Source organism: Kaistella antarctica, assembly GCF_900109615.1.
GTDB lineage: Bacteria > Bacteroidota > Bacteroidia > Flavobacteriales > Weeksellaceae > Kaistella > Kaistella antarctica.
Map to the genome: position 1 here is coordinate 57,672 of NZ_FOIX01000001.1, position 57,671 is coordinate 115,342.

56 protein-coding genes (2 of these 56 cut by a window edge) are annotated in these 57,671 nt (G+C 35.7%); 38 read left to right on the plus strand and 18 right to left on the minus strand.

The window, feature by feature from the left end; all coding sequences use genetic code 11:
• The 4 genes from BMX49_RS00235 to rimP all read right to left on the minus strand — a co-directional run.
• Positions 1-302, minus strand: partial view of a SusC/RagA family TonB-linked outer membrane protein gene (locus BMX49_RS00235; protein WP_034717601.1) — the 5' end (the start) only. 2,638 nt of this gene lie to the left of the window's left edge; the window shows 302 of its 2,940 coding nt (coding positions 1-302); the start codon lies at positions 300-302; its stop codon lies off the left edge, out of view.
• Between the two features lie 290 nt (positions 303-592).
• The gene (infB, locus tag BMX49_RS00240) at positions 593-3,454 is read right to left on the minus strand and encodes a translation initiation factor IF-2 (protein WP_034717604.1); all 2,862 of its coding nucleotides are present in this window, start codon (positions 3,452-3,454) and stop codon (positions 593-595) included.
• Between the two features lie 74 nt (positions 3,455-3,528).
• Complete coding sequence (nusA, locus tag BMX49_RS00245) at positions 3,529-4,776, minus strand: transcription termination factor NusA (RefSeq protein WP_034717606.1); 1,248 nt, start codon at positions 4,774-4,776, stop codon at positions 3,529-3,531.
• Positions 4,777-4,881: 105 nt separating this feature from the next.
• Positions 4,882-5,349 (minus strand): ribosome assembly cofactor RimP, encoded by a 468-nt coding sequence (gene rimP / locus BMX49_RS00250; RefSeq protein WP_034717607.1) that lies wholly within the window; start codon positions 5,347-5,349, stop codon positions 4,882-4,884.
• 189 nt (positions 5,350-5,538) lie between these two features.
• Between rimP and BMX49_RS00255 the strand changes: the two genes are divergently transcribed.
• The 13 genes from BMX49_RS00255 (at position 5,539) to BMX49_RS00315 (ending at position 19,456) form a co-directional block, all read left to right on the plus strand.
• Positions 5,539-6,849 carry a UDP-glucose dehydrogenase family protein gene (locus BMX49_RS00255; protein WP_034720980.1) on the plus strand — a complete coding sequence of 437 codons (1,311 nt, stop codon included), beginning with the start codon at positions 5,539-5,541 and terminating at the stop codon, positions 6,847-6,849.
• A 31-nt stretch (positions 6,850-6,880) separates the two neighbouring features.
• Positions 6,881-7,858 carry a hypothetical protein gene (locus BMX49_RS00260; RefSeq protein ID WP_034717609.1) on the plus strand — a complete coding sequence of 326 codons (978 nt, stop codon included), beginning with the start codon at positions 6,881-6,883 and terminating at the stop codon, positions 7,856-7,858.
• A gap of 35 nt (positions 7,859-7,893) precedes the next feature.
• Positions 7,894-8,742, plus strand: coding sequence for an ABC transporter permease (locus tag BMX49_RS00265; RefSeq protein ID WP_034717611.1), 849 nt, complete (start codon positions 7,894-7,896; stop codon positions 8,740-8,742).
• Between the two features lie 105 nt (positions 8,743-8,847).
• Positions 8,848-10,101 (plus strand): ABC transporter ATP-binding protein, encoded by a 1,254-nt coding sequence (locus BMX49_RS00270; RefSeq protein WP_034717612.1) that lies wholly within the window; start codon positions 8,848-8,850, stop codon positions 10,099-10,101.
• A gap of 229 nt (positions 10,102-10,330) precedes the next feature.
• Entirely contained in the window at positions 10,331-11,227 is an 897-nt protein-coding gene (locus BMX49_RS00275) for a glycosyltransferase family 2 protein (protein WP_034717613.1), read from the plus strand.
• 17 nt (positions 11,228-11,244) lie between these two features.
• Positions 11,245-12,099 (plus strand): glycosyltransferase family 2 protein, encoded by an 855-nt coding sequence (locus BMX49_RS00280; protein WP_074726695.1) that lies wholly within the window; start codon positions 11,245-11,247, stop codon positions 12,097-12,099.
• A complete protein-coding gene (locus tag BMX49_RS00285; RefSeq protein ID WP_051803615.1) occupies positions 12,099-13,004 on the plus strand; it encodes a glycosyltransferase in 906 nt (301 codons plus the stop codon). Before BMX49_RS00280 ends, BMX49_RS00285 begins: the two co-directional genes overlap by 1 nt.
• Before the next feature lie 22 nt (positions 13,005-13,026).
• A complete protein-coding gene (locus BMX49_RS00290) occupies positions 13,027-13,842 on the plus strand; it encodes a glycosyltransferase (protein ID WP_034717614.1) in 816 nt (271 codons plus the stop codon).
• Positions 13,843-14,763, plus strand: coding sequence for a glycosyltransferase family 2 protein (locus tag BMX49_RS00295; RefSeq protein ID WP_034717616.1), 921 nt, complete (start codon positions 13,843-13,845; stop codon positions 14,761-14,763).
• 3 nt (positions 14,764-14,766) lie between these two features.
• Positions 14,767-16,563 carry an asparagine synthase (glutamine-hydrolyzing) gene (gene asnB, locus BMX49_RS00300; RefSeq protein WP_034717618.1) on the plus strand — a complete coding sequence of 599 codons (1,797 nt, stop codon included), beginning with the start codon at positions 14,767-14,769 and terminating at the stop codon, positions 16,561-16,563.
• A 9-nt stretch (positions 16,564-16,572) separates the two neighbouring features.
• The gene (locus BMX49_RS00305) at positions 16,573-17,505 is read left to right on the plus strand and encodes a glycosyltransferase family 2 protein (protein ID WP_246005094.1); all 933 of its coding nucleotides are present in this window, start codon (positions 16,573-16,575) and stop codon (positions 17,503-17,505) included.
• 4 nt (positions 17,506-17,509) lie between these two features.
• Positions 17,510-18,514: an acyltransferase family protein gene (locus BMX49_RS00310; protein WP_034717621.1), complete on the plus strand. Its 1,005-nt coding sequence runs from the start codon at positions 17,510-17,512 to the stop codon at positions 18,512-18,514.
• The gene (locus tag BMX49_RS00315; RefSeq protein WP_034717622.1) at positions 18,515-19,456 is read left to right on the plus strand and encodes a glycosyltransferase family 2 protein; all 942 of its coding nucleotides are present in this window, start codon (positions 18,515-18,517) and stop codon (positions 19,454-19,456) included.
• Here BMX49_RS00315 and BMX49_RS00320 read toward each other — a convergent pair.
• The 8 genes from BMX49_RS00320 to BMX49_RS00355 all read right to left on the minus strand — a co-directional run bounded on the left by BMX49_RS00320 (position 19,448) and on the right by BMX49_RS00355 (position 26,555).
• Positions 19,448-20,395, minus strand: coding sequence for a hypothetical protein (locus BMX49_RS00320; protein WP_034717624.1), 948 nt, complete (start codon positions 20,393-20,395; stop codon positions 19,448-19,450). The genes BMX49_RS00315 and BMX49_RS00320 overlap by 9 nt on opposite strands.
• Positions 20,382-21,722: an MBOAT family O-acyltransferase gene (locus BMX49_RS00325; RefSeq protein ID WP_170166241.1), complete on the minus strand. Its 1,341-nt coding sequence runs from the start codon at positions 21,720-21,722 to the stop codon at positions 20,382-20,384. Before BMX49_RS00325 ends, BMX49_RS00320 begins: the two co-directional genes overlap by 14 nt.
• A gap of 106 nt (positions 21,723-21,828) precedes the next feature.
• Complete coding sequence (locus tag BMX49_RS00330) at positions 21,829-22,542, minus strand: SDR family NAD(P)-dependent oxidoreductase (protein ID WP_034717627.1); 714 nt, start codon at positions 22,540-22,542, stop codon at positions 21,829-21,831.
• Positions 22,539-22,937, minus strand: a complete 399-nt coding sequence (locus BMX49_RS00335; protein WP_051803616.1) for a MaoC/PaaZ C-terminal domain-containing protein — start codon at positions 22,935-22,937, stop codon at positions 22,539-22,541. Before BMX49_RS00335 ends, BMX49_RS00330 begins: the two co-directional genes overlap by 4 nt.
• Positions 22,937-23,173 carry an acyl carrier protein gene (locus tag BMX49_RS00340; protein ID WP_034717629.1) on the minus strand — a complete coding sequence of 79 codons (237 nt, stop codon included), beginning with the start codon at positions 23,171-23,173 and terminating at the stop codon, positions 22,937-22,939. The genes BMX49_RS00335 and BMX49_RS00340 overlap by 1 nt, the downstream gene beginning before the upstream one ends.
• Position 23,174: 1 nt before the next feature.
• Positions 23,175-24,902 carry an HAD-IIIC family phosphatase gene (locus tag BMX49_RS00345; RefSeq protein WP_034717631.1) on the minus strand — a complete coding sequence of 576 codons (1,728 nt, stop codon included), beginning with the start codon at positions 24,900-24,902 and terminating at the stop codon, positions 23,175-23,177.
• 23 nt (positions 24,903-24,925) lie between these two features.
• Positions 24,926-25,750, minus strand: a complete 825-nt coding sequence (locus tag BMX49_RS00350) for a carbohydrate deacetylase (RefSeq protein WP_034717633.1) — start codon at positions 25,748-25,750, stop codon at positions 24,926-24,928.
• 34 nt (positions 25,751-25,784) lie between these two features.
• On the minus strand, positions 25,785-26,555 hold the full coding sequence (locus BMX49_RS00355; RefSeq protein ID WP_034717635.1) for a class I SAM-dependent methyltransferase: 771 nt from the start codon (positions 26,553-26,555) through the stop codon (positions 25,785-25,787).
• Positions 26,556-26,640: 85 nt separating this feature from the next.
• Here BMX49_RS00355 and BMX49_RS00360 point away from each other — a divergent pair, with 85 nt between their 5' ends.
• From BMX49_RS00360 to BMX49_RS00385, 6 genes are all read left to right on the plus strand, one after another.
• Entirely contained in the window at positions 26,641-27,477 is an 837-nt protein-coding gene (locus BMX49_RS00360) for a glycosyltransferase family 2 protein (protein WP_034717638.1), read from the plus strand.
• A gap of 2 nt (positions 27,478-27,479) precedes the next feature.
• Positions 27,480-28,646, plus strand: a complete 1,167-nt coding sequence (locus tag BMX49_RS00365; protein WP_034717640.1) for a glycosyltransferase — start codon at positions 27,480-27,482, stop codon at positions 28,644-28,646.
• Entirely contained in the window at positions 28,643-29,203 is a 561-nt protein-coding gene (locus tag BMX49_RS00370) for an acyltransferase (RefSeq protein WP_034717642.1), read from the plus strand. Before BMX49_RS00365 ends, BMX49_RS00370 begins: the two co-directional genes overlap by 4 nt.
• 5 nt (positions 29,204-29,208) lie before the next feature.
• A complete protein-coding gene (locus tag BMX49_RS00375; RefSeq protein WP_126337161.1) occupies positions 29,209-30,420 on the plus strand; it encodes a glycosyltransferase in 1,212 nt (403 codons plus the stop codon).
• Positions 30,421-30,446: 26 nt separating this feature from the next.
• Positions 30,447-31,004, plus strand: a complete 558-nt coding sequence (locus tag BMX49_RS00380) for a serine acetyltransferase (RefSeq protein ID WP_034717643.1) — start codon at positions 30,447-30,449, stop codon at positions 31,002-31,004.
• Between the two features lie 109 nt (positions 31,005-31,113).
• Positions 31,114-31,782, plus strand: a complete 669-nt coding sequence (locus tag BMX49_RS00385; RefSeq protein ID WP_034717646.1) for a carbonic anhydrase — start codon at positions 31,114-31,116, stop codon at positions 31,780-31,782.
• 22 nt (positions 31,783-31,804) lie between these two features.
• Here the strand turns inward: BMX49_RS00385 and pth are convergent, their stop codons facing one another.
• From pth to mfd, 3 genes are read right to left on the minus strand one after another with little or no spacing between them, the layout of a single operon-like run.
• A complete protein-coding gene (gene pth / locus BMX49_RS00390; RefSeq protein WP_034717648.1) occupies positions 31,805-32,368 on the minus strand; it encodes an aminoacyl-tRNA hydrolase in 564 nt (187 codons plus the stop codon).
• Between the two features lie 8 nt (positions 32,369-32,376).
• Positions 32,377-33,183, minus strand: coding sequence for a hypothetical protein (locus BMX49_RS00395; protein ID WP_034717649.1), 807 nt, complete (start codon positions 33,181-33,183; stop codon positions 32,377-32,379).
• Between the two features lie 45 nt (positions 33,184-33,228).
• Entirely contained in the window at positions 33,229-36,645 is a 3,417-nt protein-coding gene (gene mfd / locus BMX49_RS00400) for a transcription-repair coupling factor (protein ID WP_034717650.1), read from the minus strand.
• 271 nt (positions 36,646-36,916) lie between these two features.
• Between mfd and BMX49_RS00405 the strand changes: the two genes are divergently transcribed.
• From BMX49_RS00405 to BMX49_RS00430, 6 genes are all read left to right on the plus strand, one after another.
• Positions 36,917-37,345, plus strand: a complete 429-nt coding sequence (locus tag BMX49_RS00405) for a hypothetical protein (RefSeq protein ID WP_246005095.1) — start codon at positions 36,917-36,919, stop codon at positions 37,343-37,345.
• Between the two features lie 272 nt (positions 37,346-37,617).
• Positions 37,618-38,199, plus strand: coding sequence for a C39 family peptidase (locus tag BMX49_RS00410; RefSeq protein WP_034717652.1), 582 nt, complete (start codon positions 37,618-37,620; stop codon positions 38,197-38,199).
• An 18-nt stretch (positions 38,200-38,217) separates the two neighbouring features.
• Positions 38,218-38,895, plus strand: a complete 678-nt coding sequence (locus BMX49_RS00415; RefSeq protein ID WP_126337162.1) for a hypothetical protein — start codon at positions 38,218-38,220, stop codon at positions 38,893-38,895.
• Positions 38,896-39,022: 127 nt separating this feature from the next.
• Positions 39,023-39,394 (plus strand): hypothetical protein, encoded by a 372-nt coding sequence (locus BMX49_RS00420; RefSeq protein ID WP_034717657.1) that lies wholly within the window; start codon positions 39,023-39,025, stop codon positions 39,392-39,394.
• On the plus strand, positions 39,394-40,005 hold the full coding sequence (locus BMX49_RS00425) for a hypothetical protein (RefSeq protein ID WP_034717659.1): 612 nt from the start codon (positions 39,394-39,396) through the stop codon (positions 40,003-40,005). Before BMX49_RS00420 ends, BMX49_RS00425 begins: the two co-directional genes overlap by 1 nt.
• 61 nt (positions 40,006-40,066) lie before the next feature.
• Positions 40,067-41,566 carry a GH3 auxin-responsive promoter family protein gene (locus BMX49_RS00430; RefSeq protein WP_034717661.1) on the plus strand — a complete coding sequence of 500 codons (1,500 nt, stop codon included), beginning with the start codon at positions 40,067-40,069 and terminating at the stop codon, positions 41,564-41,566.
• Positions 41,567-41,644: 78 nt separating this feature from the next.
• Here BMX49_RS00430 and BMX49_RS00435 read toward each other — a convergent pair whose 3' ends face one another.
• From BMX49_RS00435 to BMX49_RS00445, 3 genes are all read right to left on the minus strand, one after another.
• Positions 41,645-42,163, minus strand: coding sequence for a T9SS type A sorting domain-containing protein (locus tag BMX49_RS00435; protein ID WP_126337163.1), 519 nt, complete (start codon positions 42,161-42,163; stop codon positions 41,645-41,647).
• Between the two features lie 31 nt (positions 42,164-42,194).
• Positions 42,195-42,509, minus strand: coding sequence for a choice-of-anchor J domain-containing protein (locus tag BMX49_RS00440; protein ID WP_051803618.1), 315 nt, complete (start codon positions 42,507-42,509; stop codon positions 42,195-42,197).
• Between the two features lie 112 nt (positions 42,510-42,621).
• On the minus strand, positions 42,622-42,960 hold the full coding sequence (locus BMX49_RS00445) for a DMT family transporter (RefSeq protein ID WP_034717664.1): 339 nt from the start codon (positions 42,958-42,960) through the stop codon (positions 42,622-42,624).
• 205 nt (positions 42,961-43,165) lie between these two features.
• Between BMX49_RS00445 and BMX49_RS00450 the strand changes: the two genes are divergently transcribed.
• The 13 genes from BMX49_RS00450 to BMX49_RS00510 all read left to right on the plus strand — a co-directional run.
• Positions 43,166-44,404 (plus strand): MFS transporter, encoded by a 1,239-nt coding sequence (locus BMX49_RS00450; protein ID WP_034717666.1) that lies wholly within the window; start codon positions 43,166-43,168, stop codon positions 44,402-44,404.
• A 228-nt stretch (positions 44,405-44,632) separates the two neighbouring features.
• Complete coding sequence (dnaB, locus tag BMX49_RS00455; RefSeq protein WP_034717667.1) at positions 44,633-46,228, plus strand: replicative DNA helicase; 1,596 nt, start codon at positions 44,633-44,635, stop codon at positions 46,226-46,228.
• 2 nt (positions 46,229-46,230) lie between these two features.
• Positions 46,231-46,713 carry a ribonuclease HI gene (rnhA, locus tag BMX49_RS00460; RefSeq protein WP_034717669.1) on the plus strand — a complete coding sequence of 161 codons (483 nt, stop codon included), beginning with the start codon at positions 46,231-46,233 and terminating at the stop codon, positions 46,711-46,713.
• A gap of 238 nt (positions 46,714-46,951) precedes the next feature.
• Complete coding sequence (locus tag BMX49_RS00465; protein ID WP_034717670.1) at positions 46,952-47,581, plus strand: NAD(P)H-dependent oxidoreductase; 630 nt, start codon at positions 46,952-46,954, stop codon at positions 47,579-47,581.
• Positions 47,582-47,609: 28 nt separating this feature from the next.
• Positions 47,610-47,834, plus strand: a complete 225-nt coding sequence (locus BMX49_RS00470; protein ID WP_034717672.1) for a hypothetical protein — start codon at positions 47,610-47,612, stop codon at positions 47,832-47,834.
• Positions 47,835-48,125, plus strand: a complete 291-nt coding sequence (locus BMX49_RS00475) for a type II toxin-antitoxin system RelE/ParE family toxin (protein ID WP_034717673.1) — start codon at positions 47,835-47,837, stop codon at positions 48,123-48,125.
• Between the two features lie 15 nt (positions 48,126-48,140).
• Positions 48,141-49,715: an L-aspartate oxidase gene (gene nadB / locus BMX49_RS00480; protein WP_034717675.1), complete on the plus strand. Its 1,575-nt coding sequence runs from the start codon at positions 48,141-48,143 to the stop codon at positions 49,713-49,715.
• Positions 49,712-50,554: a sulfurtransferase gene (locus BMX49_RS00485; RefSeq protein WP_034717676.1), complete on the plus strand. Its 843-nt coding sequence runs from the start codon at positions 49,712-49,714 to the stop codon at positions 50,552-50,554. Before nadB ends, BMX49_RS00485 begins: the two co-directional genes overlap by 4 nt.
• A gap of 46 nt (positions 50,555-50,600) precedes the next feature.
• Positions 50,601-51,710: a PDDEXK nuclease domain-containing protein gene (locus BMX49_RS00490; protein WP_034717679.1), complete on the plus strand. Its 1,110-nt coding sequence runs from the start codon at positions 50,601-50,603 to the stop codon at positions 51,708-51,710.
• Positions 51,707-52,564, plus strand: a complete 858-nt coding sequence (gene nadC / locus BMX49_RS00495; RefSeq protein WP_034717681.1) for a carboxylating nicotinate-nucleotide diphosphorylase — start codon at positions 51,707-51,709, stop codon at positions 52,562-52,564. Before BMX49_RS00490 ends, nadC begins: the two co-directional genes overlap by 4 nt.
• Positions 52,565-52,786: 222 nt before the next feature.
• Positions 52,787-56,110: a TonB-dependent receptor gene (locus BMX49_RS00500; protein ID WP_034717684.1), complete on the plus strand. Its 3,324-nt coding sequence runs from the start codon at positions 52,787-52,789 to the stop codon at positions 56,108-56,110.
• A 150-nt stretch (positions 56,111-56,260) separates the two neighbouring features.
• A complete protein-coding gene (locus BMX49_RS00505; RefSeq protein WP_034717685.1) occupies positions 56,261-56,707 on the plus strand; it encodes a hypothetical protein in 447 nt (148 codons plus the stop codon).
• Between the two features lie 22 nt (positions 56,708-56,729).
• Positions 56,730-57,671 carry the 5' portion of an aspartate-semialdehyde dehydrogenase gene (locus BMX49_RS00510; protein WP_034717686.1) on the plus strand. Its footprint extends 51 nt past the window's final position, so only the first 942 of its 993 coding nucleotides appear in the window; it begins with the start codon at positions 56,730-56,732; its stop codon lies beyond the right edge, outside the window.

Sequence of the window (57,671 nt, forward strand, 5' to 3'; positions counted from 1 at the left end):
GAACCTGTTCCTCTAATTCTGATGGTAGGTCCGTCTCCTGGTTGTCCTGATCCCGAAGCAATTTGAATACCCGCTCCAGCACCATCTAATGCAGAAAGCACGTTGGAGATTGGACGTTCTTCGATTTGCTTTGCACTAACCTGAACGTTTGCTCCAGTTAATGTAGATTTCTTCTGAACACCATACGCAACAACTACAACCTCTTCAATGTTCTGAACTTTGGTTGTATCTTTTTGCGCTAGTACCGCCTGCCCTGTAAAAAACAATACACCTGCGGTTAAAATTCTTAATTTCACTTTCATATTAACACATTTTAATATTTAATTCGCAAATATGTTAATAAAAGTTAACATACACAATGTGAATTTGTGTGCTAGCTATTAGAGCTCATCTTTTATTGATATATTACCAAAAGCTAATAGTAGTATACATAGAAATAAGAGTATAAAACCTTAAACCATGCAAATTATCAAATGAATATCCCACCATCCTAATTAAAAACATAATTTTAAAAACGTTATTTAGAATGATTACAAAAGAGTAAAACAAAAATAACCTGCTAAATAGCAGGTTATTTATAATATTTGAAGATTTACTTTAGTTTTTTCTTCACCGAAATCACTTCATAGACTTCTAAAATGTCGCCAGCTTCAATATCATTGTAGCCTTTAATATTCAAACCACATTCGTAGCCTTTGGTAACTTCTTTCGCATCGTCTTTGAAACGTTTCAAACTTTCCAGCTCTCCATCGAATTTCACAATACCATCGCGCAACAGCCGAATTTTTGAGTTTCGCGTCACTTTTCCAGTAAGAACCATACATCCTGCAATAGTACCGATTTTTGAGATTTTAAATACCTCACGGATTTCTACGTTACCGATGACCTGTTCCTTAATTTCTGGCGAAAGCATTCCTTCCATCGCTTCTTTAACCTCATCGATAGCGGCATAGATGATAGAATAAGTTCTGATTTCTATTTCTTCTTTGTCGGCTAACTCTTTTGCATTAACACCGGCTCTAACATTAAACCCGATCATAATTGCATCTGAAGCTGCTGCTAACAATACATCTGACTCGGTAATCTGACCGACACCTTGGTGAATAATTTTCACACTGATTTCTTCGGTAGATAATTTTTGAAGTTGATCAGATAATGCTTCCACGGAACCATCCACGTCCCCTTTAAGGATAATGTTTAATTCTTTGAAATCACCCAGAGCAATTCTTCGTCCGATTTCATCTAGCGTCAAGTGTTTCTTCGTTCTTACAGACTGCTCGCGTTGCAATTGCTCTCTTTTGGTTGCAATTGTTTTCGCTTCTCTTTCATCTGCAAATACTCTGAAACGATCTCCAGCAGTTGGTGCGCCATCTAATCCTAAGACCGTAACTGGAATTGAAGGTCCAGCTTCGTTCATTGATTTTCCTCGTTCATCAAGTAAAGCTTTCACTTTACCGTGATTTTTACCGGCTAGAATATAATCTCCAACTTTTAAGGTTCCTGCTTGTACAAGAATGGTTGAAATGTAACCACGACCTTTATCTAAAGAGGCTTCGATTACAACACCACTTGCATTTTTATCTGGATTGGCTTTTAAATCTAATAATTCAGCTTGCAGCAATACTTTCTCCAATAAGGTGTCCATATTGTTACCAAACTTGGCAGATACTTCTTGCGACTGTACGCTACCGCCCCATTCTTCAACCAAAACATTCATTGCTGACAGTTGTTGACGAATATTATCTGGGTTAGAGTTCGGCTTATCTACTTTATTAATAGCAATAATCATTGGAACTCCGGCAGCTTGTGCGTGAGAAATTGCTTCTTTAGTTTGAGGCATCACATCATCATCAGCTGCGATTACGATAATTGCAATATCGGTAATCTGCGCCCCTCTGGCTCTCATCGCCGTAAATGCCTCGTGACCTGGCGTATCTAAGAATGTAATTCTTTGACCGTCTTCCAACTTCACATTATAAGCACCAATGTGCTGTGTAATTCCACCAGATTCACCGGCGATCACATTTGTTTTTCTAATATAATCCAGGAGGGAAGTTTTACCGTGATCCACGTGACCCATTACGGTAACGATCGGCGCTCTGAATTCTAAATCCTCGGCAGTATCGGTATCTTCTTCTAGGGCAGATTCTTCAACATCAGCATCAGAGAATTCAATAGAATATCCGAATTCATCGGCTACAAGTAACAAAGTGTCAGCTTCTAAACGCTGATTCATGGTTACCATTACTCCCAAGGAGAAACAAGCAGAAATTACTTCAGTAGGACTAACATTCATTAATGATGCTAATTCCCCAACGGTAATAAACTCGGTTACTTTAAGAGTTCTGTCAGCTGCATCAATTTCATCTTGACGCTCATCCTGTTCTCTTCTGTAAACTCTTTTCTCTTTTCTATATTTGGCACCTTTATTTTTACCGGCCTTGCTTGTCAGTTTTTCTAAAGTTTCCTTAATTTGATTTTTAACTTGCTCGTCCGTCAATTCAACTGGCATTACAGGACCTCTTCTTACAGGGCCTCTATTCGCACCACCGCCACCTTGATAACCAGGTCGGTTTCCACCACCACCTTGACCAGGCGGGCGATTGCCTTGACCAGGACCAGGAGGACGATTACCTTGACCCGGACCAGGAGGGCGATTGCCTTGAGCAGCTCCACCCGCAGGATTTGGCTTCTCAATACGCTTTCTTTTCTTCTTAGCTGCAGCTGAATTTGCAGAAGGTTTTGGTTTATTAAACTGTGATAAATCAACAGTTTGTTTTAGGATTTTCACCCCTTGTAACTGCTTGTATACCGTTTCAATTTTGTCAGACTCAGGAGCTTCTTCCGTTTTCGGAGCTTCAGCTTCTGGAGCAGGAGTTGAGACTGGTGCAGCTGCAACAGCTACTTCCTCTATTGTTGGTACAGGTGCTTTTTCAGCAACAGGTTCGGTAGTTTTGGACTGATCTTTTTTCGAAGATCTCGGCTTATTGCCTTCGATTTTCGATAAATCAATTTTGTCTAAAACTTTGAATTCCTGCTTTTCAGGAGCAGTTGCTTTTTCAACAACAGGAGTTGCTTCAACTACTGGTTTGGGCTCTTCAGCTGGCGGAGCTGGTTGCTCTGCTTTCACTTCAGATTTCTTTTGATCTAAGTCTATTTTACCCAAAATTCTCGTTTCGGGTCTTTGACTTGATCTGGCTCTTATTACCTCAGGTTGCGATGGCTCGATTTCCAGTTTTTCTTCCGGAACTTTAGCGATCACTACCTCATGAGAAGCCTTTCTTTGTTCCCCGTCTTTGCGGAACTCAGCTTCTAATGCAGAATATGCCGATTCGTCCAATTGAGCGTTCGGATTGCTTTCTACCTCGATTCCCTTGGCATGTAGAAATTCTACCAGCCTCGTCATCGAAATATTAAATTCCTTAACTGCTTTGTTTAATCTAATTTTTGGCATGTATACTTTATACTTTTATTTTAATTTTGGCAAAGTTAACCTATTTTAACTTTAAATATAGTTTCTAGAAAAACTTAATCTTCTAACTCCTCTTTCAGGATACGTTTTACCTCTGCGATGGTTTCTTCTTCCAGATCAGTTATGCTTAAGAGCGCCTCTGTTTCTTTATCTAAAATACTTTTCGCAGTATTCAAACCAACTTTACGGAACTCATCAATTATCCACTGTTCGATATCACCTTCTTCAGTTCCTACGAATTCTCTTAATTCAACATCATCATCTTCACTCGCTTCTCTATAAACATCGATATCATAACCGCTTAGCCAAGAAGCTAATCTGATGTTTTGACCTTGCTTACCAATCACTCTAGAAATTTCTTCTACCGGCGTGTAAACCAAGGCGTAGTTTGTTTCTTCGTTGATTTCGATTTTGTTAATGGTGATGTTTCCTAAAGCACGTTTTACCATAATTTCAGGATTTTTTGACCACTGTATAACGTCGATGTTTTCGTTTTTCAATTCTCTTACCACGCCGTGGATTCTAGAACCTTTCACTCCAACACAAGCTCCAACAGGATCAATTCTGTCATCATAAGCATCAACCGCGATCTTCGCTTTTTCACCTGGAATACGAACTACTTTTTTCAAAATAATCGTACCATCTTGGATTTCTGGAATCTCCATTTCCAGTAATTTCTCCAAAAATCTTGGTGAAGTTCTGGAAACAATAATCTGAGGTTTAGCTCCTTTAAAATCAACACTCTCTACAATCGCACGAATGCTTTCTCCTTTTTTGAAAAAGTCAGAAGGAATCTGATTTTCCTTGGGCATGATGAATTCATTGTCGTCATCATCCAACAAAATAACATGTTTGTGACGAATATGATGAACTTCTCCCATAACGATTTCTCCGATTTTATCTCGGAACTGATCGTAAAGAACGGCGTTATTATGTTCCTGAAGTTTAGTCGCTAAAATTTGTTTCAGCGTCAAAATGCTTCTTCTTCCTAATTGTTCAATCGGAATTTCTACGGAAAAATCATCCCCAATTTCGAAAGTTGGATCTATTTTTTTTGCTTCAGAAATTTCAATTTCTAAGTCATCGTCCTCAGACATTTCGTCTGCTACAATTTCTTTATTTAAAAATATCTGAAAATCTCCTTTATCAGGATTTACGATAACGTCAAAATGATCATCAGAATCAAACCTTTTTCTTAGTAAAGTTTTCAATGAGTCTTCGATAATCGCCATCAGATCTATCTTGCTGATGTTTTTGTCTTCTTTGAAATCGCCAAATGCTTCAATCAATGCTAAACCGTCCATTAATATATGTTTTGTTTAAGGTTCGAAATATAAAGTTTTTACACTTTAAATTTAATTCAATTTATCATAAAAGAGTGCCTAATACTAAATTATCACTCTTTTGTCTTAGAACTTTATTGCAACGAGTGCTTTTTTAATATCGGAATACGGGATTTCTCTTTCTTCAACAACATCTACTTTTCCCTTTCCTATGTCTTTCGGTTTACGGTATTTTAAAACTAAAGTAATTTTATCCTCTTCCACATTAATCAATTCACCTTCAATCTCTGAAGCATCGTTCATTAATAACTCGAGTGATCTTCCAACATTCTTTCGATACTGCCTTGGTGATTTAAGCGGCTCGCTTAATCCAGCGCTCATCACTTCCATCGAGAAATCATGTTCATCGCGATCCATATTGAATTCAATCGCACGACTCGCATCCAGACAATCTTGAAGAGAAACTCCATCGTCACCATCAAGAATTACCCGAATATGATCTGCAGCAGAAAATTTAATATCGATTAAAAAAAGATCTTCTCTTTCTGCTAAAAACTCGTTTAATAATTGCTGTATGTGCTCTTTAAATTCCATATCTTACTAAAATTCTCTTACGAAAAAAGGCATTCTTCCGAAGGCCTTTTCATTATAATTTCCGTAAATCCGTGGCAAATATACACAATATTAATAAAATGACAAAATAATTACATTTTATTGAAAGAGTAATAAACAGTCCTACAAATGATTAATTCCTATATTTGCCAGAATAAAAAAACTCTAATTGTGAATATTACAATCGTTGGAACAGGCTATGTCGGGTTGGTTACCGGAACTACTTTAGCAGAATTGGGCAACACGGTTTATTGTGTTGATATCGATGCAAAAAAAGTAGAACGCATGAAGAAAGGAATCGTCCCTATTTATGAACCAGGTCTAGAAGAAATTTTCCTTCGAAATATTCAAGCACAACGTTTATTTTTCACCACTGATCTTAAAGAAGCACTCGAAAAAAGTGAAGTTATTTATCTTGCGTTGCCGACTCCGCCTGGCGAAGACGGTTCAGCAGATCTTTCTTATGTTATTTCGGTAGCCAACCAAATTGGTGATTTGATTACGGATTATAAAGTCATCGTTAATAAATCTACTGTTCCAGTGGGAACAGCCGAGATCGTGCGAAAAACGATTGCGGCAAAAACAGATGTCCCGTTTGATGTTGTTTCTAATCCAGAATTTTTACGGGAAGGTTTCGCGATTGATGATTCGATGAATCCTGCGCGAGTCATAGTTGGCAGTGAGTCGGAGAAAGCTCAGGAAATCATGGCAAAAATTTATCAGCCCTTTACCAATATCGGAATTCCAATTATTTTCATGGATGAGAAATCGTCTGAATTAACCAAGTACGCAGCCAATTCTTTTCTTGCCGTAAAGATTACCTTTATGAATGAGATTGCGAATTACTGCGAAAAAGTCGGTGCTGATGTTGATAAAGTTCGTTTAGGAATGGGTTCTGACGACCGAATCGGCCACCGTTTTCTTTTTCCTGGAATCGGTTACGGCGGAAGTTGTTTCCCGAAAGATGTGAAAGCTTTAATTCGATCTGGAAAGCAGGAAGGATTTGATTTTCAGATTTTAGAAGCGACGGAAGAGGTGAATCAAGCTCAGAAAACAATTCTAATTTCAGAAATAGAACAATATTTTAAAGGAGATTTAAAAGGAAAGAAAATAGCACTTTGGGGTTTAGCCTTTAAAGCTAATACGGATGATATGAGGGAAGCGTCTTCTTTGGACAATATCAAAATTCTTTTGGAAAAAGGCGCAAGCATTACTGCTTTCGACACTATTGCAGAAGAAAATGCTCGTCAAATTCTGGGTGATCAAATCTCTTACGCGAAAGACATGTATTCCGCTCTAGAAGATGCAGACTGTCTATTGATTGCCACAGAATGGAGTGAATTTAAAAATCCTAATTTTGAATTGATGGCGGAAAAAATGAAAACCAAAGCAATCTTCGACGGACGAAATATGTTTGCCTTAGAGCAAGTTGAAGATAAAGGATTTTTCTACAAGTCTATCGGTAGAAAAACATTAAATTAATTTTGCAGACCTCGTAACTAAAACAGCCGCATTGAAAATAAATTTACTTTCAAAAATTATTTTTGCAGTATTATTGGCATTTACCGTCAATAGTTTTGTGTATTTTGGATTTGCCAATATCTATTCCTCTACGATTTTAAATTACGCTAATTTTCAAGAACAGTTTCAGGCCGGGATTTACCAGTATCGCATTTTAAGTGGCTACTTGTTAGTTGCCGTTTACGAGTTTCTATCCTTTTTGAATATTGATTATGAAATTTTCAAATTAAAATTTGTGAGCGAGGATTCGGAACCACAGATGTATTTATCGTTCTATATTTTAAATACGATTTTCATCCTTCTTTCTGCAATCATGCTAGTTCTTATCACTGAACTGAAAAGTTTTTCGGCCACCTATTCAGAAAAGATATTAATAATCGCAGTCGCTTTATTCAGCATAGGTCTGTCGACATTTGTCGTAGTTCCGTACGATGTTTCCAGTTACTTCTTCTTGTTGCTTTTCTTTTATCTACTACTATCTTATTTAAAGAAGCCATCTAGTTTAAAGTTGATTATTTTAAGTATCGTTATTCTCGTTTCCACTTTAAACAGGGAATCGTCAGCCTTATCACTTTCGTTGGCTGCAACCTTATTGTACACAAAATTCGGTCTCAAAAAAGAAACAATTATTCCGATTATTGTTTTGGGAATTGTATTTTTAGGAGTTTATTTCGGTTTGAGATTAACGTCTGAAACCTTCACTACCAATGATGGAAATTTATTAATTCAAAATTTCACCCAGCCTAAAAATATTTTAGGAATTTTATTTTGGCTGGTGTTTTTCGCTTTTACTATAATACTGGCGAAAGATAGAAAGCCGATGAAGCATATTCTATTATTTCATTTATTATCCTTTCCTTATATACTACTGTGTTTTTACACTGGAATCCTTTATGAAATTCGTTTGTATATGCCGCTCTTTATCACTTCTCTTTTGTTAACTAAAATTGAATTCTCAAAAATTCATTAATTTATGTTAATTTTGATCAAAATTTATTTACACAAATGAGCGAACCTCAACAACAGTGGACGGAAACCATTGAATCCAACCATTCTCTTTTCGACCTTAAATTAAAAGAAGTCTGGCGATACAAAGACTTGGTTTACATGTTTGTAAAACGGGATTTTGTTTCAGGATTTAAGCAAACTATTTTAGGTCCACTTTGGTTCTTCATTAATCCTATTTTTACGACAATTGTATTTGTGTTTGTTTTCGGAAACATTGCCAAATTATCGACTGACGGTATTCCACAAGTTTTATTTTATCTTTCCGGAATTACGCTTTGGAATTATTTCTCATCCTGCCTAACTGGAACCTCTAATATTTTCACAGCCAACGCTTCTATATTTGGTAAAGTTTATTTCCCACGGTTGGTCATGCCGATTACGATTGTTATTTCAAATCTCATGAAATTTGCCGTTCAGTTTACCCTTTTCTTAGCAGTCTGGATTTTTTATTTTTCGAAAGGTGAAATTGAGCCAAACATATGGATTCTGGCCACTCCGTTTTTAATTGTACTAATGGCTATTTTTGCCTTAGGAGTCGGGATGATTTTTTCAGCCTTGACAACGAAATACCGTGATCTACAAATGCTTCTCACTTTCGGGGTGAGTTTAATGATGTATGCGACACCCGTTATTTATCCGGTTTCTTCAATCACTGGTGTTTGGAAAAAACTGGCTTATTACAATCCACTTACCGGAATTTTTGAATGCTTCAAATATGGCTGGATGGGCCAGGGAGAATTTTCAGCAGAGATGCTGCTTATCAGCACTGGAATTATTATTGCACTGTTGATCATTGGAACAGTAACCTTTAACAAAGTGGAAAAAAGTTTTATGGATACGGTTTAATGGTGGTTGATAGTAGATAGTTGATAGTTGATAGTTGATAGTTGATAGTTGAAAATAAAATAGCGCTACACAAATAGTTTTAAAAAATTTATTAAAGAAAATAAGATGCTGGCATTAAAGGCAGAAAACATATCAAAACAATATCGACTTGGTCAAGTTGGAACAGGCACGCTTTCGCATGATCTGAATCGATTTTGGCATCAAGTTCGTGGAAAAGAAGATCCTTATTTAAAAATTGGAGAAGCCAACGACCGCTCCTCAAAAGCAGAAAGTGAATACGTTTGGTCGCTGCAAGATATTAATTTCGAGATTGAGCAAGGCGATGCAGTTGGCATTATCGGCAGAAATGGCGCTGGAAAATCAACACTTTTAAAATTATTAAGTAAGGTAACAAAACCAACTACCGGTAAAATTTACACCAACGGACGAATTGCTTCCTTATTAGAAGTCGGAACTGGTTTTCATCCTGAAATGACAGGCCGCGAAAACATTTATTTGAATGGAGCTATCTTGGGAATGAGCAGAAAAGAGATCAAACGTAAATTTGATGAAATTGTAGATTTCTCTGGAGTAGAAAGATACATTGATACTCCGGTAAAAAGATATTCATCTGGAATGTATGTTCGTTTGGCATTTGCTGTTGCGGCACATTTAGAATCCGAAATATTGATTGTGGATGAAGTTCTGGCCGTTGGTGACGCTGAGTTTCAGAAAAAATGTTTGGGTAAGATGGGTGATGTGAGTAAGGGAGAAGGGAGGACGGTTTTGTTTGTGAGTCATAATTTAACAGCGGTGAAAGAACTTTGTACAACAGGCATTCTACTTGATCAGGGAAGATTAGTCTATTCTGGCGGTGTTGAAGAATCCGTCATCGAATATCAGCGGAATAGTTTGACCAAATCCAGTTATGTTCATGAAGGCGAATTAGAAACGGCAATGGGAAATGACAATATCAGAATTACGGAGTTTTCAGCGAGCCCGTGCATAGGAAGAATAATCGATATTGATTCTGGTGTACATGTAAAACTGAAATTTTTTAATAATTTACCAAATATCACATTAGATGTTACTTTTGAACTGCGAACTTATGAGGAGGTTGTAGTTTTTCATACTGGCGCATTGGTCAGTAAAAACAATGATTCTCAGAAGAAATATTATGAGGTGAATTTTGAAATACCCGCTCAGTTTCTGAATGCTGGTAATTATTATTTTAAAATTATCTTCGGTCAAAATCAGCGCGTCAATTTATTTTCTTGTGATAATATAATCTCCTTTGAAGTTGAAAACATTAAAATAGGTTCAAATACGAATACTTTGCCTGGAGTGGTTAGACCTAAATTTGATTATAAAATTTGGTGAAATCATTTGAAGGAATTCATTTCTAAATTTTAGGTAATATTTGTATTCCAATCTTTTATATGTTTTTGGATGAAATTGCATAGATGTAAAATGTGTAATCTTAAGGAAGAATATTTTATTGAAAGTTGTTAATACACTTTCAAGAAAACACCAGAAGATTTGAATTGAAATAAATTTACTTTAGAAAGTCTAGGTGAAAATGTAACGTATATTATTAATAAATTCTAGCATGGTAAAACCATTAGTAAGTATAGTTGTTGTCTCTTATAATCAAGCGAAATATATTACGCAAGTTTTAGACTCTTTAAAAAATCAAACGTATTTGAACTGGGAACTCGTTGTGGCGGACGACGCTTCTCAGGATGATTCGATTAACCAATTTAATCATTGGCTACAAAATTATAATATAAGCGCAAAAAAAAATTATCATACAACTAATACGGGTTTAGCAAGCGTTTTAAATGAATGCATTGCACTTTGCGAAGGGGAATATATAAAATTAATAGCCGCTGATGATTTTCTGCATCCTGAAAGTATTGAAAAATGCGTCAACTGTCTTGAAGAGAAAGGATTTGATTATGGCCTTGTTTTCACTGACACCTTTTGTATTGATGAGATCTCAAATCTTCAACCAGACATCGCAGACTATAATAAATGGGGGAATTTACCTGCCGATGAATTTAAAAAAGAATTATTACAAGGAAACAAGATTGCAGCTCTAACCGTTTTGATGCGAACGCAAGTCTTAAAAGAAACTGGCGAATATAATGCTGAATATTTAGTGGAAGATTATTATCGGTGGCTCAAAATCAATGAGAATCACTCATTTGCCTACGTTCCCGAAAAACTGTCCTACTATAGATTACACGCTAATAACATATCTAAAACAAAAGCAGAAAGAATATTCTTAGAAACATTAATGCTTCAAATGATGTTCGATAAAACAGGAATTGTAAAAAATAGAATTAATAGTTTTGTTCAGAAACAATATCTCCTCAAGCAGAAGATCCCTAACGATTTATTAGAATTATACCGTTCTTATCCTTATAATATAAAGAGATTAGTGTTTGCTATTCGATATGGCATTCCACCTATGATCTATCGGGCAACATCAAAATACATATAAGCACTTTTTTTAATCGCATGAACTCACCATTAATCTCTGTCATCGTTCCCTGTTACAATCAATCTGAATTTTTGAATGAATGTTTACAGTCCATTATGAATCAAAGTTATTCAAACTGGGAGTGCATGATGGTCAATGATGGAAGCACAGATGTCACCGAAGATCTTTGTAAAGTTTGGGAGCAAAAAGACAAAAGGTTCAAGTATTTTTATAAAAAAAATGGAGGACTCTCTTCTGCAAGAAATTATGGTTTAGAAAAAAGCAATGGAGATTGGATTCAATTTTTAGACTGCGACGATTTTATTCATCCAGAAAAATTTCAAAAATCAGTTCTTTTAATAGACGATCATTGTAAATTAGTGGTCAGCAATTTTAAAATGTTTTATGAAAATTCATTAAGTCCACCTTTTAGTGATATCATGCAATATCCGATTAACGTAGAGAATCTTATTTTGCGATGGGATGTGGATTTCAATATTCCTATTCATTGTCCAATTTTCAAAAAGACCAGTATTGTAAACATTCATTTTAATGAACAATTAAAGGCCAAGGAAGATTGGGTTTTCTGGATTGATCTTTTCAAACAGGAGAACATTTCATATCAACTTATCAACGACTATTTGGCCTATTATAGACACAACCCAAATAGTTTAAGCAAAAATTTCAAACTTGTTTACGAAAATATTCGATTTGCAAATAGATACATTTATAAAAACAACGACGTCAGTATAAAAAATTTACTATTTGAAAAATTAAACAACACAATTTTTTTACTTAATAACAACAATCTAGATCAAAAAAATTATATTCGACAGTTGCAAAACACAAAAGTTCTGAAATACTATTTTTTTCTTAAACGACTTTTAAAATAATGTCATATATAACAACTATATCGGTAGCTATTTGCACTTATAATGGAGAAAAATATCTAACGGAGCAACTTGAAAGTATTTTGGCTCAGGAAACTCCTGTGGACGAAATTATAATTTGTGATGATGGTTCTACTGATGGAACACCTCTTTTGTTAAAAGAATACCAAGCTCAATTCCCTAAACTTTTCCGTCTTTTTTTCAATGACGAAAACTTGGGTTATGTTCGGAATTTCGAGAAAGCAATTTCACTCTGTGCAAAAGACTTAATTTTCCTTTGTGATCAGGATGATATTTGGCATAAAAACAAAGTGGCTAGAGTAAAGCAAGTGTTTTCTGATAATATCAAAACAAAAGTTCTTTGCCATAATTTCAGCCTTTTATTAGATATGGAGTCTGAAAAAAATTATTGGAAACAACATTCATTTGAGCCTAAACAAAGTAATGAGCAAATTCTAAAAATAGTTTTATTCAAAGGCAATATTTTCCCAGGGATGGCAATGGTCCTCTCTAAGAAAGCGAAAATGGACTATTTACCTTTAAAAAAATTAAACAATCTATTGATTCATGACTTCGAGCTAGTGATTAAATCTCTAAAAGAAAATACCCTATTTATCCTCGATGAGAAATTAGGTCTGTACAGAATACATGATGATCAAAATATAGGTTTTAAATTAAAAAAAGAGAAGGAGCGTATTTCCGCTGAAGATCTTTATGCTAAAATTAAATCCATCGATTATATTAAAATTATTGTATCAAATTTTGATTTAAAAAAAGGATTGATAGATGAATACAAAATTATAGTGACAAAATACTACAATGATTATTTGGATCAATTCACTGTTTGGAAGCGGCTCTATATTAAATTAAAACTAAATTATTACTACAAATTAACAAATTTCAAATAAAATATACTATTCCAATAAAAAAATGAATTTCATTCATATCATAACCACTCGCTTTAACGTTCCAACTTCGGTCTGGACAGAAACGCGTGGCGGCTCAAAACCGTTGAGTGAAGAGTGGCTAAAAGATCGTTTCGAAATTTTTCAGAAGTATTGTTTGCCTTCTTTTGAAAATCAATCCAACAAAAACTTTATCTGGCTTGTTTTTTTTGACGTAAATACCCCCCGAAAGTACAAACTCGAAATCGAAAAGACCCAGAAAGAATTTTCTTTATTTCAACCGTTTTTTGTACATGATTTTGAGGAAATGCATCGAAAAGCGCTTGAAATAATTCCATCATTTTTTGAAGAAAATACACAGTTCCTAATTTCAACAGATCTCGATAATGACGATTTCTTGCATCGGGAATTTATAGAAACTGTTCAGCAGAAATTTGAGCCTAAACATGATTTTGTTATTGACCTAAAAAGAGGTTTACAATTGACAAAAACTGCAGAAAACAAAGCTTTCATCAATTTATTTTACATGGTTTCGAATCCCTTTGTAAGTTTGGTGGAAGATAAAAACAGTTTTAGAACTGTGTTGAAAGAAGAACATTTAAAATACCGAAATTATAAAAATTACACCGCTTTTGATTCTGAGCCAAGATTTATTCAGTATATTCATACCAACAATCTAGTGAATAGTAGTGAGAAAAATGCCGAAAGGATTATTGACCTGAAATTTTGTAACTATGGAATTGCGAAAGAAGATGAGTTCCAAATATCGAAATCTGAAGCCATTTTTTTTAATATGAAACGAAAATGGAGACTTTTGAGAAAGCTTTTACCTAAAAAATAAATGGAGGCAAAAATACACTTTATCATAGTCACTTATAATGCCATGAAATGGGCGGAGAGATGTTTTTCGAGTTTGGGAAAATCATCTATTCCTGTGCAGGTTATTGTGGTGGATAATAGTTCAACAGATGGAACTCAAGATTACCTTAAAACTCAGTTTCCAGAAGTTGAATTGATTCAATCACCAGAAAATATGGGTTTTGGCAAAGCCAATAATCTAGGTATTGAAATCGCCTATAAAAAAGGGGCAGATTTTTTTTATCTCATGAATCAGGACGCCTGGATTTATGACGATTCTGTAGAACAATTACTAAACGTTTATAATGATTACGGTCAGAAACAAGAAATAGGAATTCTCAGCCCAATGCATTTAGACGGAAGCGAAAAAAATCTCGATCTATTTCTGGACAAGTACATTTCCCAAAATTTTGAAACCAGAATGATTTCAGACCTGTACCTGAATTCAGTAAAAAATTACTATGAAATCAGTTTTATTAATGCTGCTCACTGGTTTATTCCAAGAGATACGATTGAAAAAGTGGGTGGCTTTAATCCTTACTTTTTTCACTATGGCGAAGACAATGAATATGTTAACCGACTGACTTTTCATGGAAAAAAAATCCTGCTTTGTCCCAACAGTAAGGCTGTTCATGACGGAAAACAAGAGTTAGGAAAAGTAGATTATCAGAGATATCAAAACAATTCTTTGGAAATCAAAATTCTAGACCCAACCTATAAGAATGGTTTAAAGAAAGAACTGCAATCGTTACAGTTAAGCAGAGCCAAGAATTTTTTAAAAGGAAATATCAATTTGGTAAAAGAGCTGACCAGCAAGTATAAAAAAATAAAGTCTGAATCTTTGGATTTAGAAAAACTCAAAACACAAGTCAGCCAAGTAGGTTCTACTTTTTTAAATTTATAAATTATGTGCGGAATAGCCGGAATAATTGCGCCTAACGCTAAAAATTATCCTGAAGAAATTCAGAAAATGACCAATGCAATCGCACATCGTGGTCCCGACACGGCTCATCACGAATTTTTGAAAAATGCAGCTTTAGGACATCGGCGGTTATCAATTATCGATTTATCCGAAACTGGCAAACAGCCTATGTTTTCAAATACCAAAAATGAATGTATCGTTCTGAACGGCGAAATTTATGGATATCTTGATTTAAAGAAAAAATATGCTGATTACCCCTATCGCGGCACTTCTGACACGGAAGTTATTTTGGCAATGTATCAATCCGTTGGTAAGGAGTTATTAGCTCAGCTTCCTGGCATGTTTGCTTTTGCAATTTGGAATGAAGAAAAGCAGGAGCTTTTTTGCGCCAAAGATCGGTTCGGAGAAAAACCCTTTTATTACGCCATAGGAAAAAATGGCGAATTTATATTCGCCTCAGAAATTAAAGCACTTTTAGCCTCTGGATTAATTGTTCCAAAAGTGAATCAAGAAGCACTCTTTCATTTCTTGCAATATGGCTATGTCAATACTTACCAGAGTATCTACTCCAACATTTACACCCTTCCGCCAGCTCACTACTTAACCTATTCCAAAGGTAAGGTTGAAGTGAAAAGATATTATAGCATTCCAAAAAAAAACGTGCAAATTAATCTTCACGATGCTAAAGAAGAGTTCAGCCATCTTCTAAAAAATGCAGTGAAAAAACAGCTCGTCGCCGATGTAGAAGTCGGAAGTTTTTTAAGTGGTGGTTTGGATTCCTCCACGATTGTAGCCATGGTTAACGAATTTAAACCCAAGCAAACAACGCTCAGTTTTGGATATTCGGGCGAAAATAGTGAACTCAAATTTGCCGAAGAAATAGCCCAGAAATACGAAACGAATCATATTGAAATTCATGAAAATCGTGGAGATATCGCCGCGGATTTATTAAGGATTTCACCCTATTTTGATGACCCTTTTGCGGATATGAGTTATACGCCGCAGTTCAAAATTTGCCAGGCAGCAGCAAGACATCTGAAAGTGGTTTTAGGCGGCGACGTTGGGGATGAACTTTTCGGGGGTTATAACTTTTACACGGTAGAACAAAAACTGCGAAACCATTTCAGTTACGGAAATATTTTACTCAAGTTTGGCTTACAGCAATTTGGCAAATTCAAGGAAACCTCTTATCTCACACGGCAAAATATTGCGCACAAAAATATTCTGGATTTTCATCAAAATACGGTGCGGAATTATTTCACTCCAAAGGAAATAAAAAGTTTAGGGATTCGCTCAAAATATCATCAGGAATATAGTTTTATTGCAGATCCTGATTCTCTGAATGACATAATGCGAACCGATCTGGAGAAATATGTTCCCGGAAATATGCTCGTAAAATCTGACCGAATGGCGATGGCAAATTCTTTGGAAGTTCGGACGCCATTTTTAGATAAAGATTTTGCAGAATTTTGTATTCAATTGCCAGAAAATTTAAAACTGGATTCTACGCAGGATAAAATTATTTTACGGGAAACTATGAAAAATTACTGGACTGAAAATATTCAAAATCGAGGAAAACAGGGATTTGGATCTTCTGTGGAAACTTGGTTTGAAGAGGAAAGTATGATTTCACTATCAGATAATTTATTGAAAAACAAGGATTCAGCCATTTATAGACTGGTCAATTTCTCCGCCGCACAAAAATTTTTAAATAAAGATAAAAAACACTGGAATCTACTGCAGTTAGCTTTATGGGCAGAAAATTATAAACAATATATTTAAAGAATTATTTTGAAAATTTCCGTCATCATTCCAGTTTATAATGCAGAAGCTTTTTTAAAGAAGGCGGTCGATTCTGCACTTCAATTCGAGGAAGTACAGGAAATTATTTTAATAGAAGATCGATCAAAAGATGACTCTCTAAATCTTTGCAAAAAACTTGCTTCGGGAAATCCAAAAATCAAATTATTTCAGCATCCTGATTTCGGAAATCACGGAGCTGGAGCAAGCCGTAATGTAGGTTTAGAAAATGCCACCCAAGAATTTATCGCTTTTTTAGATGCAGATGATTATTATTTACCCAACCGTTTCGAAGCAGAAAAAATTCTCTTTAAAAATGAAAAAATCGAAGGTGTTTTCGGTGCGATTGGAACAGAATTTCTAACGAAAAAGGGCAAAGAAGAATTTGAGAAAAAATTTAAAAACACCAACTTAACAACCGTAAAAAAAAATGCGGAAGGAAAGGAGGTTTTCTATGGTTTATTGGGGTTGGATCAAAATTTTGGAACTTTTTTTTCATTGATCGCATTGACGATACGTGCCGAAAGTCTGCGAAAAAATCATTTAAAATTTAATGAAAACTTGCGAATTCATCAGGACAGTGATTTTATCATCAAACTTTCTTTTCTGTGTTATTTAAAAAGTGGCTCAATTACGGAGGCGGTTTCAATACGCGGAGTTCATAATGACAACCGCATTACGAAGATTGAAATCTATTCCGAAAAATATAATCGACGGCAATTTTTGCTTTGGGATTCCATCCACAATTGGTCAAAAGATAAAAATGTGGAGAGAAAATACTTGAACCATATTCAGTTACGCAAAAAATCATTTGAATTATCAACCAAAAAAGGAATTTCAAAATATGTCGATTTAGCAATTTCCATACTGTTTAATCCGAAAATTTTAAAAACGAGATATCGCTTTACTTTTTTGAAAAGATAATTTTATGAGACTCAATAATCTGCAAATTTTACGGGGCATTTCTGCATTATTGGTTTGCTTTTATCACTTTCGGGAAAGCATCAACTTTAATCATTTAAAATTGGGAGAAATCTTGTTTAGTAAAGGAAGTATTGGTGTTCCGATCTTTTTCGTTATTAGCGGTTTCATCATGACTTTTACGACAAAAAATTTATTATTTTCTAAAGAACGCAGTATAAAAAAATCGGTTACCTCTTTTTATAAAAAGCGCATCATCAGAATTGTGCCTTTGTATTATTTGCTAACCTTAGGCTGGATGATTATTGGCGGTACTTTTTTCACTTATTTTTCCGGAGATCTGTTGGATAGATTTATACATTCGATACTTTTTCTACCTCAAAAAGATACATTTCCGGTGCTTTATTTAGGTTGGTCTCTAAATTATGAAATGTTTTTTTATTTAATTTTTGGGATCTCTTTATTATTTAAGGAAAACCGTTATTTCTTTATTATCGGGTTTTTTATTCTGAGTTATCTTATCGGATTATTCTTCAAATGTGAGAATGCATTCTACAAAATGGCGACTGATTTCCTTAATTTTTATTTTATTTCTGGAATTATTTTAGCGCTGGTTTTACAGAAACTTAAGCTGTCGAGAAAAGCAGCTTTGTCCATTTGCACCGGTGGAATTTTACTTTTTTCTTTTTATTTCTTCCGTCAAAATATTGAAATCGGGGAGCTTGTTTCCTTAATTATCATCACTTTTTTTGTACTTTCTTTCTTAATTTTAGATTTTAATTTTCAGCTAAAAGGAAACAGATTTTTTGTTTTTCTTGGAGACATTTCCTACTCTTTGTATCTTTCTCATCCGTTTGTGGAAATGTTTTTCCGTCATTTTAAGATTGAAGGCTATCTTAATATTCTTTATATATTTTTAAAGTTAATTTTAGTCATAGGAGTTGCAGCGTTTTTTCACTACGTTGTCGAGAAAAGGTTCACTAATTATCTAAAAATAAAATTTCAGATTTAAATGAAAATTTCCGTCATCACCCCGGTTTATAACGCCGAAAAATATATTACCAAAGCCGTAGAATCTGCTTTACAGTTCGACGAAGTTTTCGAAATTATTTTGGTGGAAGATCAATCTCCCGACAAAGCCTTGGATGTTTGCAAAAAATTGGCAGAAAAATATGACCGTGTAAAACTTTTTCAACATCCTGACAAAGGAAATCACGGAGCTGGAGCGAGTAGAAATCTGGCCTTAGAAAAAGCGACTGGAGATTTTATCGCTTTTTTAGATGCAGATGATTATTATTTACCAAACCGTTTCGAAGCAGAAAAAGAATTGTTTAAAAATCCAGATGTTGAGGGAGTTTATGGAGCAATCGGCGTTAATTATTATTCCGACAAAGCGAAAAAACAGTATTATCAAATTTTCGGAGACCGATTGACAACCGTTTATAAAAAACATTTACCGAAGGACGTATTTCGGGGACAATTAGGAATGTTAGGAAGTTTTGGTTTGTTCAGTATTGATGCATTAACGATCCGAAAATTACCATTAGATCAAAAACTTTCACCCATGATGAAAACGCATTTAAGGCTTCATCAAGACACAGAATTTTTATTTCGGCTTTCTTATTATTTAAATCTTTATCCAGGAATTTTGAACAAAGCAATCGCTAATCGTGGTGTACATGAAAACAATAGAATTACACAAGTTGACGCGGGAAAAGTAAAACCCTCCATTTCGAAAGTGATGCTTTGGAAAGAAATGAGAGATTGGTCAGAAAACGAGGAATCAGTTCCAGATGACATCAAAATTCATATCAATAGAATGTACCGAAGTTATGAAATTGCCAAGGCACCTTTCCTAAAAAAATGGGGAATGATCGCGAAATATTTGACGACCGATTTTAAAAGTATACGTTCTGGATTATACAATATTAATTTTCGGAAAGACTTATTCTGAAACTATTTTTTCTCCTAATTCTCTGGAAAATTCTGTCATTGACTGATTGCTTAAATGAACCTCATCAATGCATTTATAGTCGTTCGGAGTGCGATTAAAATTGGTGTAATTCACTTTATATTGAGCCGATAATTCCTCCATTTTAGAGTCGAAAAATGGAACTGCGCTTTCTTCTATTTGATAAGGAACTCTATTTATCGGCATTCTTAGCAAGATTACTTTACCATATTTTTGCAAAAACGTGATGGTTTCACCCAAATATTTCAATCTCTTTTCGGACCATTTTAAATCCTCGATTCTTTTTTGAAATTCCGCCATTTTCCGTTTATTTTCTTCAGCGCGTTTTTCCGGAGAATAATCCTTGATCATTTTTACCTCCATCTTTCCATTATCTAAAACTTCAACTTCTGCCATCGGATTGTTCGGAGGAAGTATTTTTAAATTTAAAGCTCGCGTGAGAGAATAATCATAACTCTCCATCAAATATTCCAGATTAGGATTTATGTTTACAAAACTGGTTTTAGCAACCGATTTATCATTTTCAAAATAATATTGCGGAGAATCTGGTTTTGAACGAGTAACCATTAAAGCAGTAGGTTCAACGATCACCACGAAAATTCCGTCTTTGGTTTTTGGATCAAGTTTCTTTTGAATCGATTCTAAATATTTTGGACCATAAGGCGAATGTCCCCAAGTAAATGCGTAATTATAAAATTTAACGTTAGGATGTTTTAATTGAATGATTTGGTCTAAGATTGCAGGATTGATCCCAGAACCGCGCGAACTACCCAAAATTAAAGAATGTTGCTGCTTTGAAATAAATCTTTTGTAGAAATCATCCGTTTGCTTTCCGGTGAGAAAAATTGCGTAGCCAATTACCAATAACGGAAGTACCGAAAACAGGGATAATTTTAAAATTGATTTTCTAAAACTGTGCATAAATATATCCTTTTGGTGCAATATAAAAGAGAAAAATCAGAAAAACCAACGCATAATAAAATCCCCATCTTACCAATCGCGGTTTGCGTTTTAAAAAAAATTCCAGCGCAAATTCCTGATGTCTTGTAATCCACTCTAAAGCAATCATCAAAAAAATAAGAACTGCGACTTCTTTTTGAAAAGGAAAATTTGGGATTTCAAAAAGACTTAAAGAAAATATTCTTTGGTAAAATTCTCCTGCCATTGTAAGATCTTTTACCGCAAATAAAATCATGATCAAAGAAAAACTTAAAAATGTGATTGCGATATTTTTAGCTTCCAAAAACGTTGGTACTAATCCGACGGCGGTTTTTACTTTTTTTCCTAATTTTCCTCTAAGAATTAAGGGAACATACATTAAACCATTTACCAGTCCGAAAACTACGTAATGCCATTCTGCGCCGTGCCAAAATCCAATGAGGAGAAAATTGATGATGATGGCCAAAATCAAACCCCATTTCCCAAAGTCTCTAAATTGAATGGACAAAGGCGTAAACACAAAATCAGTTAGCCAGGAAGTTAATGAAATATGCCATTTCCGCCAAAAATCTGCAACGTTCTGCGCAAATAAGGGAAATTTAAAGTTGAGTTGAACATTAATTCCCAGCATTTTCGAAAATCCTATCGCCATATCAGAATAGCCGGAAAAATCTGCATAAAGCTGCACGAAATAAAGCATTGAACCAATTAGCAAAGCACTGCCATTTAAGGTGGAATAGGTTTCAAACATTGGATTTGTAATTGTTGCAATACTGTCTGCGACAACCAATTTTTTAAATAAACCCCATAATATTTGTCGAAGACCATCGCTGAAACTTTCAGAGGAAAAATCGCGCTTCATTTTAATCTGTTTCACGAATGGTAAAGCGCGGTCAATTGGCCCAGAAATCATGGTTGGAAAAAAAGAAACAAAGACAGAATACTCGAGCAAAGTTGGGATTTCTTTGATCTTTTTATTTCGTACATCCAACAAATATCCGATCATTCGAAAGGAATAAAAACTGATTCCGATAGGCAAAATAATCGCCAAAATATTCTTCTGGGTTTCAAAACCGAACTGCTGAAGAAAATCGTGTACGTTCTCAATAAAAAAATTGAAATATTTGAAGTAAAGCAACTGCAGCAAAACCACCAAAATACCCAGTCTGCTCCACCATTTTCGGGAAGAATCATTTGCTGCGATCAATTTTTTACTGATGAAGAAGGTAGCTGCAATGGTGACTAAAAGTAAAACTAAAAACTGCGGACTCCACGAAAAGTAAAAAATAATGCCTCCTAAAAGTAACACCGCATTTTGTAAGGTTGCGTTTTTAGCTAACTTCCAGTAAATGAAAAAAAGAATGATGAAAAAAAAGATAAAACAGTAGGAGTTCAGCAGCATAAAAGATAATTCTTTAAGAATTTGACGCGTCTAAAAACAAGTGATTTCCATTAAAATGCGATCCGCCATTAAGACACAACTCAACAAATTCGGCGATATCTTTTCCTTCGAGATTATTTTTTAAAGGATACGATGCCAGAATATTTTCCACTTGCCTTTCATCCATATCTTTGTGAAAATCTGTCATTGTAAATGCGGGCGAAACCGAATTTGAAGTAATTCCAAATTTCACATTTTCGGAGGCCCAACTTTTACTCATCTGTAACAAATATGCCTTATTTGCATTGTAAACAGACGTTCCCATTGCTGGATTTTTCAGGGAGGAAGACAAAATATTGATGATTCTGCCAAATTTTTCTTTGCGGAAAATTTTGATACATTCCTGCGTAGTTTGAAGGGTGGGAATTATGTTGGTCTGAAAATCTGCAAGAAATTTATCGGGATCGGTTTTATGGAAATAAGAATCGATGAAAGTGCCGCAGTAAAAGTTATTAATGAGAATATTGGGCTTGAAATCTTGGATTTCCTTTAAAAAGTCATCAATTTCATCCGGATTTGAAAAGTCGATTTGATAAGATTTTGCCAAAGGAAATTCTGAAATAATTTCATTTGCTGATTGAGAAGATTTTCGAAAAGTGAACAAAACTTCGTATCCATTTCTGAGTAAAAATAAATTGATCTCTTTACCAATTCCCGCTGAACCGCCCGTTAAAACTACTTTTTTCATATCAATTCTTTAATCTGAATTTTTCCTGAAGCCACTGTTTTCAAAGCTGAATTTACAAACTTAAATTTCATCAAATCTACTTTTACCGCTTCAGACTGTTCAATCACAATTGCTTCAAACTCCAAAATATCATTGAGATAAACAGGATTTTTAAAATTAATACTTTGTGATAAAATCATCATTTCATCCGTCGGCAAAAGTTCCCCAATGAAATACGAAATGAATCCGTTTAAAATATTTCCGTGCATTACTTTTCCGGCAAATCCCTTTTTTTTTGCAAATTCCTCATTGGTATGAAGCGCATTTTTATCCTGAAAAATTTCTTTGAAACCTTCATAAACAGTAGAATCAACCGTAAATTGATGCTGAAAAATTTGATTGAGGGATAGAATCATTATTTAGATAAAATACAGTCGATCATTTCTCCGACATTATTCCAGCTTTGGATTTCTGAGGAAGTAAATCTGATTTTAAAAGCTTTTTCTACCGCCACGATCAGCTGAATATGCGATAAAGAATCCCATTCTTCGATGTCATCTGCAGTGGTTTCTCTGCTTAACACAATTTCTTCATTATCTAATTCTTCATGGAAAATCCCTGTCAGCTTCTCTAAAATTTCTTCGTTGGTCATTTTAATTATTTTTAGTTTTTATGTTGACTTCTTGTTCTTGATAATCGGCTACCTCCAAAATCCATTTATTATTTGCCGCTTTAAAACCCAGGATTTCATAATGATTTTGAACCATCTGGTTTTTTGCACTTTCAACATATTCTCCGATTATATTTTTAAACCCGTGCTTTTTTGCAGTTTCTACAATTTGATTCAAAGTGAATTCTTCCATTCCTCTTTTTAAAACCCGGCAACTCATAAACCAAGATTCTACAAAGAGATCTTCATTATTTAAAGCTTCCAAAACGACTACACAAATCAATCCGTTATCGCCGTATTTATCTTCTAATGTGAAAGATAATGTTTTATGTTTATCCGATTGTATTAAATCTTGAACCTCTTGTTCAGTGTATCGTACTGTTCTTAAATTAAACTGATTGCTTCGTTGAGAAAGTTGAGAAACTCGGGGTTTTGTAAAATTATTAAATTCCTGAACATCAGAATTCATATTCAAACTTTTCAGAAATTCGTCCACATTGGTGTAACTTTCCAAAGCCGTCACTCGTTCAGATTCTACTTGATATTGCTTCGTTCTTTCTGCGTCATTTTCAGAAAAACTAGCGGTTTCAAAAAGATTTAATTCGTACAGATATTCCAGATAATCTGCTGGATCTTCCGGTAATTCTGGCACACAAACTTCGGGAATATTTTCCCGAACCAAATTTCTTTCGAAAGGATTATCATCTAAAAAAACCATCGAATCAAAACCGATATTTAAAATATTCTGAATTTTTCGAATATTATCCGCTTTGTTTTCCCAGTTCGCCACAAAAACCGATATATCATCCAGCTTTAAAACCATATCGGGATGTTTTTCGAACGGCTCTTTTGCTTTGTCCTCCTCGTTTTTACTGCAAACTGCGATGATTATTCCACGTCGCTGCAAAGCTTTTACCCATTGCTGAAACTCTGTGAAAGCTTTTCCTATTCCTAAACTTCCGATCTGAATATTTTCTAAACCGTCATCACCAATTATTCCGCCCCAAGTTGTATTATCCAGATCCAGGATCAAACATTTTTTAAATTTTCCTTCAATAGCTGAAATAACATTCACTAAATTCTGCGCTACAATTGGTAGAATATCTAGCGATAAAACCATTTCTGTATTAATATAAATATTGGGAGAAAACATAAGATCCCGTCCAAATTTATTCTGAATCGCGCATAAATCTGCTATAAAAAAGTTGCTTCTCTCTAAAGCCAATTCTGCTAAAAGATAATTGAGTTTCCGCTGTTGAAAGCCAAAAGATGATTCTACTTTCTGCGAAAAATTACCAAATATTTGGGAATCGATTTCAGGAAAATTACAGAAAACCACTTTGCTTTTGGTTCTGTTTTGTATGTTTTGATAAAGCTCTTCGATGTAATTAATTTTATTCCTGGCAAAATTAATTTGATCATCATAAGATTTATAATAATAAGAAAGCAACTTATGAGATGCCTCAAAAATCAAGGTATATTCTGGATTAAAATCAAAATATTCCGATGTTGGATCCATTATCTGACGAGAAATTTGGCCAAAATCAGCTTCGTAGATTTCAAAATTTTGCCCCTCGTCAAAAGCAGTTCCTTTTAGAGCAATACCCAGAAATTGCGTAGCGGTATCTCCCAATATTGCAACTCTAATTTTCTTAGAATTTTGTGGAATTTTCGTGGTACTTTTCTTTAATTGGGTAAATGTTTTGGCCATTATTTTTCTCTCTACTATTCTTATTACAAGATCTTAAAATCTTTAAAACGCTCATCAAAACATAAATCAAATTCTGATTTCCGATAAGAATTTTGAAAAAAACTAACGAATCTTGGATCCAAAGTTTGATAATAATCTTCCGAATCCAAATTAATTAAAGCCGGATGCAACATTACTTCAACGGTTTCGTAAGTGGAGCTTTTTTTCAAAAATTTAAATAAATTAGTTCCGTTGATTTCGCACGTATTCAGCATCGAATAAAAACCGATTTCACCGGAATTTTCATTGAAAATAGAAAGAAATTTGAGCAAGAGCAATTTTATCATATTTGCAAAAGATGAAGTTCTGCCATTAAATTTCCAGCTCTCAAATAAATCTTCGTTAATTTCTCTTACTCTATTTACATTGTGTTTTTTGGCTAATTTTTTTACTATTTTATTGATGGAAGGAATAATGTGCACGTGTTCGTGACCGTCAATATGAGAAATTTCTATTCCGGAATTCTTTATTTTTAAGATTTGAAATTCGATTTCCTTTTCTAAAGAATCTAATACTTTGACAGTTTTCCTGCGAAATAATAATTTTACGAAATCATTTTTAAGTAATCCGTTTTCAGCCAAAATATTTTGGGGGAAAAGCGCTTTTGCACAGGTTAAATTTACGTGAACTCCAATTTTAAGATCATTACAATTCGGAATAATTTCTTTCACTGCATGATCAAAATATTCTGTATTTGACATCAAACTTGCATGGGTAAGAAACCCCTTCGTATTTGCCTGCAAAATGGCTTCATTCACTCCAAGAGAAAATCCTAGATCATCGGCATTGAGAATGATATTTTTAACCATTTGTTGAAGAAATTCCAGTTTAAAAGTTGAGATTTTATTTTATAAATACTCCCACAAATTTACCCTCAAATTCCACCACAGTAGATTCGATGTTATTTATTTCGCAGAAATCCTGATAAGCGGAATTATCTCCAATATCGTCGCTTAAAAAAACCCCACCTTTGCGCAAGTGTTTATATAGTTCGTTATAAGCCCAAACTCTGCCATCATAGCTTTTGTCAGAATCATAATGAATTACATCAAAAATATCATTCTCCGAAAATATTTTAGGTAAAGATTCTTTGTCTGCAAAACGAAAAAGTCTCCAGAGTTTTTTCAATTTTTCGGGAACGATAACTCCCACAAACTGATCACCGTTTTGACCTAAATATGGCATATCCGAACTGTATAAAGTTCCATTTCTTTTTTGTAACGAAAGCAAAGCAGCCAAAGAAGACCATCCATAAGCAACACCAGTTTCCAAGATATTTTTAGCATTGGTAAATTCCGAAGCATAAAAAATTAACTCCAAAGCTCCCGCTCCACCCATTTTTATGGGACAAGCTTTTTCTTTAGCGAAAGATTCATTTAAGATTTCCTGATAGTTTTGGCGAAAGCTAAAATCATCTGTTCCAAATAATTTTTTAATTGTATCTTTTTGTGATAATGCCTTTGAAGTAGCCCAGGAATTCGTTTTATCTTTTCCCTTCACCGCATTTCCTCTGTTGAGTGTATTTTTAATAATTTTCCGCCCAAGTTCTGGGTAAAGATCTGGTCTTTTTAAATACTCAATCAAGGTTTTAGTCACTCTTTTTATTTCGCCCACCGTGTTTTCAATTTGTGCTCAAAAATAGGGAAAATTTATCGCATTGGTAAAAAACAAAGTATATTTGTCTTTACTAAAAACATGGATGACATTTTCTATACTAATTGCGAATTTCAATAACGGAAGGTTTTTTCGGGATTGTTATGATTCAATTATACTTCAAAAATATAAAGATTGGGACGTCGTAATTTTAGACGACTGTTCAGTGGATGATTCTGTTCAGATTATTAAAGAAATCATTAAAGATGATCTTCGCTTCCGGATTTTTAAAAACGATAAAAACCAAGGCGTTGGCTTCACCAAAAATAAATTAATTGAACTCGCAGAAGGAGAAATTTGTGGATATCTTGATCCAGATGATGCAATCGGTCCAAATGCTTTGCAAGCCTCTGTAGATGTTTTTAAAAAAAACGAAAAAGCAGTTCTCACTTATTCCCGTTTGGTGAAATGTGACGAAAATTTGAAACCAATTTCAGAATTAAAATCTGCAATGCAGGTTCCAAATGGAGACGCTTATTTCTTTAATTGTCCAATCCAAATTGCGCCTTTCGTAGGATTTAAAAAATCAGTTTATCTTCGATGTGAAAAAATAAATCCAGAATTTAGAATTGCGGAAGATCAGGATTTATACTACAAAATGTATGAAAAAGGAAGGGTGATTTATGTCGATCAGGCAGACTATTTTTATCGTGCCCATTCTGGCGGTATCTCTCAAAACGAAAATAAGAAGAGTTCTTATGACTATTGGGGAAAAGTTATCTGGATAGCCATGAAAAGGAGAGATTTGAATAAAATTAATGGAAAAGAAATTCCAAATCAATTCACTTCTTCACAGGAAATTTTTGACCTTCTACAATATCAAAATTCAATTTCATATCGAATTAAGAAAAAATTTAAAATCCTTCTACAAAGCTTTTCCTAATCATGCTCGAAAGCAATAAAATAAAAATATTATTTCGCCACCGTTCTATGGAAATGGGCGGCGTAGAAAAGGTGATGTTAAGTCTGTTGAACAATCTCGATCAGGCAAAATTCGAACTTACTGTTCTGCTAAATCTTAATCAGGGAGAATTAAGAAATGAATTTCCGTCGCATGTTCGAAAAGTATTTTTGACCGATGGTAAAGAAGATTTTTCTAAAAATAAACTTCTTCAGAAATTTCAACTTTTCCGCAGAAAAAACAAACTTGAAAAACTTAAGAAGAATCCCGAAGTTATTGATCAAGAATATTTGAAAGAATATTATCATATTGAGATTGCTATGACCTATAATGATTTTGAGTCTGTTTTAAATTCCTCCAATAAAAACTCAAAAAAAATTGGCTGGTTTCATTCAGAAATTAACTTGCCGAAACTTCAACCTTTAGTTCCAGAGATTTTAAAGCACTTCCCCCAATTTGATCACCTGATTTATTGTTCTGAAAAGATTCAGAAAATCATGCACGAAGCTTACCCAAATCTTCAATACCCAAAAGAAAGTGCGATTATCAATGCGATTCCAATCGAAGAAATTAAAAATAAAGCGGAAGAAAAAATAACGGATCTACCAAAAAATCTAGTCTTTGTTTCTGTGGGAAGATTACACACCAGGAAAGGTTACCACAAATTAATGGAGGCTCATGCTCAACTATTGAAAGATGGTTTTCACCACTCCATCGTCATCATTGGCGACGGCGAAGAAATGCCAAATCTCCTGACTCAACAGAAAAAATTGGGGGTGGAAAAAACCTATCATTTGGTCGGCAACAAAATGAATCCTTACCCGTATTTAAAAAATGCTGATTTCTTCATCATGCCGTCTGAATCTGAGGCCTGGCCGTTGGTTATTGCCGAAGCCCTAATATTACAAAGACCGATTATTGCGACTAAAGTTGGCGATGTAGAAATGATGATAAAAGATAGAAAAACCGGCTATTTGATTGACTATAAAACGGATGAGATTTATGAAGCCATGAAAGAGTTTCTGACCAATAAATCTTTAATTTCAGAATTGAAAGAAAATTTAAAAGAAATTGAAAAGGAATTTGACAACAAGAAGATTTTTTCCGCAATTGAAGAAATTATTTTAAATTTATACAAAGGTAACGTATGATCTATTTATACCGAATTATTTTAAAATTACACACTACTTACGAACGTTTTATACAGCACATCTATCTTCAGATCTGTCTTGCAAAAGGTTTGAAAGTAGGGGAAAATGTTCGCTTTGTAGAAGTTCCGCAATTTGGGACTGAACCTTTTTTGATTGAAATTGGCGACGAAACTACTTTTTCTAACAATGTGAGATTCGTCAACCACGATGGCGGGCAAAACGCGCTTCACTTTCTGGATAAATATAAAGATGTACGAACTTTCGGCCGAATTAAAATAGGAAAACAATGCTTAATCGGGGCCGATACGATTATTATGCCCGGCGTTGAAATGCAGGACAATTGTATTTTGGGAGCAGGATCTATTTTAACAACCTCAACAAGGAAAGGCTCAGTTTACGCCGGAGTTCCAGCTAAGTTTATTTGTTCGATTGAAGAATATGGCGATAAATTACTGGCGAATAACGTGATGTATCCTCGTGAATTAGAGAATATTCGCCCAAATCTGGATGCTTATATAAAAGAGAATCTTCCTCACACCTACAAACCCGTAAAATAATTTCTGTGGCCATTAAAAAGAAAATCCTTATCAGAATTGGTTCTCTGCGTCATGGCGGTGCAGAAAAAGTTTTGGTGACTTTTCTGAAAAACCTACCTGAAGATAAATATGAAATTGATCTTTTACTGAATTTATATTCGGGGAAATATCTGTCCGAAGTTCCGCGTTGGATTAATGTTCTGTATTTAAATAAAGGGGAAATGATTACGACCAATCGTATTCAAGACATTCCCGTGAAAGCCGTTCGCGTAATTTATCAAAAACTTTTAAAGATCTATCCTTCGCTTCTTTATCAGTTTCTTTTAAAAGGAAAAAATTACGATATCGAGTTTGCGGCGATTCATGGAATGCGCGACGAGATCTTAAATTCACCTTTAAAGTCATCAAAGAAATTGATTTGGATTCATAATGATTTAAAGAAAACAGAATTTCACAACTACACCGATGAGGAATTCAGAACCTTTTTTGGCTTTGATAAAATCATGGTCATTTCAGAAAAAATCCAGCAGAATTTTGAGATTTTAGCGAGCACTGAAGAGGAGAAAAATAAGATTATTCGAATTTATAATCCTTTGGATACCGAAGAAATATTGCGAAAGTCTGAAGATGGAAGTCAAAAGTTGGAAGCAGGAAGCCGGAAGCCGGAAACTGAAATCAGCATTCAAAACCATCAACCATTGACTATCAAGTATCAACCAACTTTCGTTTCCGTTGGAACGGTTTTCCCACAAAAAGGATTTGATCGATTATTGAACGTTCACAAAAGACTTTTGGATGAAGGACTCAATCACAAAATCTTAATTCTTGGTGACGGCTACGATTTTGAAAATATCAAAAAATTACAGAAAGAATTGCGCGTTTCAGAAACTTCAACCCTTTTTGGTTTTACGAGCAATCCTTATCCAATCATTAAAAAAGCAGATTTCTATATTCTAAGTTCAAGATATGAAGGTTTTCCAACAGTTTTATTTGAAGCCATTACTTTAAAAAAGAAAATTATTGCAACCGATGTTTCTGGTGTTCGCGAAATGTTAGAAGATGGCAAACTTGGTAAAATTGTTGAAAACTCGGAAGATGGAATTTACGAAGGAATGAAAAAAGCGCTTCAAAATCCTGAAAGTTTTAATCAATATGAAGAGAAGTTAAAGGATTACAAAATGCCTTTTAACCTGGAAAATTCCGTAAAATCAATCGTCAAAATTATTGATGATTTATAAATTGGTTTTAATTTATCTTTGTGTCTATGTCAAATCATTCTACTCTTCAAAAAGATTTTTATCGTGAAAGCGGAAAATGCCTTTCTTCCTTTGAAATATGGAAGAAATGCTTTAGTCCCAATTTGCATTTTATTTATCTTTTAAGAACGACTCAGAAACATCCAAGAAGCACTTTTTTAGGAAAAATTTGGCGGTTGATTTTACGACATTATCAAATAAAATATGGTTTCCAGATTTATCCCGAAACTCAAATCGGAGCTGGTTTCTACCTAGGACACTGGGGAAGTTTGGTCATTAATCCAAAAGCGAAAATCGGTAAAAACTGCAATATCGCGCAAGGTGTAACCATCGCTCAGGCAAACCGTGGCAAGAATGAAGGCGTTCCTGAAATTGGCAACGAAGTCTGGATTGGCCCAAATGCCGTTATTGTTGGAAATATAAAAATTGGTGATAATGTATTGATTGCACCAAATGCTTACGTCAACATCAATATTCCTTCAAACGCTGTTGTCATGGGAAATCCCGCTACTTTTACGATCAACCAGAATGCGACTTCAGGCTATATCAATAATAAAATTGATTAAACATCGACCTGAAATAATTTTCGTATTCTTCTTTTATTTAAATTATAGCGCTTATTTTTACCATCGTAAATCTAAAAACACAATCCTTTTAATTCAAAATTTTTAATGAATGAAAAAATCATACAACGCCATTTTCGATAATAACAAAAAATGGCTGGAATCTAAATTGGCCGACGATCAAGATTTTTTTAAAACGCTTTCTGCCAATCAAAAACCAGATTATCTGTATATTGGGTGTTCTGACAGTCGAGTATCCGCCGAAGAAATGATGGGAATGGCACCGGGCGAATTATTCGTACACCGAAACATCGCTAACGTGGTGAACACTTTGGATATGAGCTCAACGGCGGTAATTCAGTATGCGGTCGAACATCTGCAAGTAAAACATATCATCGTGTGTGGCCACTACGGTTGTGGTGGAATTAAAGCAGCGATGACACCCGAAGATTTAGGTTTGCTCAATCCGTGGTTGCGAACCATTCGTGATGTTTACCGTTTGCATCAATCAGAATTAGATCAGATAGAAGACGAGCAAAAACGCTATGATCGACTGGTGGAACTAAATGTGCAGGAACAATGCATTAATGTTATAAAAATGGCTTGTGTACAAGAGGAATATTTGGTTGATGAATATCCGATTGTGCATGGTTGGGTTTTCGATATGAAAACCGGGAAAATTATCGATTTAGAAATTGACTTTGAGAAGATCTTGAAAGACATTCAAAAAATCTACAATTTGACCAACTCCAATTGGGTGATGAATAAAAAACACCAATAAAAAGATAGAAATAAAGAGAAATTTATTTTCCGTTAAATGTCGTCATGGCATTCTGAATTCCAGCAAATACGAAAGACAAACAGGCTTTAGAAAACTTTTCGATTCTTTCGGGAAGTTTATCTTTTTCCTCCTCGCCCCATTTTCCCAGGACGTAATCAACTTGCTGACCATCTTTAAATTCAGCTGAAATCCCAAATCTCAATCTTGGATAAACTTGTGTTTGAAGTTGATCCTGGATACTTTTCAACCCATTATGACCGGCATCTGAACCTTTCATTTTCATTCTTAAAGTTCCGAAAGGCAAAGACAAATCATCCGTGACGATCATTAAATTCTCGACCGGAATATTTTCTTTCTGCAACCAAAAACGAGCGGCATTTCCAGACAGATTCATATAAGTATCTGGTTTTAGAATAAAGACTTTCCGACCTTTATATTTTCCTTCTGCTAAGAGTCCAAAATTCGATGATTTAAAAGGAGCTTCAATGGTTTCGGCAATTTTCTCCGCAACTTTAAACCCGACATTATGCCGGGTTTCTGCGTATTCTTCGCCTTTATTTCCGAGACCTACGATCAGGTATTTCATTCTGAATTTTATTTATATTCAAATTTTGTCTCATCATCTGTCTTATTTCTTTGTGTAGGATAATCAGCATTATCATAAACATATATGAAATTAACGTCTTCAATTGTGCCTGGTTCGGTTGATACTTTCGTGAATGTTCCGGCAGAAAGCAAGGCGGGACCAAATCGGTCAATGCCTGCTAAATAAACGACAAATTCTTTTGGAAGTAAAGTGTACGGCGATCTTTTTCTAGCATACGTAAAAGTAAGAATTTGATCTTCTGGATTCATCTCCACATTACCATTCGCCAGATAAGTTCCAGTTTTAAGGGTGGCTTTAGTCATATTCGGACCTGTATATTCATACGATGTTTCGGAATATGTTTTCTTTGGTATCGGCAGAAAATACTGCTGGTCCTTCTTGGCTTTTACCACCTGCGATGCACTATAAGTATAAGAGGTAGTAGTGGTACTTATGTTCGGAATTACGATCGTTATTTTTGAAACATTTTCTGCCTCGTATTGGAAGGTTACCGTTTGATTGGTGTTTGATAATTCCGAAATCTTATTATCTGAATTATACATTACGAGAGTTGGTTCTGCAAAGATATCCTCATACGAAATAAGTTTGTTTTCATTGTATGTATAGGTGATTTCAGAAACTTTCTGTTCATTAGTCCCTTGATCTTTCCAATTTGAAACTATTTTTTTTAGAAGGCGCGGTTGTTCTGGATCTTTAATCCCAAGCAGCAAATCTCCATCTTCACGACTAGGCTCGCAGGAAAACAAAATAACCATGCTGAAGATCAAACTTAAAATTCCGAAAATCTTTTTCATTCTTAATATTATATTGGCAAAAGTAGTGTTTTTTTGGAAATTACATCAAACGCCGGGATTCCCTAAAATCCTTTCTAAAACCGCATTCACCTCATCTACATTCTTTACATTTTCTTTTCTCATCATCAATTGATTACCTTCTTTGCTGGCTTTTTCTTTTAATGCAGCCTCTTTTGGATTCTTGGATAAATACGCGATTATATTTCTAAACTTATCGCTTTGATAAAATTTGTCTTGTGGATTCGGTGGAAAATATCCGAGGAACACGCCATTCTTTACGACGATCTTATCAAAACCAATATCTGCCGCAATCCATTTTAATTCTACAGATTTTAATAAATTAACGGCTTCAGAAGGTAACGCACCGAACCGATCAATCAGTTCTAATTCTAATTTTTGTAGGTTTTCTTTGTTTTCAATCTCGGCTAGTTTTTGATAGAGTGACAATCGTTCTTCAATACTTTGAACATACGAATCGGGCAACATTAATTCTAAATCAGTATCAATATTCACCTCTTTGGTCGATTTAAAAAGTTTTTGTCGGTCTTCCTCATTATCAAATAAATCTTCAAATTCCTCATCGTTTTGAAGTTCTTCCAAAGCTTCCTGCATGATTTTTTGATACGTATCAAAACCCATTTCGTTAATGAAACCGCTTTGTTCGCCACCCAATAAATCTCCCGCACCACGAATTTCTAAATCCTTCATGGCAATCTGAAAACCGCTTCCCAAATCTGAAAACTGTTCAATGGCTTCCAATCTTTTTCGCGCATCGGGAGTGACCATATCAAACGGTGGCGTAATTAAAAAACAAAAGGCTTTTCGATTACTTCGCCCGACACGACCCCGCATTTGGTGAACATCTGCCATCCCGAAACGCTGAGCATCATTGATGAAAATAGTATTCGCATTCGGTACATCTACTCCACTTTCGATAATTGTAGTCGAAACCAGAACGTCGTATTTCCCTTCCATAAAATCCAAAACGTTGCGCTCCAGTTGTTTTCCGTCCATCTGTCCGTGACCTGTAATTACTTTAGCGTCAGGAACTAAGCGCTGAATCAACCCTGCAATATCTTTTAGATTTTCAATTCTGTTATTAATGAAATAAACCTGTCCATCACGTTGAAGTTCGTACGAAATTGCTTCTCGAATCATTTCTTCATCAAATCCGACAATTTGGGTATCAACTGGTTGCCGATTTGGTGGTGGCGTTTTAATGACCGATAAATCCCTTGCCGCCATTAATGAAAATTGTAACGTCCGTGGAATCGGTGTTGCTGTTAAGGTTAAGGTATCAACATTACCTTTAATGGTTTTTAATTTATCTTTTACCGACACGCCGAATTTGTGCTCTTCATCGATAATTAAAAGCCCGAGATCTTTAAATTTAACCGAGCTTCCAACCAATTGATGCGTTCCGATCACGATATCAATTTTACCAGATTTCAATCCTTCTAAAGTCTCCGCTTTTTGTTTTGCCGACCGAAATCGGTTCATGTAGGAAATGTTGACTGGAAAATCTTTCAATCGTTCCGTAAAACTTCGATAATGTTGAAAAGCCAGAATCGTGGTCGGAACCAAAATGGCAGTTTGCTTTCCATCAGTTGCTGCTTTAAATGCTGCTCTGATTGCGATTTCTGTTTTGCCAAATCCTACGTCACCACAAATCAAACGATCCATGACGGTGTCGTTTTCCATATCTGCTTTTACATCAACGGTGGCTTTTTCCTGATCTGGCGTATCTTCATAAATAAAGCTGGCTTCCAACTCATTTTGTAAATAAGTATCGGGGGTGAACGCAAAACCTTTTGCTGTTTTACGCTCGGCATATAAACGAATAAGGTCGAAAGCAATCAGTTTAACCTTGGCTTTTGTTTTTTGTTTTAAAGTTTTCCAGGCGGGCGAACCGAGTTTCGATAAAGCGATTTCGCGTCCATCAGGTCCGTTGTATTTTGAGATTTTATTTAAAGAATGGATACTTACATATAATAAATCGCCATTTTTATAAGTCAATTTGAAACATTCCTGAATCTTTCCATTATTATTCACCTTCACCAAACCCATAAACTTTCCGATGCCGTGGTCGATATGGGTGATATAATCGCCGACTTTCATCTGCATTAAATCTTTCAGCGTGATTTGTTCAGATTTTGCAAAAGAGTTTTTGGCTTTAAATCTTTGATAACGATCAAAGATTTGGTGATCGGTGTAAACTGATATTTTATGATCGAAATCTACAAAACCTTCGTGAAGCTCTGACTTAAAGGATTTGAATAATACTTTTGAATTTGGTTCAAGTGAATCTGTATTTTCTGCTTCTATTTTTTGCGCAGTTAAATCTTCAAAAATAGACTCAAGTCTTTCCTTTTGCTTTTCGGTTGAAAATGAAATCCAGGTTTCAAAACCCTCGTTTTGTTTTTCTTCTAGATCTTCTAATAGAAGTTCAAACTTTTTATGAAAGCTTGGCTGTGGCGTTTGATTTAGCTGAACGATTGTGGCATCGCTTCCTTTCACCTCTTGCAAGGTGAAATCAATCCATTCAAATTTGTTGATGTCTTTGCTGAAATTTTCTTCGGAAAGAAATAAATCCTCCGGTTTCAAATGTTTAATTTCTGTACCTAAAGTTTCAAATTTAGTTTCTGCCTTTTCGTAGAAGTTTTTAATAAAATTAAAACCGACAAAAGCATTTTTAGTAACGACGATTAAATCTTTCGGTGCCAAATCAAATAAAGAAACTTTGGTGCCTTGAACTGAAAAATTCATGTTTGAAACCAACTGAAATTCTTTAATAATTTCTTTTGACAGTTGCGTTTCGATATCAAAAGTTTTAATGCTTTCAATTTCATTTCCGAAGAAGGTAAGTCGGTAAGGCTCTTCATTGGAATAAGAAAAAACATCAACAATCCCACCTCTCACAGAGAACTCACCTGGTTCTGATACAAAATCGGTATGGTTAAAATTAAACTGATGCAGCAATTCTTCCGTAAAATTAAAGTCCAGTTGATCACCCGTTTTAATGGTGTGAGAAATCGCTTTGAAATCATCTTTCTTCATCACCTTTTCTGCCAAAGAGGCAAAGGGCGCGATCATGACCCTCGGTTTTTTATCGTTGTGAATCCTGTTCAACACTTCAGTTCTTAAAACCAAATTGGCGTTTTGCGTTTTCTCTATCTGATACGGTTCCAAATGAGTCGGTGGAAAATAAAGCACATTTTCTTTGCCTAATAAATCCTCTAATTCTGAGGTGATATATAACGCATCTTCCTTATCATCCGTTAAAAATAAAACTGATTTTTTTTTAATTAAAAATAATTCTGCGGCAAAAACCGCTGGTGAAGATCCTGCAAACGACTTTACCGCAAGATGTTTATTTTGATCGAGTTGGGTAAACAATTCTTGCCCAAATCCTAAATGAAGAAGTTGTGGTAAAAATGATTCGGTGATGTTTTTTAACTGCATATAATAATGAGTGGAAATGATGGTCCTAGAAATAACTGATTACAAAACGGAAAAGCGATTTCGGGACTATTCCGAAATCGTTTAGAAATGCAAATTTAGGAATTAATTTTTATTACTTTTTCTTAAGTTTTTTGAGCACAAAATTTACGCGCACTTTCGTAATTATTTTAACCCTATCAACTTGTATTACTAGCATACAGCATTTTATAATTTGCAGAGTCATGGCATTAAGTTTGAACCTTTGCTGATACCAAAATAAAATAAAAATAGTATGAAATCAACGATTTTAAAAAACAGAAAAAATTTGACAAGTAAAAATGTATGGAAATTCTTAGGAGTTTTCTTGATCATTTTCTCCATGTTCGCAGTTAGCGCTTGTAGAAGTGATGACGATCCCGTGGACAACGACTTTTTCGCAGGAACTTATAAAGGAACTATTTCCTATAATAATGGATCTGAAATGATTTCGAAAGACAACGGAAGTGTTTTCGTAACTAAAATTGCGAGCGGCACCAAGTATAACTTCCGATTTTCTGATGGAATTCCAGATTTAAATGGGGTTGAATTTAAGAAAGAAGGTGATAATGTTCTAGTGATGGTAGGTTCTACAGCAACTGCGTACATCAGAATAGATAGTAACACATTGAAAATCGCTTACACGAAAGACGGAAAAATTTGGACTGCAAACGGTACAAGATAGTTTTTCAAAAATCATATTTAATAAAACTGCGTCCGTAACTGGAAGCAGTTTTTTTTTGCTCAATTGCTAAATCCCTGAAATCGTTTTTAATTATGAAAATATATACCTACAAATAAAAGATAAGGAGGAAACTCCTACCAAATTTCAGTGAAATCACCCTACAAAAAAGGGCGATAACACGCAGGACAAGAACTAAGTAACATTTAGCTTTACACAATTAATAGGGTTTCTGTTAAAACCCTCGACTTTGTAAAAAACTAAAATCTTCACCCATGAAAAAAACAATTTTCGGTCTCATTTTGATTGGATTAACATTGATGAGTTGCTGCAAACCAGAACTCATCGGCAATGTTGCCAATAATTTAAGACCCCAAGAAACAGACAACTGGTGCTGGGCTGCGACCACCCAAATGCTGGCACAGCATTTTCAAATCACTGTTACCCAATGTGCAATTGCCAATCACCGCCTCGGAAAAAACAATTGCTGTAATCCTAAGACGAGTGGAAAACCTTGTCCTAAAAATGAAGATTGTAACCAAGCAGGCTGGTTGGAACTTGATTTTGTAGGATTAAAATTTAGCGAAAGTAAAACAGCGTTAGCTTGGAACAAACTTCAAAAGCAGATATTTTGCGAAAAAAAACCAATGGGATATGCCTATGGAACTCCTGGTATTGTGGGTCATGTTTTAGTGATTAAAGGCTACATCACCCTCAGCGGAACAAGATATGTCGTGTTAAATGATCCTTGGTCACCATGTGCCGGACAAGAGCGTATTATTACCTACGAACAATATGCAGATCCCGCGGGAACCAGTACTCACTGGAGTACCTGGTACGATCTCGCAAAAAAATAACCCCTAAATTTAAAAATAATGAAAAACTTAAAATATATTGTGCTCTTTTTGTTACTACCAATTATATTATATTCATGTACCGACAAAATGACTACGAATAACCCACAACAAGGAGAGGTAAAGGAAAACAAATATCCTTCTTCTGAAGATGCTGTTCAAAATGGCAAAAATGATTTAATGGCTTTATTGAAAAATAAAAGTTTTAACATCGACATCGATGCAGCTGCCCTGGAAAAATCAATTCCCAATACCCCAATTCCCGTTTATGAGGTAAGCTTCGAAAGATTACTGACCTCTGAAAGCGATTCTTTGGCAACCATTTCTGAAGACAGCAGAAAGCTAAATACACCTTTAGTTACTGAGAATAAAGTAATTGCCGTTATTACAACATCAAAGATTGAAAATGGCTGGCAATTAAACGAAATTACCAATCCATCTTTATCTAATGACCTGAATGAAATCAGAGGTTCACTCCAAATGAATGCTCCTATTTCAGTTTTTGAAATTCCTAATATTAATGCTACTCTATATGAAGCTAAGATGGATGGAAGAGCCATGTATTTCACTAATTATAAAGGTCAATCCTTAAGACAACCTGTTCCTGGGGATTCGCTCATGAAACAGCTGCGAGTTGACGCTCAGATTTTCCAGAGAAAGTTTGGAGAACAACTTAAAAAAGGACCTTTGGTAAAATAGTTTTTTTTTAGTTTGGGCCCGCTTTTTCATTACTTGAAGAAGCGGTTTTTTATTTAGGGAAAATACAAAATATTGGCAAAACCTTTCGGAATCCTTCGAAAGGTTTTTTTTGTTACCTTTAATTATTATGAAAAAAATTGTACTAATTGGTCTTTTAATTCTTTTTGCTACATTTTTTATGGGATGCAATTCTGAAAGCCGGGACAACTCCCGTGCTTATGTGGAAGGTAATCTATTAGGAAACAAACTGGACTTCAAAGAAATTAAAATTTCCCTAAAGAGTGATGGTACTATTATCGCCGAAGCTAATCCTAATAATTCTGGTGGATTTGTGATTTCCGGCCCACTTCTATCGGATACTTTTTCTCTAGTATCGAATAGAAAAATAAAATCGTTCGCTACGTCGAAATCAGGTTGTAAACTTTCATCGGATGCTTTGCAGATTTTAATTCCACCTGGAACAACCTACATCACTTTTAACGAAATAATATTGGAATAATGAAATACCTATTTCTTTTATTTCTCGGATTGTCCAATTTGTTTTTCGCACAGAAGAATAAAAAAGGACTTGATGTAGTTTCTAATATTGAGGCGAAAATTATTGTACTGAAATCAATTGGCAATAATCATTTGGCCAAACTATTAACTCCTTTCTATGGTTTTGGGTTTGCAGGAAACTTAATGACACCCTTAAATTTTGGAATTGGTTTAGATTATAATGTTCTTTCCTCCAACGTGAAATATGGCGAGCAAAATGTTTATGGCAACATCGGTTCACCTACGATTACCAATATTGATCTCTACCTCACGCATCGAGATATTCTTTCAGAAGATTTTTCAATTGAAGAAATGGCAGGTTTCAGTTATTACCGACAAACCAATTTTCTAATTGACTCTAAAAGTCAGAAATTAAAAGACAACGCTACCGGCTTTAATCTGGGCGGCAAAGTCTTGTACACCTTAGACAGAGAAGGCTATCAACAAGTATTTCTGTCCGGCAAGGTCAATTTTTATTTCACGAATATTTATAATGAAAATTCAGAAATCCAGAAGTTTTATAGCCATTCTACTTTCTTAAGTCTAAATTTTGGTTATCGCTACAACTTCTAAAATTTTGCAAAATATTAATCCGACTCTTTCTTTCATTTATAAAATGCTTTAAATTTGTGCTATGCTAAATTTCATTAAGAAAAACGTCGCTTTAATCTGGGCAAAAAGTCATGTCAAAGGGACACAATCTTTTAAACAAAACGCAGTAAAAGATCAAGAGAAGCTTCTATTATCGTTGGTTAAAACTGCGGAAAAAACTTTGTTTGGGCGAACGCATCAATTTGAAAATATAAAAAGCATCCTAGATTTTCAGCATCAGGTTAAAGTTGCTGATTATGAAGATTTAAAACCTTATATCGAAAAAGTTAAAAAAGGACAGCGCGATATTCTCTGGTCGGAAACTCCAGAATATTTTGCCAAAACTTCAGGTACAACCTCAGGCTCAAAATATATCCCGATTTCTAAGGAAGCAATGCCTTTTCAATTAGATGCCGCTCGCAGCGCCATCTTCCATTACATGGCTCAAAAAAATAACGCTGATTTCGTTAACGGGAAAATGATTTTTCTGCAAGGAAGTCCAGAATTAGAAGAAATAAATGGAATTAAAACCGGCCGCCTTTCAGGAATTGTAGCTCATCACATTCCGTCTTACTTACAGAAAAACCGCTTACCAAGTTTAGAAACAAACCTCATCGACGACTGGGAAACAAAGATCGAGGCGATTGTACAAGAAACCGAGAAAGAAAATATGACTTTAATTTCGGGGATTCCACCGTGGTTAATAATGTATTTCGAAAAACTTATCGAACGGAACGGCAAAAAGATAACGGAATTTTTTCCAAATCTTCAACTGATTATTACCGGCGGTGTGAATTATGAACCTTACCGTGAGAAAATGAATGAACTTCTTGGGAGGCCCGTAGATACGTTACAAACATTTCCAGCAAGTGAAGGATTTTTCGCGTTCCAAGATGATTTCGAAAAAGAAGGTTTATTGTTATTGACGAACCATGGAATTTTTTACGAGTTTATTCCGTTAGAAGATTACGGAAAACCTGAAGCCACGAGATTGACCTTAAACGAAATTGAACTCCACACCGATTACGCTTTAATTTTAACGACTAATTCAGGACTTTGGGCTTATTCCATCGGCGACGTTGTCCGATTTATTTCAAAAGATCCTTACCGAATTTTAGTTTCAGGAAGAACCAAACATTTCACTTCTGCTTTTGGCGAACACGTCATTGCCTTTGAAGTGGAAGAAGCCTTAAAAGCTACTGTGGAAAAAATTCCCGCACAGCTTACCGAATTCCATCTCGCACCGCAAGTCAATCCCGCCGAAGGATTGCCTTATCATGAGTGGTTTATTGAATTTGAAAAAGAACCGGAAAATTTAGAAAACTTTAAAAATAATTTAGATCAAGAAATGCGGAACAGAAACTCATATTATGATGATTTAATTTCCGGGAAAATTTTGCAACCTTTAATAATTACGAGTTTACAGAAAAATGCTTTTCACGATTATGCAAAATCTGAAGGCAAATTGGGTGGACAAAATAAAATTCCAAGATTGGCAAACGATCGCAAAATTGGTGATTTTTTAGAATCATTTACTAAATAACAGCCTAAATAAACGCTCCGGAAAAAATAAATAAAGCCCTCGACTGGAGGGCTTTATTATTAATAAATATTTAAAAATTTATTTTTTAATAAATTTCTGAGTAGTTGCTCCTGAGGCATCTGTAATTTTTATAACGTAAGAACCTTTCGTAAGATTTTGTACATCCACAGCACCATCAACAAGTTCTGCCTTTACTTTTTTACCAGAAATATCAAAGATTTCTATACTGCTAATTTTGGAATCTGAATTAACTTTTAGATAATCAGTTGCTGGATTCGGATAAATAGAAACTTTGGCTTTGTTGACATTAGAAACTGCCATAACTGGTCGCACCACAGAGAAAGTATCGATGCCCATATAATCTGAATTGTCCCCTGCAGGGCCACCAACGGTTACAAAATATCTGAACCCTAAATTCGTTGCAATTGGTGTCGCTGATAACCCTGAAATGGTAATAGTGAATTCTGTCCAAACATCTGGATAACCACCAACTGTCAAATTCGGATTAACTGACTGCAACAGCGTGTTGAATGATCCGAGATTCGTTGCACCAGATGGGGCCGTAAAAGCAGTTCCATTACTCAATCGAAGTTCCAAACGATCTGGGTATTCACTTTCGTCTGTGGTTCTAGTCCAAAAACTTCACCACATCACCGTCTTGCAACAAGAGCTGAGGGGTAATTAACCAGTTGCTAATCGTACCAGAGCCGGCTGTATTGTTAAAGTTAGCACCAATGTAACTGTTAGTGGCCCCAGCTTGTGCTGTGAAAACAGTTGCATTGCCTTGAAACCATCCTGTAACTCCCACGGGAGCACTCTGATTGGCCTTGGTCCAGTTTGTCAATGTAGTAATGTCGGCAAATCCTTCGGAGAGTAATGTTGTTTGGGCATTCCCGAATACTAAAGCGCCGAACGCTAATAAAGAAAGTAATTTTGTTTTCATAACATGAGTATTAAGTTGTTTTGTCTACCAAAACTATAATAAAAATCTCATTACATAAAACAAAAACTAATTAAATTACCAAAACATAATGACAATCGCATTTTGCAATTTACTAATTCGAAACCACTTTCAATCCAATCACCGACGCAATTAAAGTGAGCGCGAAAAATATTCGCCAAAAAGTCGCTGGCTCGTTAAAAATAAAAATCCCCATGAGTACGGCGCCTACCGCCCCAATACCAGTCCAAACCGCATAAGCTGTTCCTATCGGAATTGGATTCCCGCCTAACGAAATGGCTTTATACAATAAAAACATACTTAAAAAGAGAGAAGCAGCGAAACCAGCCCACCAGAAATAACTTTCCTTTCCTGTGGTTTCTTGCGCTTTTCCGAGGCACATTGCAAAGCCCGTTTCGAATAAGCCACCAATAATTAATAAGATCCAATTCATTTTTCAAAGATAAATTTTTAAATCAAAATTCATACCCACGAATTACCTACTGAAAAGCATAAAAACTTCCTATTTAAAATTATTACACTCATTATATTAGAATAGTCTTGTACTAAATGAAGACTCGTCAATTCTTAGCAAAATAAATCTTGGGTTACCGAAAATTCTTAAATGATTTTTCATTTCTAAAATTTACTTTTGCAAAATGATTTCTTTGCAACCCATTCAAACTTTGAAAATTCCAGAATTTCGGAATCTCATGACGGGACGTTTCTTCCTGGTTTTGTCTTTTAGAATGTTAGCAACGTTGATGGGTTGGTGGATTTACAAACTAACAAAAGATCCCTTCGCTATCGGTCTGATTGGCTTGTCTGAAGTAATCCCCGCCGTTTCAACTGCCTTGTACGCAGGTCACGTCATCGACAACTCCGAAAAGAAAAGACTACTCCTCATTTGTAATTACGCCTACGTTTTTCTGATCGCACTCCTAGCAATTCCAGCTTTCTTTGGCAGCAGCCATTTTCACTTAAGCAATGTGCAGATTTCCTATTTCATCTACGCAATTATTTTCTGCACTGGATTTTGCCGCGCTTTCATCGGCCCAATTGTACCGTCGATGATACCGAAAATTGTAACTCGGGAGGAACTGCCAAACGCAATCACTTTAAACCAAGCTACTTTTCTCACCGCCTCAGTTTCAGGTCATGCTTTGGGCGGCTTTCTAATTCATTGGCTGGATATTTCCGGGACAATCTTGGTAGTCGTCGGTTTAATGATTTTCTCCTCGCTATTTTTCTGGTTGCTCAAAAAACATCCTTCTGAAAATACCGACAAGACAATCGGAGTCGTACAAAGCATGCGCGAAGGCCTGGCTTACATTTACAAAACCAAAGAAATTCTGGGCGCGCTTTGTCTCGATATGTTCGCCGTTCTTTTTGGTGGCGCCGTCGCAATGATTCCCGTTTTCGCCACCGACATTTTAAAAGTCGGCTCAGAAGGTTTCGGTTTGCTCAATGCCGCCTCTGATATTGGCTCCATGTGCATTATTGCCTTTCTCGCCTTTGTTCCTTTAAAGAAAAATCAAGGTAAAATTCTCTTGGTCGCCGTTGCCGGATTCGGGCTGTGCATCATCGGTTTCGGTCTGTCGCAACTTTATTGGCTGTCGTTTTTCTTACTCGTCGCCAGTGGAATGCTCGATGGAATTTCGGTCGTCATTCGCGGCACCATTGTTCAGTTAAAAACACCAGATCATATTCGAGGTCGAGTGTTGAGCGTGAATTCAATTTTCATCATGTCGAGCAACGAAATGGGACAGTTCGAAAGTGGCGTGGCAGCAAAACTTCTCGGCGTGGTGCGCTCCGTTATTTTTGGTGGAACGATGACTCTTTTAATTGCACTTTTAGTTGGCAGCACCGTTCCAAAACTTCGAAAAATGAATTACTAATTTTTTAGTCTCGTCCTTAGACGAGATTCATTACAATCTTTTTTTTACAGCCGCTTTTGCCAACGCAAAAAAAAGGATTTCCATTGCGATCCGGGCTAGTAGAAGAGTCCCGCACCACTCGACTTATCCACATCACAAGTCTTTAGATTTCAATATTTTAAATAGCCAAAACCCCAGAATGTTGGTTAAATAATCGGAATGAAAACTTTAAAAAACTATCTTTGTCCTATGGCACAAAAGGAAACTTTATCTTCATTAATTCATGGTAATTTCGCAAAAGAACTTTCTATTTCAGATGGCAAAATGCCACCCAATGCTATAGAATTCGAAAAATTAGTTATCGGGACTTTCTTAATTGACAAAAAAGGGTTGGATTATTCCATCGACTTACTAACTTCTGAGGTTTTTTACGATCCCAGACATCAAGAAATTTTCGGTGCCATCGTGAAGTTGTTTGAAGGTAATCATCCGGTTGATTTGATGACGGTTATTCAAGAATTGAAAAAAACCGAACGATTGGGACTTGCTGGGGGAGATCATTATATCATCGATTTAACCATGGGTGTTTCTTCAAGTGCACACATCGAATATCATGTTCGGGTGATTTTGGAGAAATTTATTTTACGAAGTTTGATTAATGTTTCAGCCAATGTCATCGACAGTTCTTACAAAGAATCCACCGACGTGTTCGAACTTTTAGATAAGGCCGAACAATCCTTTTTCGAAATTACGAACGGAACCATTAAAAAAGGGTTTGACACCGCAAATACTTTGGTGACTCAAGCCATTGAAACCATCAAAGCCTTAAAAGATAAAGAAGGAATCTCTGGAATTCCCTCAGGATTTAAAGACCTTGATAAAGAAACGGGTGGTTGGCAAAATTCAGATTTAATTATCATTGCCGCTCGTCCAGCGATGGGAAAAACGGCGTTCTTGCTTTCGATGGCTAGAAACATTGCAGTTGAACACAATATTCCTTTAGCTTTATTCTCCTTAGAAATGGCCTCGATCCAGTTAATTACGAGAATGATTGCCTCCGAAACAGGTATCTCTTCTGACAAATTACGAAAAGGACAAATGTCTGATGAAGAATGGCAACGCTTATTCTCAAACGTTTCAGCTTTAGAAAACGCCCCTTTATATATTGATGAAACGCCTTCACTTTCTGTTTTTGACTTCCGAGCCAAATGCCGAAGATTGGTGATGCAACACGGTGTGAAAATCATCATGGTCGATTATCTTCAACTGATGACGGCAAACTCTGGAAAAGGCGGCGCTGGAAACCGGGAGCAAGAAATTGCCATGATTTCGCGTTCCTTAAAAGCGATTGCAAAAGAACTGAACGTTCCTGTGGTTGCACTTTCTCAGCTTTCCAGAAGTGTGGAAACGAGACCAGGAAAAAGACCTATGCTTTCTGACCTTCGGGAATCTGGAGCGATTGAGCAGGATGCTGATATTGTTTCCTTTATTTTCCGACCAGAGTATTATAAAATCGCGACTTGGGATAATGATGAAGATGGCGGCGAAACCTCAACTGAAAATCAGGCAGAACTTATTATTGCAAAACACCGAAATGGTGCTACCGCAGATGTTCGAATGTCTTTCCACAAAAATATTGCAAAATTTGCCGACCTCGATTTATTTGGAGGTGGCGGCGGTTATGGTTATCAATCCTCCAATTTCGGACAACAAGATACACCAGGCGGTTTTGAGAAAATTAAAACCACCATCGATCCAGGTGCCGCGTTCGATTTGCCAAGCAAACAGAATCTTTCCGGTTCTTCGATGAATGATTTGGATGATGATGACGATTTTCAATTCTAGAAATGAGTCTTAAAATTGAAATTTATACTGACGGCGCTTGTAGCGGGAATCCAGGCCGAGGAGGTTTTGGAATCGTGATGAAAGTTCCCGAAAAGAATTACGAAAAAAGATATTCGCAAGGTTTCCGGCTTACGACCAATAACCGCATGGAATTGTTGGCAGTCATCACCGCCTTAGAAAAACTAAAATCTACCGAAAACGACATTCACATTTACACTGACAGCAAATATGTTTCTGATGCCATCAATCAAAAATGGATTTTCGGCTGGATTAAAAAAGGTTTTAAAAATGTCAAAAATCCTGACTTGTGGCGACGAATGGTTCCATTACTTAAAGAATATCAAACAACTTTTCACTGGGTAAAAGGCCACGCTGGACATCTTGAAAATGAAATCTGCGATCAGCTTGCGGTTAAGGCCGCTCAAACAGAACCTTTACTCATCGACGAGTTTTTTGAAAATCAGCAGAAGGGCGGACTTTTCTGATAGTCAATTGCTGCGCGCCAATTTGGTTTGCAGTGAGTAGTCAATTTAAAAACCAAGTACTGACTACATTTAACTTTAGAAAATTGACTTTCAGAAATTAAATGATTACTTATTCACTCTCAGAAATTGAAAATTCAATAATTCACATTGAGAAATTCAACATTCACTTATTCAGTAGACCTACTTCACTCTAAGAAAATTCACACCAAACTTCGGTTCATTTAATTATCTTTGTTTGATGAATTACCTTGATGCATTGAACAAACGATACTCTGTAAAGAAATTTGATCCTGAAAAAGCAGTTTCACCGGAGGCACTTTATCAGATCCTTGAAGCGGCGAGGCTTTCTGCCAGTTCGTTGGGTCTTCAACCTTACAAAATAATCATTGTTCAAAGTCCAGAAATGAAGGAAAAACTAATTCCAGCTTTTTACAATCCTTCCCAGATTTCGACATGTTCGCACTTAATTGTCATCGTTTCTAAAAACAATATCGAACCAAAATATATCGGGGATTATTTCAGTCACATTTCGGTGACACGGGAAGTTTCGCTTGAAAGTTTAGATCCTTTTCGACAAAGTATAAGCAATCATATTGAACGATTGACAACTGAAGAAGTGGTTATCTGGGCCGATAAACAAAGTTATATCGTCTTAGGGAACTTAATGTTTGCCGCAGCTTTGGAAAATGTAGATACTTGTCCGATGGAAGGTTATAGGCAAGACTTGATAGATCAAATTTTAGACTTAGATATTTCTAAAGAAAAAGTTGCAGTAACTTTAGCTTTGGGCTATCGGTCTGAAGAAGATGAGTTTCAGAACTTCAAAAAAGTAAGGAAACCGACTGAAAAATTGTTTAAATTTATTTAATTAAATTTGATAAGTTAAACTCATTATAATGAATGCGATAAGACAAATTGTGGAAGTGAAAGACCGGAAAATCAGTATAGAATTGCCGGAAAATTTCAATGCAGAAAAAGTTGAAGTCATTATTTTTCCTGTTGACGAAGAAGGATATTACGACATTCATGAGGAAGAGAAAAATTTAATGCGCGAAAGAGTAAAGAATACAGATCCTGAGAAATTTAAAAATTGGCGAGACATAAGAGAAAAATATCTTTAAATGTTTACGGTCCTATTTACCGAAGAAGCAATTGACGATCTCAATATTGCAATCGATTATTACACAACGATCTCTTCTCAATTAGGAGATAGATTCATTGAAAACTTTGATAAAAGTGCCTTGGAATTAGAAAACATTCCATTTTTTCAAATACGCTATGATAAAATGCGTGTTCGGAAAATTAGTAAATTTCCTTTGCTACTTCATTTTACTATAACAAAAAATGAAATCGTGATTGTTCATGGTGTTCGTTTTGCTAAACAAAATCCTGAAAATTATCCTAAACTTTAAAGTCCAACAAACTCAATGATAAAAGCAGATGTACTCGTCATCGGATCCGGAATCTCTGGTCTTTCCTACGCGATAAAAATTTCGGAGAGAATGCCCGAGGCCAAGATCATCATCGTGACCAAAGCCGATGAAGACGAAAGCAACACAAAATATGCACAAGGTGGCTTATCGGTAGTGACAGACTTTGATAAAGACAGTTTTCAGAAACACATTGACGATACCATGAGAGCTGGCGACGGCGAAAACAATTTGGAAGTCGTGAAAATGGTCATTGAAGAAGGTCCCGAAAGATTTCGAGAGCTTGTAGATTGGGGAACCAATTTTGATCAAAAAGATGGACATTTAAGTCTGGGTCGAGAAGGCGGTCACACCGAAAATAGAATCGTTCACCACAAAGATATTACCGGAAAAGAAATCGAGCGCGCTTTATTGGCAACCGTGAATAAATCACCAAATATCGAAATCATGGCGCATCATTACGTCATCGATTTAATTACTCAGCATCACGTACCCGAAAAGATTTTTGACCTGGAGAAAATTGATTGTTACGGCGCCTATATTTTGGATGAGAAATATAAGAAAATTAAAAAAATTACGGCGAAAATCACCTTAGTTGCGACCGGCGGAGCAGGACATGTTTATAAAAACACCACCAATCCAATTATAGCAACAGGCGACGGAATTGCCTTCGTTCACAGAGCGCGTGGTAAGATTTCAAATATGCAGTATTACCAATTTCATCCGACCGCTTTATTTTCGAAAAGAGACGGAATGTTGTTTTTAATTTCGGAAGCAGTTCGCGGTGATGGGGCAAAGCTCAGAACTAAAGACGGCGAAAAATTCATGCAAAAATACGACGAGCGCGAAGAATTAGCGTCACGGGATATTGTCGCAAGAGCCATCGATAATGAATTAAAAATTTCCGGCGATGATTACGTCGGACTGGATTGTCGAGATATGAACCATGAGAAATTCATCGAACATTTCCCGAATATTTACCAAAAGTGCGTGGATGAAGGAATTGATCCTTTCCATCAACTCATTCCCGTCGTTCCAGCTTGTCATTATTTAATGGGCGGAATCGATATCGACCTAGATGGGCAAAGTTCTATTAAAAATCTTTTTGCTGTGGGCGAATGTACCAACTCGGGTTTGCATGGCGCCAATCGACTTGCTTCTAATTCTCTTTTAGAAGGAATGGTTTTCGGTCACAACGCCGCTTTAAAAACGGTGGAACTTTTAGAGATTAATGATTTTAATTTTGATGATTTAAAAGCCATCCCAGAATGGAATGAAGAAGGAATGAAAATGATGGACGAAATGGTAATGGTTTCCTATCTCCGAAGACAACTGCAAGAAATGATGAGTGACTTGGTGAGCATCGTAAGAACAAACGATCGCCTGGCTCTTGCAAAGAAAAAACAACACGAGATTTTCGATGCGGTAAATGAATTATACAACTACTCGATTATGTCGCCTAAACTTTCGGAACTGAGAAATCTAACTAATATTTCCTACTTGATTATCAAACAATCATTAAAAATGACCGAAAACAAAGGCGCTTTTTACAATAAAGATTTAGTGAAATGAAAATATCTCCAATTATTAACGCAGAAGATTTAGCGAATTTAAACCGAGAAAATATTGTCATCGTTGACGCCGGAAGCGGCGGGTCTGCGTATGAAAAATATCTCTTGGAACATGTCGACGGCGCTTTGTATGTTGATATTAACAATGATTTAGCTCAAATTCCGAAAGATGCAAAAAATGGCGGGAGGCATCCTCTGCCCAGTTTAGAGAAATTTGCCGAGGTTATAAATCGTTTAGGCATCAATCAAAATTCACACGTTATTGTCTATGATGATAAAAATGCCTTGATTGCTGGCGCCAGATTTTGGTGGATGTTGAGATCAGCGGGCGTAGAGAAAGTTCAGGTCTTGAATGGTGGAATTCAAAAAGCGAAAGAACAAGGTCTGGAGGTAAATTCAAAAATTGTTCAACCGAGGCCAGTCGAAAAATTTAATCTAAAAGAATGGCAACTTCCGAGAGTGGATCTCAATTTCATAGAGCAAAACGCTGAAAATCCTAAATTCGTTATTATTGATGTTCGGGAGAAAGATCGGTATGATGGGAAAACAGAACCCATCGATGAGGTGGCTGGTCATATTCCGGGAGCTATCAATATTCCTTTTAAAGAAAATTTAAACGAAGATGGAACTTTTAAAAGTCCACAAGTCCTTCATGAAAAATACACGGCAATTTTAAAAAACGCTCCTACCGAAAATATAGCAATTCATTGTGGATCGGGCGTTACCGCTTGCCATACTTTGTTGGCATTGGAATACGCTGGTTTTGATATTCCAAATCTTTACGTTGGATCGTGGAGCGAATGGTCACGAAATGATAAACCAGTGACAAGAAATATTTGAGTAGATTTAAATTTCCTTCAACGATCAAGGTTCTTAAAAAATAATAATGCTTGAAAAGACTGACCCAAATTATAAAAACTGGATTGTTGATTTAAAACAGAAAATCCGGCAAACGCAAATAAAGGCTGCCATTAAAGTAAATACTGCTTTAATAGAATTGTATTGGGATTTGGGCAAAGAAATCGCTGGAAAGAAATTTGAAAACACTTACGGATCTGGTTTTTTCAATCTCTTGAGTAATGATTTACGAGCAGAATTTCCAGAGATAAAAGGTTTTTCTGAAAGCAATTTACAATATTGTAAAAAATTCTATCTATTTTATAATCAGGACGTTGAAAATCTCCAAGAAGTTGTTGGAGATTTGAAAATCGAAGAAAACCCAAATCGTCAACAAGTTGTTGACGATTTGGAAAATAATCATTTCTCCCAAAATATTTTTCTAATTCCTTGGGGACATCACGTTACCTTAATTACAAAATGTAAAACTCCAAAGGAAGCTCATTTTTACATTAATAAAACCATAGAAAACGGTTGGAGCAGAGCAATATTACTCAATATGTTGTCAGCGAAACTGATAGAAAGCCAGGGGAAAGCGGTCACCAACTTTTCTAAAACACTGCCTGATGACCAAAGTGAATTAGTAAAAGAAACATTGAAAGATCCCTACTTTTTTGATTTCCTAAACCTCTCTGAACTGTTTAAAGAAAAAGAATTAGAAAATGCTTTAGTAGATAATATTTCAAAGTTTTTAATTGAGCTTGGAAAAGGCTTTGCCTTTGTTGGAAAACAGGTGGAGATTGTAGTAAGTGATAAATCATTTTTTATAGATTTGCTTTTTTACCACATCAAACTAAAAAGATATGTGGTTATCGAATTGAAAGCAGGAAGTTTTGAACCAGAATTTACAGGAAAGCTTAATTTCTATGTTACAGCAATAGACAAACAAATGCGCGATGAAAACGATCATGCTACGATTGGACTTTTGATTTGCAAAGACAAAGACGAAATAATCGCAGAATATTCCCTCAGTGATTTGCACAAACCATTAGGAATTTCATCGTACGAACTCCAAAAAATATTACCCGACAACTTTAAATCATATCTTCCATCAATCGAAATGGTAGAAGAAGAACTTAAAAAATTAGAAAACAAATGAAAAGACCGATATACGTTACGAAAGAAGCCTTAAAAACTTTTATCAAGAATGCTTTAGAAGAAGACATTCAGGATGGCGATCATTCAACGCTCTCGACGATTCCTAAAGATTTAGAACAGAAAGCGAAACTTTTGGTAAAGCAAGATTGTATTTTAGCGGGAGTTGAACTGGCTGAAATTATCTTTAAGCAATTTGATAAAAATTTAAAAATTGAACGCTTGATGAAAGATGGTGACCTCGCAAAAGTGGGCGACATCGCATTTTATGTAACCGGATCTGCCAGATCAATTTTATCTACCGAGCGTTTTGTTTTAAACTGCATGCAGCGTATGAGTGGCATTGCCACGCTTACCCACGATTGGGATTCGAGATTGCTAGGTACTAAAACAAAACTTTTAGATACCAGAAAAACAACGCCGAATTTTAGAATCTGTGAAAAATGGGCGGTGGCAATCGGTGGCGGAACTAACCATCGATACGGTTTGTATGATATGATCATGTTAAAAGACAATCACATTGACTATAATGGAAGTATTACTAATGCGGTAAAAATGGCAAAAGATTATATTGAAAAAATTAAGAAACCTTTAAAAATTGAAGTTGAGACCCGAAATCTAGAAGAAGTTTCCGAAGCTTTAAAAGCAGGTGCTGACCGAATTATGCTCGACAATATGGATGTGGAAATGATGACAGAAGCAGTAAAACTAATCGGTAAGAAATGCGAAACAGAAGCTTCAGGCGGAATTACGCGAGACATGTTAAAAGAGGTTGCAAAAACCGGCGTCGATTTTATTTCAGCGGGAGCGCTTACCCATTCGGCAGCTAATATTGATCTAAGCTTAAAAGCGGTTTAGTCAGTTATCAAAATGGTAATTTTCTAAGACGCTTTTAGACAAATAAACAATGATTTTTGGTAAATGAAGATTTGAATAGTGTTTTTAATAAATTGGTTGCCTGATGAATAGGCGAAAAATTAACAAAATTTTAAAAATTAACAATTTGTTAACGAAAGTACCGTATAAATATGATATTTTTGTCAAAAATTAACGTCAATAAGTAAACTAAAATTAACTGATATGAATTTTAATCCTCTAAAGAAAACTGTTCTTATTGCTGCCATAGCATTTGCAGGTTACGGTTCGCTAAATGCCCAGGTTACAACGAGTAACATGTCGGGTGTGGTAACGACAAGTGATGGTCAAAAAAGTACCGGAGCAACAATCAAGGCAACGCACATGCCGTCTGGAACGGTTTACTCCGCCAAAGCAAATTCTGCAGGAGTCTTTAACTTAACGAACATGCGTGTTGGTGGTCCTTACCAAGTAGAAGTTACTTACGGTAATGAAAAACCAATGGTTTATGAAGACCTTTATTTGGAACTCGGACAGCCATTCGCATTGAATCCTGTCTTGGGTGAAAAAACAGCTAATATTGCCGAGGTAGTATTAACTGGAACGAGAGGAGTCAATACCAACAAAACTGGAGCTGCAACGAATATTGGTCAAAAACTGATTCAAGAATTGCCACAGTCTTCTAGAAGTATTACCGAGTTCACAAGATTGACGCCGCAAGCAAACGGTAACTCATTTGCAGGTCGTGACGCTCGTTACAACAATCTTCAAATTGATGGAGCGAATTTTAATAATGGTTTTGGATTAAGCTCTAATCCACTACCTGGTGGAAACGCACAGCCAATTTCATTAGATGCAATTCAGGAAATTTCTGTAAACATTGCACCGTTTGATGTTACCCAATCTGGATTTACAGGTGCTGGGATTAACGCGGTAACGAAATCAGGTACCAACAAATTCCACGGTTCATTATACGGTTACTATACTGGTAAAGAATTAAACGGTTGGAAAATTAACGGCGAGGATATTCAAAAAGTTTCTGGTGCTAAAATGACCAATGGTTTTACAGTTGGTGGACCAATCATTCAAAATAAATTATTCTTCTTTGTTAGTGCTGAAAGAGAAACAGCTACAGGAGCAAACGCTTCTGGTGCGAATCTTTGGAAAGCTTCGCAAGATGGAATTGCAGATCCTGCAAACAATATTTCAAGAGTTAAAGAATCTGATTTGATAGCGGTTCAAAATCACTTGATCAACAGATGGGGATATAATCCAGGACGTTACCAAGGATACGCAAACGAAGCAGAACAGCAAGGTGATAAATTCTTAGCTCGTTTAGACTGGAACATTAGCGACAAACATAAATTCGCGGTTCGATACAATATGTTGCAAGGAACTTCAATGCAAGTTGCGAATGCGAACTCAGGACCAGCACCAAGATCTTCTTGGGGTCGTGTGAGTGATAAAGCGATGACTTTCGAAAATGGAAACTTTGCCTTTGAAAATAATGTACAGTCGTTAACTGCTGAATTAAATTCAACTTTTAATTCTAGCCTTTCAAATAAATTATTGTTTACTTATTCGAAAATTCAGGATAGTAGAAAATCTCCTTCAGACCAACTTTTCCCGTTTGTTGACATCTGGGATGGTTCTTCTTCAGGAGGAAACTATATCAGTTTTGGTACTGAATTATTTACGTATTTGAATGATGTTGTTAATGATAACTTCTCATTTACCAATAACTTAACGTATACCACTGGAAGAAATAACTTTACAGCGGGTGTTGCGTACGAAGTTCAAAAATTCGGAAACTCTTATACAAGAATGGGAACAGGTTACTACCGTTACGCGTCTGTAGAAGATTTCTTGAAAACCGGAACTGCCGCTGAAGTTGCTCCAATTAACTTTGGTTTAACTTATCCTTATGCAAACCAAGATACTTACTCAAGAGTTAATTTCGGTTTAGCTTCTGCTTATTTACAAGACAGAATTACAGTAAGCGATAAATTCAACGTTACTGTTGGTTTAAGAGCTGAATTGCCAAACTATTTAAATGATCTTACAGCGAATCCTTCGATTGACGCTTTAGATTTATTAGATAAAAACGGAAATCCGAGAAACTATTCTTCTGGTGAATGGCCAAAATCTAAAGTTTCTTTATCTCCACGTTTAGGATTTAACTACGACGTTATGGGAGACAGAAGTTTCACTGTACGTGGGGGAACTGGAATCTTTACGGGTCGTGTTCCATTTGTATGGTTAACTAATATGCCAACCAATGCTGGAGTATTGCAAAATACCGTAGAATTAGGTTATGCAGCTGTTGCGCCTTGGATTGGCAACATCAGATTCCAACCACAAGACATTTACTATTACGTAAACAATGTACCTGCCGGTGGTGAAAATGTATTTATAAACAATCCTAAAGCTGGGGCACCTTCATCTTTTGCTTTAGTTGACAAAGATTTCAAAATGCCATCAGTTTGGAGATCGAGTTTTGGAGCTGATTACAAGATTCCAAATTCTGTATTCACTTTGACCACAGACATTCTTTACACCAAAGATGTAAATTCTGTATTCCAATATGGAGCGAACAGAAAAGAATCTACAGCAAAGATGACTAATCAAGATCGCGTATTTTATCCAAACCTAGCTTCATACCAGTATAATAATAAAATCGATGCTAATAGTGCTGTAGTTTTAACCAACTCAGATACCAAAGGAACTGCATTTTCTGCAACTTTTGGAACAACGATGAGAACTTGGAAAGGACTTTCAGGATCGGTATTCTATACTTACTCTGAGGCGAAAGAGATTTCTGCAAATGCAGGATCAAGTGCAAGTTCAGCTTGGCAAGCTTCACCAACAGTTGATTCGCCAAACCAACAAGATTTGAACATTTCAAACTTCTCGGTTCCGCATAGAATTGTTGCCAACTTAAGTTACAATATTGCAAATACGACGATTGGAGTTTACTATAGTGGTTCAAACCAAGGAAGATTTTCTTACTACTATTCTAATGACGTGAATGGAGATGGTATTGCGAATGACTTAATGTACATTCCCAACATCGGCCAGCCAACTAAGTTTGCAGATATCAAAGCTTCTAACGCACCTAATGCACCTATCCTATTTTCAGCAGGACAACAGGAGGCAGCATTTAACCAGTTCATTGCTGACAATGGTTTAGAAAAATACAGAGGACAAATTCTTCCTCGTAACGAATTCTTATTACCATGGTTAAACCGGATTGATGTAAGAGTTGCTCAGAATCTATTTACCAATATGGTTCAGAAAGGAGACAAAGTAGCCATCACTTTAGATGTATTGAACTTTGCCAATTTACTTAATTCCGAATGGGGGATTTCAGATAACAACGTAAGTTCTTATGGAGCGGCTATTTTGACTAGAGCTGATTCGAAAGCGGTTGCTGACCCAACTTTCACCATGCTACGTGACGGTAAAAATCTTGCGACTTCACCATACAGAGCTGGAAATAATAGATTTACTACTTGGAGTGCAATGCTTGGATTTAAATATTCATTCTAACACTTTCAATATTATTTAAAAACTGCCTTACAATTTATTTCGTAAGGCAGTTTTTTTTTGTTTCTAGGGTCGAAGTCTTTTCAAAAGGATTTCATACAATGTCCTAATAGTCGGGATTTTTTTTATCTTTGCCTTTAACAAAAAAATACTATGGATACTTTTAAAATTATTACGGAAGCACACAAAGGTTTTGCTTATTTGATTTTGCTTGCGGGCATTATTTTTATCGTTGCATTGGTGGTGACCATGTTTGGTTACTCTGGTAAAATTTCTAAATTATTAAAGAAATCAACCTTGTTTACCATGATTTTATTTCATGTGCAGTTGATCGTTGGTATTTTCATGTTGGTGTTTTCTCCAGGATTAAAAGGAGCCATGGAATCTGGAACTTTAATGAGTAATGCTGCCGCAAGATTCTCGTATGTAGAACATCCAGTTTCAATGCTGATTGGAGTGGTTTTAATGACTATCATTCATAAATACATGAAAACTCACGAAACATTAGCGATGAAGATCGTTATTATGGGCGTGATTGCTTTCGCTCTTTTTGCTTATGCATTCCCTTGGGCAAAAGTCTTTCCTTCTATGTTCGCCTAAACTTTAACCACAGATATTCTTAATGAAAATAGCAGTAATCGGTGCTACCGGAATGGTGGGGCAAATTATATTAAAGGTTTTGGAAGAAAGAAATTTCCCAGTAACCGATTTAATTCCTGTCGCCTCCGAAAAATCAATCGGTAAAAAAATCATTTTTAAAGGAGATGAATTTGAAATTGTTTCGATGCAAACTGCTTTGGATCGAAAACCCGACCTCGCTATGTTTTCCGCTGGCGGAACAACCTCTCTAGAGTTTGCACCCAAATTTGCTGCCGTTGGAACAACTGTAATCGATAATTCTTCTGCGTGGAGAATGGAAGCGGATAAGAAATTAATCGTACCCGAAATTAACGCCCAAGTTTTAACGAAAGAAGATAAGATTATCGCAAACCCGAACTGCTCAACAATTCAGTTGGTGATGGTTTTACATCCTTTAAATATCAAATACGATGTTAAACGGGTAATTGTTTCCACCTACCAATCGGTCACGGGAACTGGTAAAAACGCCGTTGATCAGTTGAATGATGAAGTTCTTGGAAACAAAGATGGCGTAAAAGTTTATCCTTATGAAATCTTTAAAAATGCTCTGCCGCAATGCGATGTTTTTGCCGAGGACGATTATACTAAGGAAGAAATCAAACTCATGACGGAACCCAAGAAAATTTTGGGCGACGACACCTTTAATATTACAGCTACCGCAGTTCGTGTTCCGGTTCAGGGTGGACATTCTGAAAGTGTCAACATCGAATTTGAAAATGAATTCGATTTAGATGAAGTAAAAGATCTTCTATCAAAAGCTCCCGGAGTTGTGGTTTTAGACGATGTGAAAAACAACATTTATCCAATGCCTTTATATTCAGAAGGAAAAGATGAGGTTTTTGTGGGCAGAATTAGAAGAGACATCTCTCAACCCAAGACATTAAACCTTTGGATTGTCGCAGATAACCTACGAAAAGGAGCCGCT

Coding starts and splice junctions, on each gene's coding strand:
- BMX49_RS00425 (WP_034717659.1), top strand. CDS start 39,394: ATGAAATACCTATTTCTTTTATTTCTCGGATTGTCCAATTTGTTTTTC.
- BMX49_RS00450 (WP_034717666.1), top strand. CDS start 43,166: ATGATTTCTTTGCAACCCATTCAAACTTTGAAAATTCCAGAATTTCGG.
- rimP (WP_034717607.1), bottom strand. CDS start 5,349: ATGGAATTTAAAGAGCACATACAGCAATTATTAAACGAGTTTTTAGCA.
- BMX49_RS00385 (WP_034717646.1), top strand. CDS start 31,114: ATGAAAAAATCATACAACGCCATTTTCGATAATAACAAAAAATGGCTG.
- nadB (WP_034717675.1), top strand. CDS start 48,141: ATGATAAAAGCAGATGTACTCGTCATCGGATCCGGAATCTCTGGTCTT.
- BMX49_RS00505 (WP_034717685.1), top strand. CDS start 56,261: ATGGATACTTTTAAAATTATTACGGAAGCACACAAAGGTTTTGCTTAT.
- BMX49_RS00500 (WP_034717684.1), top strand. CDS start 52,787: ATGAATTTTAATCCTCTAAAGAAAACTGTTCTTATTGCTGCCATAGCA.
- BMX49_RS00290 (WP_034717614.1), top strand. CDS start 13,027: ATGAATTTCATTCATATCATAACCACTCGCTTTAACGTTCCAACTTCG.
- BMX49_RS00410 (WP_034717652.1), top strand. CDS start 37,618: ATGAAAAAAACAATTTTCGGTCTCATTTTGATTGGATTAACATTGATG.
- BMX49_RS00330 (WP_034717627.1), bottom strand. CDS start 22,542: ATGAAAAAAGTAGTTTTAACGGGCGGTTCAGCGGGAATTGGTAAAGAG.
- nusA (WP_034717606.1), bottom strand. CDS start 4,776: ATGGACGGTTTAGCATTGATTGAAGCATTTGGCGATTTCAAAGAAGAC.
- BMX49_RS00335 (WP_051803616.1), bottom strand. CDS start 22,937: ATGATTCTATCCCTCAATCAAATTTTTCAGCATCAATTTACGGTTGAT.
- BMX49_RS00395 (WP_034717649.1), bottom strand. CDS start 33,183: ATGAAAAAGATTTTCGGAATTTTAAGTTTGATCTTCAGCATGGTTATT.
- BMX49_RS00420 (WP_034717657.1), top strand. CDS start 39,023: ATGAAAAAAATTGTACTAATTGGTCTTTTAATTCTTTTTGCTACATTT.
- BMX49_RS00490 (WP_034717679.1), top strand. CDS start 50,601: ATGCTTGAAAAGACTGACCCAAATTATAAAAACTGGATTGTTGATTTA.
- pth (WP_034717648.1), bottom strand. CDS start 32,368: ATGAAATACCTGATCGTAGGTCTCGGAAATAAAGGCGAAGAATACGCA.
- BMX49_RS00405 (WP_246005095.1), top strand. CDS start 36,917: ATGAAATCAACGATTTTAAAAAACAGAAAAAATTTGACAAGTAAAAAT.
- BMX49_RS00310 (WP_034717621.1), top strand. CDS start 17,510: ATGAGACTCAATAATCTGCAAATTTTACGGGGCATTTCTGCATTATTG.
- dnaB (WP_034717667.1), top strand. CDS start 44,633: ATGGCACAAAAGGAAACTTTATCTTCATTAATTCATGGTAATTTCGCA.
- BMX49_RS00360 (WP_034717638.1), top strand. CDS start 26,641: ATGACATTTTCTATACTAATTGCGAATTTCAATAACGGAAGGTTTTTT.
- nadC (WP_034717681.1), top strand. CDS start 51,707: ATGAAAAGACCGATATACGTTACGAAAGAAGCCTTAAAAACTTTTATC.
- BMX49_RS00270 (WP_034717612.1), top strand. CDS start 8,848: ATGCTGGCATTAAAGGCAGAAAACATATCAAAACAATATCGACTTGGT.
- BMX49_RS00285 (WP_051803615.1), top strand. CDS start 12,099: ATGTCATATATAACAACTATATCGGTAGCTATTTGCACTTATAATGGA.
- BMX49_RS00275 (WP_034717613.1), top strand. CDS start 10,331: ATGGTAAAACCATTAGTAAGTATAGTTGTTGTCTCTTATAATCAAGCG.
- BMX49_RS00440 (WP_051803618.1), bottom strand. CDS start 42,509: ATGAAAACAAAATTACTTTCTTTATTAGCGTTCGGCGCTTTAGTATTC.
- BMX49_RS00345 (WP_034717631.1), bottom strand. CDS start 24,902: ATGGCCAAAACATTTACCCAATTAAAGAAAAGTACCACGAAAATTCCA.
- BMX49_RS00320 (WP_034717624.1), bottom strand. CDS start 20,395: ATGCACAGTTTTAGAAAATCAATTTTAAAATTATCCCTGTTTTCGGTA.
- BMX49_RS00465 (WP_034717670.1), top strand. CDS start 46,952: ATGAATTACCTTGATGCATTGAACAAACGATACTCTGTAAAGAAATTT.
- BMX49_RS00315 (WP_034717622.1), top strand. CDS start 18,515: ATGAAAATTTCCGTCATCACCCCGGTTTATAACGCCGAAAAATATATT.
- BMX49_RS00445 (WP_034717664.1), bottom strand. CDS start 42,960: ATGAATTGGATCTTATTAATTATTGGTGGCTTATTCGAAACGGGCTTT.
- mfd (WP_034717650.1), bottom strand. CDS start 36,645: ATGCAGTTAAAAAACATCACCGAATCATTTTTACCACAACTTCTTCAT.
- BMX49_RS00295 (WP_034717616.1), top strand. CDS start 13,843: ATGGAGGCAAAAATACACTTTATCATAGTCACTTATAATGCCATGAAA.
- rnhA (WP_034717669.1), top strand. CDS start 46,231: ATGAGTCTTAAAATTGAAATTTATACTGACGGCGCTTGTAGCGGGAAT.
- BMX49_RS00350 (WP_034717633.1), bottom strand. CDS start 25,750: ATGGTTAAAAATATCATTCTCAATGCCGATGATCTAGGATTTTCTCTT.
- BMX49_RS00380 (WP_034717643.1), top strand. CDS start 30,447: ATGTCAAATCATTCTACTCTTCAAAAAGATTTTTATCGTGAAAGCGGA.
- BMX49_RS00430 (WP_034717661.1), top strand. CDS start 40,067: ATGCTAAATTTCATTAAGAAAAACGTCGCTTTAATCTGGGCAAAAAGT.
- BMX49_RS00485 (WP_034717676.1), top strand. CDS start 49,712: ATGAAAATATCTCCAATTATTAACGCAGAAGATTTAGCGAATTTAAAC.
- BMX49_RS00265 (WP_034717611.1), top strand. CDS start 7,894: ATGAGCGAACCTCAACAACAGTGGACGGAAACCATTGAATCCAACCAT.
- BMX49_RS00370 (WP_034717642.1), top strand. CDS start 28,643: ATGATCTATTTATACCGAATTATTTTAAAATTACACACTACTTACGAA.
- infB (WP_034717604.1), bottom strand. CDS start 3,454: ATGCCAAAAATTAGATTAAACAAAGCAGTTAAGGAATTTAATATTTCG.
- BMX49_RS00470 (WP_034717672.1), top strand. CDS start 47,610: ATGAATGCGATAAGACAAATTGTGGAAGTGAAAGACCGGAAAATCAGT.
- BMX49_RS00340 (WP_034717629.1), bottom strand. CDS start 23,173: ATGACCAACGAAGAAATTTTAGAGAAGCTGACAGGGATTTTCCATGAA.
- BMX49_RS00475 (WP_034717673.1), top strand. CDS start 47,835: ATGTTTACGGTCCTATTTACCGAAGAAGCAATTGACGATCTCAATATT.
- asnB (WP_034717618.1), top strand. CDS start 14,767: ATGTGCGGAATAGCCGGAATAATTGCGCCTAACGCTAAAAATTATCCT.
- BMX49_RS00415 (WP_126337162.1), top strand. CDS start 38,218: ATGAAAAACTTAAAATATATTGTGCTCTTTTTGTTACTACCAATTATA.
- BMX49_RS00280 (WP_074726695.1), top strand. CDS start 11,245: ATGAACTCACCATTAATCTCTGTCATCGTTCCCTGTTACAATCAATCT.
- BMX49_RS00365 (WP_034717640.1), top strand. CDS start 27,480: ATGCTCGAAAGCAATAAAATAAAAATATTATTTCGCCACCGTTCTATG.